Raw genomic sequence first — 55,791 nt, 5'->3', positions numbered from 1 at the left:
GAAAAGGGGGGGACGGCACGAGCGTGCCGTCCCCCCCTTGAGCCCTTGTCCGGCGGATGGTCAGACTACCGTTGCCAGCGCCAGGGTCAGCAGCAGCGCAATCACCGAGATCAGGGTTTCGCAGACCGACCAGGTCTTGAAGGTCTGGGCCACGGTCATGTTGAAGTACTCCTTGACCAGCCAGAAGCCGCCGTCGTTCACGTGCGACAGGATCAGCGAGCCGGCGCCGGTGGTCAGCACCAGCAGCTCCGGCCGGGTGCCCGGCACGCTGGCGGCGATCGGCGCGACGATGCCGGCGGCGGTGGTCATGGCCACGGTAGCAGAGCCGGTGGCGATGCGGATCAGCACAGCCACCAGCCAGCCCAGCAGCAGCACCGACACATGCGCGCCGGTGGCCACGTCGACGATGGCGTTGGAGATGCCCGAGTCGCGCAGCACGCGGCCAAAGCCGCCGCCGGCGCCGACCACCAGCGTGATGATGGCGGTAGGCGCCACGCACTCGTTGGTGAACTTGAGGATGTTTTCGCGGGTAAAGCCACGCTGCTTGCCGAAGGTGAAGAAGCTCACCAGCGCGGCGATCAGCAGGGCGATCACCGAGTTGCCGATCAGTTTGAGGAAGTCGTTGATAAAGGTCTTGGGCGTGCTGATGACATCCGCCCAGCTGCCGATCAGCATCAGGAACACCGGTAGCAGGATGGTGAACAGCGTGATGCCGAAGCCGGGCAACTGGTGCGAAGCCTTGACGTTTTCATCTTCCTCGGTGAACTGCACGGCCAGCGGGTTGACGTCCGGCAGCTTCACGAAGCGGTCCATCAGCTTGGCGAACAGCGGGCCGGCGATGGCGGCGGTGGGAATGCCGACGATCAGCGCGTACAGGATGGTCTTGCCGATATCCGCCTTATAGGCGGTCACCGCCAGCAGCGCGGCGGGGTGCGGCGGGATCAGCCCGTGCACCACCGAGAGGCCGGCCACCATCGGGATGCCCACCAGCACCATGGAGGTGCCGGTGCGCTTGGCCACGTTGAAGGCGATCGGCACCAGCAGCACGAAGCCGACTTCGAAGAACACCGGCAGGCCGACGATAAAGGCGATGGTGACCATGGCCCAGTGCACGTTCTTCTCGCCGAAGAAATCGATCAGCGTTTGCGCGATGCGCTCGGCGCCGCCCGACTCGGCCATCATCTTGCCCAGCATGGTGCCCAGGCCGACGACAAGCGCGATGTGGCCCAGTGTGCCGCCCACGCCGGCCTCGAACGATTTGACGATATCGCCCATCGGCATGCCCACGGCAAAGCCGAGCAGCACGGACACGACGACCAGGGTAATGAAGGGATTGAGCTTGAACTTCGCGATCAGCACGACCAGTGCGATCACGGCGATCAGCGCGTACAGCAAGAGTGTGGTTCCGGTTACGGCGCCCATGTTGTCTCCTTTTTGCGGGGTCCGCCGGTGGTCCGGCGGGGCTCCCCCGCTTCCGCTATGAAAATGGCCGCGCTGGCGGCGGCCGGTTCAGGTTATTCGTTGCAGGCTGGCCTGGGCTCAGGCCGTCGGCTTTTTGTAGGCGATGCAGTCCACTTCCACCTTGCAGTCGACCACCATGCTCGACTGCACGCAGGCGCGCGCCGGCGGGTTGGCGCCGAAGTACTCCTTGAAGATCTTGTTGAACGAGGCGAAGTCGCGCGTGTCGTCCAGCCACACGCCGCAGCGCACGATGTGCTCGGTGCCGTAGCCGGCTTCGGCCAGGATGGCGAGCACGTTCTTGATGGCCTGGTGGGTCTGGGGCACGATGCCGCCGTCGATCACCTCGCCATCCAACATCGGCACCTGGCCGGACACGTAAAGCCAGCCGTCGGCTTGCACGGCACGGGCAAAGGGCATGTGCTGGCCGCCGGTGCCGGCACCGCCTTCGACGCCAAATCGTTTGATATCCATGAGGACTCCTTAAACAAATTGCAGATTGCAGATTGCAGATTGCAGATCAGGTTTGTTGCTGGCCGCGCGGCCTCGTTACCGTGCCGTTGCGGCGTTCGCTCCAGCGGGCTTGCCGCGCGCAAGGAAGCGGCCCGCGCGCGTGCCCGTCGGCTGGCGTTGCTGCCACGATAGCTCGCCATTGACCCACACCGCAGCGATGCCTTCCGCCGGCTGCATGGGGTCGGTAAAGCTGGCCGCGTCGCGGATGGTGGCGGCGTCGAACAGGACCAGGTCCGCCCAGTAGCCTTCGCGGACAAAGCCGCGTTCCACCAGTCCGAAGCGTTCCGCCGACAGGCCGGTCATCTTGTGGATGGCCACGGTGAGCGGGAACAGCTCGCGGTCGCGTGCGTAATGGCCAAGCACGCGAGGAAATGCGCCCCACAGGCGCGGGTGGGGCAGGGGATCGTTGGGCAGGCCGTCCGAGCCCACCACCGTGGCGGGGTGGCTGAGGATGCGGTCCACGTCCGCGTCTTCCATGCAGTGGTAGACCGCGCCGGCCGGCTGCAGGCGGCGCGCGGCATCTTCCAGGCTGAGTTCCCACTCGGTGGCGATATCGGCCAGCAGGCGGCCGCCCATGTCCGGGTGGGGCTCGGACCAGGTCACCATGATGTCGAAGTCGCTGGTGACCTGCTTGAGGTCGAGCGTGGAGGAACTGGCGGTGTAGGGATAGCAATCGCATCCCACCGGCTGCCAGCGCTCGGCCCGCTCCAGCGCGTCCAGCACTTCGCCGCTGCGGCCCCAGTTGTCCACGCCCGCGCATTTCAGGTGCGAGATCACCACCGGCACGCGCGCGTGCTTGCCGATGCGAAAGGCTTCGCCCATTGCTTCCAGGATCTCGGCGAACTCGCTGCGCAGGTGGGTGGCGTAGAGCGCGCCGGCGCGGGCCAGCGGTTCGGCCAGCGCCAGCACCTCATCGGTGGTGGCGGAGAAGGCATTGGCATAGGCCAGCCCGGTGGACAGGCCAAGGGCGCCGTGGTCGAGCGCTTCTTCGAGCTGCGCGCGCATGGCCGCGATCTCGGCCGGCGTGGCAGTGCGGTCCAGCCGGTCCATATGGTTGCTGCGCAGCGCCGTATGGCCGACCAGCGCAGCCACGTTGACGGCCGGCCGGGCCGCCTGCACGGCTTGCGCGTAGGCGCCGAAATCGGGGTAGCGGAAGGCGTCGGCGGTGCCCAGCAGGTTCATCGGATCGGGCGGCTCGCCGCGCAGCGTGACCGGAGCGGCGCTGATGCCGCAGTTGCCGACGATCACGGTGGTGACGCCCTGCGACAGCTTGGGCGTCATCTCGGGCTGGCGCACCACATTGGTGTCGTCGTGCGTGTGCACGTCGATGAAGCCGGGGGCCAGCACCAGCCCGTCGCCTTGCACGACGTGCGCGGCACTACCGGGATCGATGGCGTCGTTGCCGTCCTCCAGCATGGCAATGCGGGCGATGCGCCCGGCGCGCAGCGCCACGTCGGCCAGGCGTGCCTCGGCGCCGGAGCCGTCGAGCAGGGTCGCGCCGCGGATCAGGGTGTCAAACAGTTCTGGCATGGTCAGTCTCCGTCAGTCTCCGAGCGGCTGGCGCGTATCCGGGGCATCCGGTCCTGCGGCGGTGCCGCGGTGCGCGTCGAGCACGTACTTGAGCCGGCGCAATTGCTCCTGGCTCCGGTCCTGCTGCAGCAAGGCGAGCTGAGTGGCCAGCACGTCCATCACCAGCAGCATCGCGTAGCGCGAGGCCGAGGGCTTGAAAATAAAATCGGTCTCCAGCGTGCGCGTTGGCAACAGCACGTCGGCGCGTGCCGCCAGTGGCGAGCCCAGCGCGGTCACCGCGATCAGCGTGGCGCCATATTCGCGGGCGATATCGCAACTGGCCAGCATCTCGGGCACATTGCCCGTTGCGGAGAAGGCAAGCACGACATCGTCCTTGTGCAAGGTGGCCGCCACCATCTTCTGCAGGAGCGCATCCTGGTAGCTGGCCACGGGACGGCCCAGGCGGGCCAGCCGGTAACGCGCCTCGTCGGCCATGAAGGACGAGCCGCCACCCATGCCAAAAGCGTAGACCATACGCGCCTCCAGCAACAGGCGTGCCGCACGCTCCATATGGTCGGGATCGATCAGCTTGCGGTTGACCTCAAGTGAGTCCAGGATATCCGCATGAATGCTGTCGGCCAGCGTGGCCGGGGACGGTTCCGCCGCGCGGGCGACTTCCGCCTGCAGGAAGCGCTGGCCCACCGCGGTGGCCTGCGCCAGCCGCAGCTTGAGGTCGCGCACGTCGCGGCAGCCGATGGCCTTGGCGAAACGGGTCACGCTGGCCTCGCTCACCCCGGCCTGCCGGGCCAGCTCGTTGATGCTGGTGGCGGCTGCTCCGGCAAGGTCCTGCAGGATCACTTGCGCGACCTTCTGCTCGGCCAGGCGCAGCGTGGGGCCACGCTCGGCGATGCGGGTCAGGATGTCGAAGGGCGCGGACATGGTTGACGGGTCAGGAGTGGAGGCGAGCCGGCCCAAGGTAGCGATGTCGTCCCGGAGCCAGCTTTGAATGTTACTTTATAACAAGCGTGAAATATCGTAAATTCAAGGCTATCATTACATCAATCAGAATTTTGCAGGGTGATGACAGCATGCGTGAAATAAAGTACCAGACCGGCACGATCGATCCGTTGAACAAGGCGCTTGGCAAGCTGGAGGCCCCGCTGGCGCCGGATGGCGCCGGGCAGGTGGGCTGGCGATTGCTGGCGGAAGACCTGAGCCTGCCGGCTGCGGTGCTGTATGAAGAGCGGCTGGCGCATAACCTCGAATGGATGCGCCGCTTCATGGGCGAGTACGGCGTGCTGCTGGCGCCGCATGGCAAGACCACCATGGCGCCCAAGCTGTTCGCACGCCAGCTGGCCGCCGGCGCCTGGGGCATCACGCTGGCCACCGCGCACCAGAGCGCCGCCGCTTATGCGCACGGGGTGCGCCGCGTGCTGATGGCCAACCAGCTGGTGGGCCGCCGCAATATGGAAATCGTGGCCGACCTGCTGCGCGATCCGGATTTCGAATTCTTTACGCTGGTGGATTCGGCCGAACTGGTGGACCAGTTGGGCGCTTACTTCAGCAGCCGTGGCCAGAAGCTCCAGGTCTTGCTGGAACTGGGCGTGACCGGCGGGCGTACCGGCGTGCGCGATCCGCAGCAGCAGCAGGCGGTGCTGGCGGCGCTGGCGCGCTGGCCCGGCGTGCTGTCCCTGGCCGGCGTGGAAATCTACGAGGGCGTGCTGAAGGAAGAGGCCGACATCCGCGCGTTCCTGCAGCGCACCGTCGCGGTGACGCGCGAGCTGGCCGCGGCAGGGCGTTTCGGCCGCAGCCCGGTGGTGATGTCGGGCGCGGGCTCGGCCTGGTACGACGTGGTGGCGGAGGAGTTTGCCCGCACCGACATTGGCACGCCGATCGACATCGTGCTGCGCCCGGGCTGTTACCTCACGCACGACGTCGGCATCTACCGCGCCGCGCAGCAACGCATCCTCGCCAGCAACCCGGTCGCGCGGAAAATGCGCGAGGGCCTGTTGCCGGCATTGCAGCTGTGGGCCTATGTGCAGTCGATTCCCGAGCCCGACCGCGCCATCATCGGCATGGGCAAGCGCGACGCCGCCTTTGACGCCGGCATGCCGCTGCCTGCCCAAGTGTACCGGCCCGGCACGCAAGCCCCCGTGCCGGTGCCAGTGCACTGGGAAGTCACCAGCATGATGGACCAGCATGCCTACCTGCATATCCGGCCGGGCGACGATCTCAAGGTCGGCGACATGGTTGCCTTTGATATTTCGCATCCATGCCTTACCTTCGACAAGTGGCGCCATATTCCGGTGCTCGACGGCGAGCTGCGTGTGATCGACCTCGTGCAGACATTCTTCTGAAACGGACGCCGCGCGCATCGGCAACGAACAACATCGCAGCTACAACAGGGGACGCTTGCACCATGAGCATCGACATTCTCGCTTTCGGCGAAGCGCTGGTTGAATTCAACCAGCAGCCCGACGATCCCACGCGCTACCTGCAGGGATTTGGCGGCGATACATCCAACTTCTGCATCGCGGCGGCGCGCCAGGGCGCCCATGCCGGCTATATCAGCGCCGTGGGCGAGGACACCTTCGGGGAACGGCTGCTGGCGCTGTGGACCCAGGAGCGGGTCGATACCCGTCACGTGCGCATCGACGCCGGCGCGCCGACCGGCGTGTACTTCGTCACCCACGACGCGCACGGCCACCGCTTCGACTACCTGCGCAGCGGCTCGGCTGCCAGCCACTACTGCCACGAGTACCTGCCGCACCATGCCATCGCCGAGGCGCGCTACCTGCATGTGTCCGCCATCAGCCTGGCCATCAGCACCAGCGCCTGCGATGCCGGCCTGGCTGCGATGGAGCATGCGCGCAAGGCGGGTTGCAAGGTCACGCTCGACACCAACCTGCGCCTGCGGCTGTGGACGCTGGCGCGGGCGCGCGGCATCATGCGCGAAGCCTTTGCGCTGACCGACGTCTGCCTGCCAAGCTGGGACGACATCACCGTGCTGACGGGCCTCAACGACCGCGACGCCATCGTCGACTACCTGCTGGGCTGCGGCATCGGGCTGGTGGCGCTGAAGCTGGGCGAGGAGGGCGCTTACCTGGCGACGCCCGATGCCCGTTCGCTGGTGCCGCCTTACCCGGTGCGCCCGCTCGACGCCACCGGCGCCGGCGACTGCTTCGGCGGCAGTTTCGTCGCTCGCCTGGCAGCCGGCGACGATCCCTTCGAGGCCGCGCGCTATGCCAACGTGGCGGCGGCGCTGTCCACTACCGGCTACGGCGCCGTGGCGCCGATCCCGACCACGGAAACCGTGCTGGCGCGAATGGCGCACTCGGTTTCCGTGATCGCCTGATTCCCAAGCTTTACGTCCAATCGCTCTACCTGACCGAACAACCACGCCATGCAACCTCAATCCCTCTCGCTGATCGAACGCCTTGTCAACGTGCCGGTGATCCCGGTGCTCGAATTCTCCTCCGTCGACGAAGCCCTGCATGTGTCCGAAGCGTTGATCGGCGGCGGCCTGCCGGTGCTGGAGATCACGCTGCGCACGCCCGTGGCGCTGGACGCCATCAAGGCGGTGGCCGCAGCTTTCCCGCAAGCCTGCGTGGGCGCCGGCACGGTGCTGACGTCGGCTGACCTCATGGCCGTGAGCGAGGCCGGCGCGCAGTTCGCGGTCTCGCCCGGTCTCACGCCGGCACTGGCCGTGGCCGCGCAGGGCGCGGGCGTGGCGCTGTTGCCTGGCGTGGCCACCGCCAGCGAGGCGATGGCCGCGATGGAAGCCGGCTTCAAGTTCCTGAAGTTCTTCCCGGCGGAAGCGTCGGGCGGGGTGCCGATGCTAAAGTCGCTCTATGGCCCGTTCGCGCAGTTGCGCTTCTGCCCCACCGGCGGCATCGATCTCGCGCGCGCGCCGAGCTATCTCGCGCTGCCCAATGTGGTGTGCGTGGGCGGTTCGTGGGTAGTGCCCAAGGACGCCGTGGCCAAGGGCGACTGGGCGCGGGTGCGTACGCTGGCGCAGGAGGCTGCCGCGCTGCGCAAGACCGTCTGATGCCTTGCGGCGTCGGACAAAGGCGGATAGCGGGCCGACCTGCCAGGTCCTAGGCTGGCCTTATCCCGACCGCTGGAGACAGCATGCTAGTGCGATTGGCGGGTACGGCTGCGGGTAGCGCGGCAAGCGCCCAGGGGGGATGGGCCCGCTGGCTGCGCCGCGCGCTGATTTGCGCGTGCATCCTGTTCGCCGAAGGGTGCGCCAGCCTGCCGCCGGAGGCAGCGCGCACCCAGACGCTGGCCCTCGCCGATCCTGCCACCACCACCCTCGGGCGGCTGGTCGCGCAGAGTTCGCCCGACCCGGCCCTGTCGGGCTTCCACGTGATCGCCTCTGGCGAGGAAGCCTACGGCACCCTGATTTCGCTGGCGGACCACGCCACGCGTACGCTGGATCTCCAGTACTACCTTATCGAGACCGACGAATCCGCCCGCGAGATCCTGCGCCATGTCCGCGCCGCCGCGGAGCGGGGCGTGCGCGTGCGCATGCTGGTGGATGACCTGCATAGCGACGATGGCAAGGACCGGGCTTTCCTGCGCTTCGCAGGGCATCGCAATATCGAAGTGCGCATGTTCAACCCCTTCCCGGCGGGACGGTTTTCCAAGCTGACACGGATACTCTCGTCCGCGGCCGACGTCCGGCGGCTCAATCGCCGCATGCACAACAAGGCCTTTATCGCCGACAACGCGCTGGCCATGACGGGTGGGCGCAACATTGGCAACGCGTATTTCCTGCGCGCGCCGGACACCAATTTCGTCGATCTCGACGTGATCGCGGCCGGGCCCGCCGTACGGCGGCTCTCCGCGGCGTTCGACCAGTACTGGAACAATCCGCTGGCCGTGTCGGTGGAAACGCTGGCGACCCCGACCGAGACGGCGGACGCTGCCTCGGCCGCGAGCGCCCGCGGGGCCGGCGGTGCCAGCGCGGTACCGGCCGGGCAGACCCGCGCCGAGGCGCAAGCCGAGGGCAAGCGGATCGAAGCCCAGGCCATGAAGCCGTCCGGGAAATTCGACGCGCGCGCCAGTTTCCTTGGGCGCCAGTTCGCGGCGGGCGGCAAGCTGGCGCTCGAATGGGCCCCCGCCAGCGTGATGGTGGATGCGCCGAGCAAGGCTTCGCCGGACCACGCGCCCGCGCCCGGCGAGACCATGGGGGAAGAGCTGGGCCGCGTGCTGAGCGGGGCGCAAGTGGAGATTATCCTGATCTCGCCGTATTTCATCCCGGGCGATCGCGGGGTGGCATGGATGGCGGACCTGGTCAAGCGAGGGGTGAAGGTTCGGGTGCTGACCAACTCACTGGCCGCCACCGATGAGGCCATCGTCCATGTCGGCTACCGGCGCTACCGGCCAGCCCTGCTACACGCGGGCGTGGAGCTGCATGAGCTGAAGTCGAACCCTGGCCGGCCGCAGAAAGTCATCGGGGATTACACGTCTTCGCAGGCCAGCCTGCATGGGAAGGCCGCTGTCGCGGACCGTAGCATCCTGTTCGTGGGATCGATGAACTTCGACCCGCGCTCGGCCAGCCAGAACACGGAGACCGGCCTGATCATCCACAGTCCGAAGCTGGCGCAGCAAGTCGCGCAACTCTTCGCCGGAGCGATCGATGACAACAGCTACCTGCTGCGCTTGTCCGCGCAGGGCGCGGTGCAGTGGGTGGACGGCAAGGGGGACAAGGCGGTGGTGCTCGATACGGAACCGGATACCACGTGGCCGAAGCGCTTGTGGGTCGACGTGCTGGCGCCATTCACGCCGGAGGAATTGCTGTAGCGCTGGCGCGCTTGCGGGCGGAGGGCCACGGCGGCCCACCGCCGGGCTGCTTATTTGCTGCGATCGGCTGCGCCTTCGAGCTTCTGGCCGCCTTTCTGGAGATCCTGGCCGAGTCCGGCCATGGTATTGCAGCCAGCCAGCAGGGTGGCAAACAGAACGCAGAGGATCCATCCTTTTTTCACGCCAGACTCCTTTCGATCAATGAATTTGCCGCAATTCTACCGTTGTCGGGGCGCACTATTGAAGCACGATGCATGCCAATTTGTAACCGATCGTGGCAAGGCGCAGGCAGTGGCACGGGCGGCCGCCCGCCTATGCCAGCAACTCGCGTGCACGGGCGCAGATGGCCGCATGCGTTTGCGCCAGCCACTGGGCCGGGAAGGGCTGTGCCAGCAGGTAGCCTTGCACGGTACTGCAGCCCCAGCTGCGCACCTCGGCCAGCTGGTGCCGCGTTTCGATGCCTTTGGCGCAGACCGGCAACTGGAGGCGCTGTGCCTGCCCGCAGGCGGCTTGCAGGTGCGCGACGCAGGCGCCCGGCTGGTCTGGATGCGCGGTAATGCCGATGCTGCGCGCGTTGAACGTGAGCAGATCCGGGCGCAGGCGTTCCAGGGTGGCGATGCCGCCGGGGGCGTCGGCAAAGTCGCTCAGGGCAAAGCGCACGCCGGCGCCGCGTAGTGTGGCGAGCTTCGCCGCGGCAACCTGGTCGTTGGCAGGCAGCGCCTCAGCGGGGATCTCCAGGCAGACCCTTGACGGGTCCAGATGCCTGCGTTCGAGCGTGCGCAGCAAGGTATCGATCAGGGGCGCTCCGTGCAGCTGGGCGCTGGAAACCAGCAACGAGAGCGCCACCGGGTTGCCGATGCCGGGGCATTCCAGCAGGGGCAAGGCGTTTTCCATCAGCCAGCGTGCCACGTCGCCCATCATGCCGAGCGATTCCAGCGCAGGCAGGAAGTCCTGTGGCGCAACCCGTCCAAACTCGGGACTCTGCCACCGCAGCCTGGCCGTGTAGCCGGTCACGCAGCCCGTTGCCAGAGATGCCCGTGCCTGCAGGTTCAGCGCAAGCTGGCCGCGGGCCAGCGCATGCGGGAGGGCTGCCAGCAGCGGTGTGGATAGCGGCGCGCGCATTGCGGCGGCGCTGGCGGCTACGCCGTCGCCGCCGCGTTTGCGTACGCGCAGCATCGCGTCATACGCTTCGCGCAGGCTGCGCTCGGCGGGCTTGTCGGGTTCGTCAAGTGCTACGCCGATGCTGCAGGACAGGAATAACTCGAACCCATTCTGCCGGAAGGGGCGCGCGAGGCTCGCGGCCACGCCACGCGCAAGTTGCAGCGCGGCATCCATGGGATTGGCCGCGCCCGGGGGCAGCGGCACGGCGGCGCCGATGTCGGCCGGGCCCAGCCAGGTCAACTCGGCCGGGGTGGCCAGCGCGGCTACGCGCGCCGCGGCCTGCGCGCGCAGGCGTGTTGCCAGATGCGTGCCAAGGGTTTCGCTGGCGTGGGTAAAGCGGTCGAGATGGATGACAAGGACCGCGCAGCACTGTGTGGTGGGCGGCAGTTGCCGGCGCGCAGCCAGCGCGGCAGCGAAATCGCAGGTGTCATGAGGGTCCACCTTCGCCGAGCGGACAGCGTCATCCGCGTCGTCTGCGTCGTCTGCGTCATCTGCGTCATCTGCGTCATCTGCGTCATCTGCGTCATCTGCGTCATCTGCGTCAGGATGCATGAGGGGTCCCTGTGGTGGCATGGACGCGCTCCGGCCATGCCGTGACCGCGCCAACCGCCATGCCATCCGTGGGCCGGTCTGGGGACCCGGCCCGCAAGCCGCAATCCGGAGTGGCACGGCACAGCCAGATCATACGGTACGCCAGGCGCCGCCCGAAGCGCGGCCGATACAGGGATAGTGCGGATTCGCGGGGGCTTGACGGAGGTCAGCTTCTGGTGTGCGGCACAGCCCGGCAGGCCGGGCTGGCGGGGCGTCAGCCGGTGTCAGCCGGTGGTTTCGGCGTCGGCGCCGTCCTCGGGCGGCACGCGCGAGGCCAGCACCTTGTCGATGCGCTTGCCATCCATGTCGACGATCTCGAACTTCCAGTCGCCCCAGCGCACGGTGTCGGCGGTCTGCGGGAGCCGGCCCAGCAACAGCAGCAACATGCCGGACAGCGTGTGGTAGCGCTCCTTGTCCTCTTCCGGCACATGGCGCAGCCCAATGCGGTCTTTCAGCTCGGGGATGGGGATCAGGCCATCAAGCAGCCAGGAGCCGTCCTCGCGCTGCACCGCCCATTCCTCGCCGACGCCGTCCTGCTTGAATTCGCCAGTGATGGCCTCGATCAGGTCCTGCAGCGTGACCAGGCCCAGCACCTCGCCATATTCGTCGATGACAAAGGCGATCTGGCCGCCTGAAACACGGAAATGCTCCAGCAGTTCCATGCCTGTCACGCTTTCCGGCACGAACACCGGCTGTTGTGCCACCGCGGCCAGGTCGGTCGGTTCGCCGCGCAGGCGGCGCGCCAGCAACTGGCGGGCGCTGACCACACCGATCATGTCATGCAGGCCGCCACGTACCACCGGGAAACGCGAGTGATCGGATTCCTCGATGCGGCGCAGGTTTTCTTCCAGCGGGACTTCCACGTCCAGGCATACCACGTCGCCGCGCGGCACCATCAGCGAGGTGAGCTGGCGGTCGTCGAGGCGGAATACATTGCGCACCATGGTGTGCTCGTGCTGCTCGATCACGCCTGCCTCCGAGCCTTCCACCAGCAGGGCGTGGATTTCTTCCTCGGTCACCGCCGGGCCGCGGCCGCTCTTGACACCGAGCATGCGCAGCACCAGCCGGGTCGAGCTGGAGAGGAGCTTGACAAAGGGCGTCGAGGCCAGCGCCAGGAAGGAAATCGGGCGCGACACCCGGCGCGCGATCTTCTCCGGCGCCAACTGGCCCAGACGCTTGGGCACCAGTTCGCCCAGCACGATGGAAAAATAGGTCAGGCCCGCCACCACGATGGTGGTTGCCACGTAACCGGAGGTCGATGCCTGCAGGCCAAAGCCCTCCAGCCATGCACCGAACGGCTTGGCCAGGGTGGACTCGCCAACCACCCCGTTCAGCACGCCGATCGAGGTGATGCCGATCTGCACGGTTGACAGAAAGCGGGTGGGGTCTTCGCCCAGCTTGATCGCCTCGATGGCGCCGCGGTCGCCTTCTTCGATGCGCCGTTGCAGGCGGGCCTTGCGAGCCGTCATCAGGGCGATTTCGGACATCGCGAACAGGCCGTTGATCAAAATCAGCGCCAGTAATATGGCAATTTCCATCAGGGTGCACGCCCGGTGCGCGCAGGAGTTATCGAGGCCCAAAGCATAACATCGCTATGTGTCAGGGTCGCAGCCCGCCGCCTTGCGCGGATTGGCAGGCTGGGCCACGGTGCGCTGGCTGTTCAACTTCATCGAGCGCCGGCGCGGCAAGGACCTGGCCGAAGTGGCGGGGACGCGCGCGACGCGGTGACGGGGGCAATCATGGCTGACATGGACACCCCCCGAATATCCGGCCGTTCCTTGGCACCCTCGCCGTGTCCGAGCTGACGCGCGCGCTGCTGGCGAAGTCCGACAACGACTACAACGTGCTGGTCGGCAGCACGCCGGCGGCGCCGATGCTGTTCAGTAGCTATGCGGACCACCCGCGGCGACGGATCCAGGTAAAAAATGGCCCACCCTGCCAAGGGTGGGCCTTTCCTGGAATGAATAGGATGCGCGTTTAAGCCTCGTGAGCTAGCGCTTCGAGAGCTGCCCGGGCGATGAACCCGCTTCGGGTTTCATGACGCTTTTCGACGTAGGTGTCGATCTTATGGAGGACGAAGCGCGGCAAGCTGATGTTGATGCGTTCCGGCTTGGAGTCCAGCTTCGTGATGTCAACATCCGCCAGTGCCCATACTGCACCAGCAAACTCTTCCCTGGCCGCCAACTCTTCGATGGACGAGCAGGTGAAGTCTACGCTTTCCCCCAGCTCTACCAGCGTCTCGATATGGCTGCTGATTGCTTCTTTTGCGTTGCGAATGGCGTCCTCGATGGTATCGCCGTAAGAGTGGCAGCCCACAACATCGGGTACCGTCACTCCGTAGACGCTCCCATCATCCTTGTGGATGGCGATGGGAAATTCCATTGCTAACCCCCTTGATAGTCACAGTGTCAACAACACCGGGTAAAAAACCACCGGCGTTACAGGCCGGCAGTTTTCAGGGATGCTACGAACCGTTCCAAGTGGCAGATCCTTCTTTGGGTGAGGCACGGTAACAAGGCCCTGCTTCCTCGGATGTTTGAAGTGGTGATGGCTGCCCTTGGTGCGCACCAGTTCCCACCCGTCTTGCTCGAGCATCCGGATAAGCGCAGATGAATTCATCTGTTTGTCTCCCGGTTGCTTGTGTGTAATTTTACACACTGCACCGCGAAATGCAAAAAAATGTGTAATCGTGTGTATCTTTGGTGCAGTGGCACTCGGGTGTCCATCGGGTACCGACCAACACCCCGTCAATTCGCGGCTTCCGAACACACGTCAGAAAGGGGCCGCTCATCCTCCCAGCGCAGGCCCTTGGCGGCAGGACCCGCACTGCTCCCTGGAATGGGCTTGTTCTGCCTGGCAGGCGCTACCGCCTAAAAATTAAGCGTCTGGAATGGCGCTGTAGACCCTTGATTTCATTAGGGCGCCATTGTGCAAACCAGGTAGTGGCCAGTCTGTCAAAAACGCTGCTAAACGAATGATTTAAAAGGGAATCCCGATTTTCCGCATTATTACCTCGCAGGTAGTCGCCAGACGGCCATTGCCATGCTGTAATGCCGACATGGACACCCTGACCCCCAGTTCCGAAACCGCTCTCGACTTCCCCGGCCTGCTGCGCTACTGGCGCAGCAAACGCGGGTACAGCCAGCTTGCGCTGTCACTGGCGGCCGGGGTCTCCCAGCGGCATATCAGTTTTCTCGAATCCGGCCGCGCCCGCCCCAGCCGCGAGATGGTGCTGTCGCTGGCCGACCGGCTCGGCGTGCCGTTGCGCCAGCGTAACCGCCTGCTATTGGCTGGCGGTTTTGCGCCGGCCTACAGCGAGCATGGGCTGGCGGCACCCGCGCTGCAGATGGTGCAGCAGGCGGTCGCGCTGATCCTGTCCAAGCAGGAACCTTATCCGGCGGTGGTGCTGGACCGTTTCTGGAACATGCTCGATGCCAACCAGGCCTATCGCAGCATGATCGGCGTATTGCTGGGCGCGCGTGCGCCATCCAGGCTGGAGAAGGGCGGCAGGTATATCAACCTGATGCTGACCGTCTTCAATCCGGACGGCCTGTGGCCGGTCATCGAGAACGCGCGCCAGGTGGGCCGCTACCTGCTGCGGCGTGTGTGGCAGGAACTGCAGACGCAAGCGCAGGACCAGACCGCGCGCGAGATCTTCAATCGCATTGCCGCCTGGCATCCCGACATGGTCGGCCCGGCCGGCGTCCCGCTGTTCGACGATGAGGCCGCCGAACGCACGCCCCCGCCGATGTTGCCGGTGGCGCTGGCGGCCGAGGGCTTTCGCGCGTCGCTGTTCTCGACGTTGACCACGCTGGGTATTCCGCAGGATGTCACGCTGCAGGAGATGCGCATCGAGTGCTTCTTCCCGGCCGATGACGACTCGCGCCTCGCGCTCGAAGCGCTGGGGCTTGCCCAAGGCAGCATCGGCCTGTCGCGGGACGGCTAGCCCGCTTGCGCGAAGGCGGGCAGGGCGCCGTATGCGACAATGCCAGCTGTTTTTTGGTCTACACGAGGATCCGTCCATGTCCTTGCGCGCCTTTTTCCATGCTGCCGCAGTACTGATCGGCAGCAGCGCTTGTCTTGCCGCGTATGCCGAACCGGTCGCCGCCACGGTTCGCCCCGCTGCCGCGGGTTTGTATGAGTGCCGGACTCCCAACGGGGGCACGGTGTTCCGTTCCACGCCGCGCGAAGGGTGCTCCATGCTTTCCGTGCCCGATCCTTCAGCGCCCGACCCGCAGCGCTGGCTGCCCCTGATGGGCGCGAATGGGGTGATCTCCTATTTCGATACCAGCTCGGTGCGCCGCCGGGGTCCCGAGGTGGGAGTGGTAGTGATGCGCAATGCGCCGGCCGGCGTGATCCGCACCGCCAGCGGCGAACAGATCCGCTCCTCGCTCAAGCGCATGGTCTTCAACTGCGCGACGTCCATGTACGCAGTGGTCGAGCAGACCCTCTACGCCAAGCGCTATGCGCGCGGCGAGTCGCTCTATACCATTGGTGCCCCCCAGGCTGGCATGCCGCAGGCTGCCGGCGCAGGCACTGTCGCCGGCGAACTGTTGGACCGTTTGTGCCGCTAAGGCGGCTTCCGGCGGGGCGCGCCTTTTGCTGCATTGCAGTATCGATAGGCCGGTTGGCGCGTCAACCCATTGTTTCCTTGTGCCGTTGTTGCTAGTGACGAAGCGCAGGTGCCAAAGGCCACCAGGGCTGGCAGGCAGGCTTCTTTTTCGCAGCTGACCAGGAGGCTGATATGAAAAAGTGGATTGTGATGTTGTCGCTGGCCATGTTCGGTGCGGGCGCATACGCCCAGGCGTCGGCGCCTGCCGCAGCGGCTGCCGGCGAGAAGCCCGCAGCGGCAAGCTCGACCAAGCCGGCCAAGAAGAGCACCAAGAAGAAAAAGAACCACGCGCCGCCCGATAGCGACAAGATGATGAATAAGGGCGCCTGAGCGCCGATTGTGAAAGGCGACAGGCGGCCGGTGCGTCATTGGGCGCGCTCGCTGCCAGACTAGTTCGCCACGCCGCCCGCGTGCGCCGGGTTGCGCACCGGGTACCGATGTCCAGCGGCGCCATGCGCCATGCCGGGGGGAGCTGGCATCGAGGCGGAACCTGATCGAGAGGCTGCGGCCTCTCTTTTTTGCGTTTTTTCCGTGTTCCCCTTCCTTGTGGTCGTGCCGTCTTCCCGCAGATACCTCGGCGCTCTCGGTTTCGCTTCCTCCTCGCCCCGGGTGCGATTCGGGTGCAGTGCACGATTTTCCCAGGTGCACCATGCGCCGTTCCAGTGCCGAGCGTGCCCCCGTCACGCACATTGACGGCGCTCGATCCGTGTCCTAGCGTTTCAGATTCAGGTGTCGCCGCCGGCAAAGCCACAACGCTCGCACCGCAAGAGAAAGGGCTGAAGCCATGTCACCATCCGCAATGCGCTCCGCGCGCCACCAAGCCGCGATTTCCTGGGCCGGACAATGTGATGCGCCAGCCCGGGAGCCGCGCCGAAAGCGATGTCCAAGCGACCGGGGTTTCAATTTGTTGCAAACGTTGCGTGATCGAAACGTGACTTTTTAGTCCCCAATTGTTAAGGTTCTTTTGCGCATTGCAGCAAGCCCGATACACGCCTGGTACCAAGTCAAATGATGCGCCGCGAGATCCCCATTTGTACTCCCCTGGTTCATCGTGGCCGGCATCCCGTCGTTGCTTTCATCATTCCGGTCACATGGTGGTCCGCCTCTTGCTGCGGTGCCTGATCGATCCTGATTATCCAACTCTGCCTGCCACTGGCATCCATGTCCGAAATTGTTACCCTGCCGACCATCCCATCTGACCAGCGCCATGCAGCGGTGCGCGTCAACGAGCGCGCCGCGCGCCTGGGCAGGTGGTTGTGCGGCGGCATGCTGGCGGTGTGCGCGGTTGCCGCGCACGCGTTCGACTTTGAAACCGTGGCGACGCGCGCGCGCCAGCTGGCCGCAAGTCCTTACAAAGCACCCGCGCAAAACCTGCCGCGCGAGCTGCGCGAGCTGTCCTACGAGCGCTATCACGAGATCGAGTACAAGCCCGATCGATTCCAGTGGCGCAATGCCAAGCTTCCCTTCGAGCTCTCCTTCTTTCATGAAGGCATGGTGTTCGACCAGCCGGTGCGCATCCACGAAGTGGTGAGCGGCAGCGCCCGGGAAATCCGCTTTGATCCGTCCGCCTTCAACTATGGGCCGCACAAGGTCGACGCGGCCAAGCTCAAGACACTGGGGTTTGCCGGCTTCCGCGTGCTTTATCCGCTCAATAACGCGAAAGGCAAGGATGAGGTCGCGTCCTTCCTGGGTGCCAGTTATTTCCGTGCGCTCGGCAAGGACCAATGGTATGGCATGTCGGCGCGCGGCCTGGCAGTGGATACGGCGCTCAATTCGGGCGAGGAGTTTCCGCGTTTCGTCGAGTACTGGATCGAGCGGCCGTCGCCGGGGGACAAGCAGCTGACCATCTATGCCTTGATGGATTCGCGCCGCATGAGCGGGGCTTATCGCCTGGTGATCCGGCCAGGCACGGAAACCGTCATGGAAGTGAAGTCGCGCCTGTTCCTGCGCGAGAACGTTACCAAGCTTGGCCTGGCGCCGCTGACCAGCATGTACCTGTTTGGCGAGAACCAGCCCTCGTCGGTGCCGGACTATCGGCCCGAGGTGCATGACTCCGACGGCCTTTCGGTGCAGCTCGGCACGGGCGAATGGCTGTGGCGGCCGCTGGTCAATCCCAAGCGCCTGCTGGTGACGTCGTTCGCCGCGACCAACCCGCAAGGCTTCGGCCTGATGCAGCGGGATCGCAGTTTCAGCAGCTATCAGGAAATCGGCGCGTGGTACGAGCGCCGGCCCAGCGCCTGGGTGGAGCCCAAGGGCAACTGGGGTTCGGGCCGGGTCGAACTGGTGCAGATCCCGACCCCAGACGAAACCAATGACAACATCGTGGCCTACTGGGTGCCTGACAGCCCGCCCAAGCCCAAGCAACCTTTCGATTTCGAGTATCGCCTTTCATGGCAGAAGGACGGCGAAAAACAGCCGCCGCTGTCGTGGGTGACACAAACGCGGCGAGGCCAGGGCCTGAGCCGCAAGCAGGACGACACCAGTTTTTCGCTGGTGGTCGATTTTGAAGGCCCGGTCTTCAAGAAACTGGCCGCGAATACCCGGATCGATCCGGTGATTTCGGCCGACAGCAACGGGGAGCTGCTGAATACTTCGACGCAACGCAATGAGGCAACCGGCGGCTGGCGCATGACCATGATCGTGCGCCGCAAGGACGAGAACAAACCGGTCGAATTGCGCGGCTATCTTCGCAACGGCAATACAACCCTATCCGAGACGTGGAGCTACATCTTACCCCCCGGCTAAAGCAGCGCGCGGCCCCGGCGGCATGCGAGCGCTATCTCGATCGCGTGCAGATCTCGCCAGACCTGCGCCGCGAGCTTCTCAACAATATCGCTGGCAGCGATGGCACGGATTCCGAGTCGGCCATGCATTCGCTGCAGCAAAGACTCGCGGCTAAAGACGCCGACGCCGCGCAGTCGCCGGCGGGCGCAGCCTACGATTCGGTGGGGCGCCGCCTCAACCTCGCCTACGGCGCCCCGCAGGCGGCGGGCGAGCCGCTGGTGCAGCGCCGTGCCGACGGCACCGTGCGCATCGATACCGGCCCGGCCCCCGAGCGCGCCTCGATGGTGCCGCGCGCCTGGCCCCCGCACATCGTCACCGGCTTCCTGCGCAACCTGGGTCGGCGCGTGCTGGGCCGCCCGCCCGTGCCCGAAACCTGGGACACCTTGCACGACGGTCCCGACGCCGAGGGCAAGTGGCATCCCGCGGGCTCGCACCGGCGCTGGGTGCTGCTTGGCCTGGTGGCGGGGCAGACCGCGCTGGCCACCTATTTCATGACCAAGGTGCTGCCCTATCACGGCACCGACCCGCTTGAGATTGCCATGCTGGCGCTCTTCGCCATCCTGTTCTCGTGGGTGTCGGCGGGTTTCTGGACCGCGATGATGGGTTTCCTGGTGCTGGCCAGGGGCGGCGATCGTCATCTGATCTCGCGTTCGGCAGCGGTGGACGGACCCATCGCGGAGGAGGCGCGCACCGCGGTCATCATGCCGATCTGCAACGAGGACGTGAACCGGGTCTTCGCCGGGCTGCGCGCGACCTATGAGTCGATGGAGCGCACCGGCGAACTGGCCCGCTTCGACTTCTTCGTGCTGTCCGACAGCGGCAACCCGGACCTGCGTACCGCCGAGACCGATGCGTGGATGGAAACCTGCCGCGCGGTCAACGGTTTCGGTCGCATCTTCTATCGCTGGCGCCGTCACCGCGTCAAGCGCAAGACCGGCAACGTGGCGGATTTCTGCCGCCGCTGGGGCAGTGCGTACCGCTATATGGTGGTGCTCGACGCCGATAGCGTGATGAGTGGTGAATGCCTGACCACGCTGGTCAAGTTGATGGAAGGCAACCCCGGCGCCGGCATCATCCAGACCGCGCCGCTCGCCGTGGGGCGCGAAACCATGTATGCGCGCGTGCAGCAGTTTTCCACGCGCGTGTACGCCCCGCTGTTTACCGCCGGCATGCATTACTGGCAGCTTGGCGAATCGCATTACTGGGGCCACAACGCCATCATCCGCGTCCTGCCCTTCATGGAGCATTGCGCGCTGGCGCCGCTCCCCGGCAAGGGGCCGCTGGCGGGAGAAATCCTGTCGCACGATTTTGTCGAAGCCGCATTGATGCGCAGGGCGGGGTGGGGCGTGTGGATTGCCTACGATCTGGAGGGCTCCTACGAGGAGTTGCCGCCCAACCTGCTCGACGAGGTCAAGCGCGACCGCCGCTGGTGCCAGGGCAACCTGATGAACTTCCGCCTGTGGATGAAGCAGGGCTTCCACGCGGTGCACCGCGCGGTATTCCTCACCGGCGTGATGGCATATCTGTCGGCGCCGCTGTGGTTTCTGTTCCTGGCGTTGTCCACCATCATGCTGGCCAAGCATGCGCTGGTGCCGCCCGAGTATTTCACACAGCCCTACCAGTTGTTCCCGACCTGGCCGGAGTGGCATCCGGAGAGGGCGCTGGCGCTGTTCTCGGCGACCGCCACGCTGTTGTTCCTGCCCAAGCTCGCCAGCGTACTGCTGCTGATGAAGGACGCGCGCAATTATGGAGGACCGCTGCGGCTGGTGGCTTCGATGCTGATCGAGGTGGTGACGTCGGCCTTGCTGGCGCCGGTCCGGATGCTGTTCCACACCAAGTTCGTGGTCGCGGCCTATGGCGGTTGGGGAATTACCTGGAAATCGCCTCCGCGCGAGGATGCCGAGACCACCTGGGGCGAGGCGTTTCGCCGTCATGGCACGCATACCCTGATTGGCCTGGCATGGGGTGGACTGGTGCTGTGGCTGGAGCCGAACTTCATCTGGTGGCTGCTGCCGATCGTGGGTTCGCTGGCGCTCTCGATCCCGCTTTCGGTATGGCTGTCGCGGGTTTCGCTGGGCCGTGCGTTGCGCCGTGCCAGGTTGTTCGTCACGCCCGAGGAAGCCACGCCGCCAAGCGAGATGGTCGCCATGCAGAAGCATGTGGAGGCTGCGGGCGATCCGCCCGCATTTATCGATGCGGTGGTCGATCCCGTGACTAATGCGTTGATATGCGCCACCGGCTCGGCCCGCATGGTGCAGCCGGAAGCCACGCGGCAGGAGCATGCTGCCTTGGTGCAGCGCGCCCTGACGACAGGCCCCGACGGCCTCAGCGCCGCCGAGAAGCACCTGCTGCTGGGCGATCCTTTCGCACTGGCCAGCTTGCACGAGCTGGTGTGGGGCTCCCCGCTGACGCACGCGGGATGGAAGGAGACGCGCGTGTTGCCCCGGCGTGCGCCTAACGTGGTGCCATTGCGGCCGCGGCTTGCTTGAGATAGTGGCCGCAAGGAGGGCAAGCGGATGGGGCGGCAGCCCCGTCCCCGACGGCCAACCGCTACAACCGCTGCGGCTCGCGCCGCATCGCCCTGGCTACACGGGGTCTAGCGCAGCGCCGCCGTACAGATGGGCGCATTGATATAGACATCACCCACGCGGCGCTCGCCGCGCTCGTTGCGCGTCATATAGCGGAACATCATGCTGACCCCCAGCTTGGTCAGGATTTCCACGTCGCGATTGGCGCAGATATTGCGCTGCAGCGGCGCCGCATAGCTGAGCTCGAAACTGGCAAGGTCCAGCATGGGACCGCGATACTTGGTCAGCTCAAGCTGGAACAGGATGTGTTTGCCCGGAACCGTCTGGCAGCGGCGCAGGCGCGTCTCGCCATCGATCTCGATGGGCAGGGCGTCGTTGAGCTGGCGGCAGGCACGCGCCAGTATGTTGTCCGGGCGCGCGGTATTGCGCAGCAGTTCCGGTACGCCCGCTGCGCCGGTGTTCTGCCCTGTGGCCGCGCCCTTGAGCATCTGGGCCAGCGCGTCGGCCTCGTCCACCACGACGGGCGCCGAGGCGGCGCTCCTGGCTGGCGGCGTTGCCGCGTGCGCTTGCTGCGCCCACGGCAAACTGGCCGCGCCGGCGGCCAGGGCAAGTAAGACGGAAAGCAGCGTGTATCTTGTTCTCATGCAGGAAAACGTTGCCGGAAGCCGCGCCGGAGGGCGGGCTCCCGCGGTGCGTCGGGCTGCGCGATCGTCCGCCCGGCGCGGACGACAGGCTGGCATTGTACCCTTGGCGTTACTTCCGTTGAAAGCCAGCCCCGGTTCCCTGGGGCCCATCATCACCGTTGCGCACGCCCAGGCGACCGCGCGCCTGCATCATCGCCGCGCGGCGCATCGTGTGCGCGGCTTGTTACGCTATGCAACAATTACGCCTTTCACCGCGCCCGCGCCGTTCGCATTGTCGACGCTGGCGCCGGCGGCCATCCCGGCTGCCCCATGCTCCTCAGGAAGCCTCGATGACTCGCTCCACCCGCGCGCCACGGTCCGCGCGTTTTCCCCTCTGGCTCCTGGTATGTGCTTCGCTCACCGCGCTGGCGCCTCTTTCGATTGATATGTACTTGCCGAGCTTCCCCGCGCTGGCAGGCGATCTCGGGGTCGATATCGGCCGTGTGCAACTGACGCTGGGGACCTTCCTGGTGGGGCTGGCGGTGGGGCAGGCATTCTATGGCCCCATCAGCGACCGCTATGGCCGCAAGCCGCCGCTGTATATCGGACTGGCGGTCTATGCGCTCGCCGCGGCCGGTTGCGCGCTGGCGCGCGACGTCGAGGCGCTGATGCTGTGGCGCTTCCTGCAGGCACTGGGCGGCTGCGCCGGCATGGTGATGGCGCGCGCCGTGATTCGCGACCGGCTGGAGGCGCACGAATCCGCTCGGGCCTTCTCCTCGCTGATGCTGGTGATGGGCCTGGCGCCGATCCTGGCGCCTATCATCGGCGGCGCCTTGCTGGGGGCATTCGGCTGGCGCGCCATCTTCTGGCTGCTGTGCGGCAGCAGCCTGCTGATCCTGTGGGTGGCACACCGGTATCTGGAGGAATCGTTCGATACCGTCAATGCCATGCCCCTGCGTCTCGGCCGCGTGCTGGCCAACTACGGCGAACTGCTGCGGGACCGGGGCTTTGTGGGCTATTCGCTGTCGTCCGGCTGCGCACAGGCGGGCATGTTCGCTTATATCGCGGGGTCGCCGTTCGTGCTGATCGAGTTGCATGGCATCGATCCTTCTCATTACGGCTTTGTATTCGGCGCCAACGCGCTGGGCATGATCGGCATGTCGCAGCTTAACGCGAGGCTGGTGCGCACCCGCACGCTCGACCATGTGCTGCGCGGCGCCCTGGTTGCGCCGTGCCTGGCCGGCGTGGGATTGGCCGCGGCCGTGCTGGCCGGCGTGGCGCCGTTGCCGGTGCTGCTGGCTGGCTTCTTCCTGTTTATCGCCAGCCTTGGTTGCATCCTGCCGAACGCCTCGGCGCTGGCCATGGCCGAGCAGGGCCAGCGCGCCGGCACCGCGTCCGCGCTGATGGGAACGCTGCAATTCGCGCTGGGTACCCTGGCCGGCGGCGCGGTCAGCCTCTGGCGCGACGGCAGCGCATTGCCTCTGGCGGTAGTCATGGGTGTCTGTGGTACCGGCGCCGTGCTGATGCGCGTCTTCGGCCGTTCAGGCAAGCCGGCGCACAGCGCCGGGTGATGCGCGCCGCGATGGCCTGGCGGAACGCACTGGTGCGCTCCCGCGCGTCCGGCACGGTTACGCGGCCTGGCCGTTCTGCAGCACCACCAGCTGGGCCGGCATCGGCGCCGGGAAGCCAGCCTCGCCAAAGCTCTCGCGGATCGCGCGGTTGGTGTCGAAATACACCTGCCAGTAATGATCGGTATGGCAGTACGGACGCACGGCAAGTACTGGCCCGACCAGGTTGAACTCGAGGATTTCCACGTCGGGGGCCGGTTCGGCCAGCACGTTCGGCAGTGCGGCCATGCGTTCCTTGAGCAGCGCGGCGGCGGCGGCGGGATCGGTGCTGCCGGCCAGCTGCGCCTTGAGTTCGACGCGGCGGTAAGGGTTGGCGCTGAAATTCTGGATGGTGTCCGAGAAGATCTTGCTGTTGCCGACCACGGTCAGGACGTTGTCCGGCGTGTCCAGCGAGGTGGCGAACAGGCCGATCTCCCTGACCGTGCCGGTGATGCCGCCCACGGTGACGAAGTCCCCGACCTTGAACGGCCGCAGTACCACGAGGAATGCCCCCGCGGCGAAGTTGGACATCAAGCCCGACCAGGCCATGCCGACGGCAATGCCGGCCGCGGCGATCAGCGCGGCGAGGCTGGTGGTCTGGATGCCGAAGTAACCCAGGATGCCGATCACCAGCACGATATTGAGCGTGACCGTGACGATGGACCCGATGTAACGCAGCAAGGTCGGATCGACCTTCTGCCTGGACAGCGATCCCTGCACCATCCGTACCACGAAATGGATCAGCCACCGGCCGATCACCCAGAAAGCCAGCGCCGCGAGTATCTTGACCCCAAATTCCGTCGCATAGGCGATGGCTACGGCTTCAAATTTCTGCAGCGTTGTGGCATCCATCGTGACTCCCTTGCTGGCTCGGCAGGTATACAGGCAACGAACATCATGCAGCGGTTGCCCGCATGCGCAGGGTGCAAGGCACGAGTGCAGGCAACGCATTATTGCTACGCAGCGAGCCGAAGTTCAAGCACAAAATGGGCGCGGTGGGCGCGGCAAGGAGGGATGGCGATGGGATCATTCCCATCGCACCGGGAGTTACCAGTTGGTTTCCCGCTCCGGGGTGGCGGAGATACGGTGCAAGGACAGATCCGCGCCGTTGTATTCGGATTCGGCATCGAGCCGGATGCCGACCAGTTTCTTCAGCGTGCCGTAGACCACCGTGCCACCCAACAGGGCGATGCCGATGCCAAGCAGGGTCCCGATGATCTGCGCGCCCAGCGAGACGCCGCCCATCCCGCCCAGCGCCTGGCTGCCGAAGATACCGGCGGCAATGCCGCCCCAGGCGCCGCACAGCCCGTGCAACGGCCATACGCCCAGCACGTCGTCGATATGCCATTTGTTCTGGGCCAGCGTGAACAGGTAGACAAAGAGTGCGCCGGCGATGGCCCCGGTCACCAGCGCGCCCAGTGGGTGCATCAGGTCCGAGCCCGCGCAGACCGCCACCAGCCCGGCAAGCGGGCCGTTGTAGGTAAAGCCGGGGTCGTTGCGGCCGGCCGCCCAGGCGGCCAGGGTACCGCCGGCCATGGCCATCAGGGAATTGATGGCGACCAGCCCGCTGATCTTGTCGACGGTTTGCGCGCTCATGACATTGAAGCCGAACCAGCCCACCGCCAGCACCCAGGCACCCAGCGCCAGGAAGGGGATATTCGAGGGCGGGTGCGCGCTGATGCGGCCATCCTTCTGGTAGCGCCCGCGGCGCGCGCCCAGCAGCAGGATTGCCGGCAGCGCGATCCAGCCGCCCATGGCGTGGACCACGACGGAACCGGCGAAGTCGTGGAAGGGCGCCCCCGCGACCGAGGTGATCCAGTCTTGTACGCCAAACCGGTTATTCCAGGCAATACCCTCGAAGAAGGGATAAACCAGGCCAACCAGGACGAAGGTCGCCACCAGCTGTGGGTTGAAGCGCGAGCGCTCGGCAATCCCGCCGGAAATAATGGCCGGGATGGCGGCGGCGAAAGTCGCCAGGAAAAAGAACCTCACCAACTCGTAGCCGCTGCGTTGCGCCAGTGCCTGGGCACTCGTGAAGAACTCGACCCCATACGCCACGGTGTAGCCGATGAAGAAATAGGCGATGGTGGAAATGGCGAAATCCACCAATATCTTGACCAGGGCGTTGACCTGGTTCTTCTTGCGCACCGTGCCCAATTCAAGAAACGCAAAGCCCGCGTGCATGGCGAGCACCATGATCGCCCCCAGCAGGATGAACAGGGCGTCAGTGCCGCTCTTCCAATTGTCCATACATTCCTCATGCTCAAAATGGGAGCATTGGTAAGCAAAAACCATTCCAGTCTGGGGCATCCCGTTCGGAAACCTGCACCGTGTTGGGTGTTTTTGCACCGGGTTGTTGCACCTGCGGGGGTCATCTCGCGGATTTCCGGCTGCAAAAGGCGGAAAAAGGCGGCGCGGTCGTCATGCGAGCCCGCGAGTTGCAGGCCGGGTCTTGCGCCAAAATGATGCAATGCCTCGATTTGGGGCGTCGTATGCCCTGCGTCGTGCACCACAATGGAGGATCTTGCCGGGCCCCGTCCGGGGCCATGCGGATGCCGCGGGCCGCTGCCCGTGGCACCGGCGTTCGTAGCGGATGGGCGACCAAGGCCGCATCGCGCGGTACGCAGCTTGGATTTTGCGTGGCGTCAATGCGCGCATTTGAAGGCGTGGAAAAGGGGGTAGATTCCCCGCAAAGGCGCTTGAGTCAAGGATTTGCGGCTGTTGCATTGGTGCCACTGGGGATTGCCCAATGCTTAAAGCGCAGATTAGACTGCCCCGATCGGTAATTTGCCGCGTGGCAGACACTCCGATCAAGACGACCAACAAGGGAAATCAGCCATGAATAAAGGTGAATTGGTATCTGCCATCGCCGCGGACGCGGAATTGAGCAATGCTGCGGCAGAGCGCGCGCTGAATGCGGCTCTGGACAACATTAAGACGGCGGTTGCCAAGGGTGATTCGGTAACGCTGGTGGGTTTCGGCAGCTTCAGTTCCGGCAAGCGCGCTGCGCGTACCGGCCGCAATCCGCGTACTGGCGAGACCATCAAGATTCCGGCCGCAAAGACGGTCAAGTTTTCTGCTGGCCAAGGGTTCAAGGACGCTGTGAACAAGAAGAAGTAAGAGTCCGCGCCTTGAGCGCTGATAAGAGGCGGCCACGAAGGCCGCTTTTTTTGTTGGGCTCGGGCTGCGCCGGGAGGTGCTGCGCCGCAAGGCGGCAGGCCCGTTCCGGGTTAAACTGCCAATCGTCGGCACCCGTCTTTCGACCTGCTTCGCGGGTCCGCCCGGCAGCTTCCAGACATCGGATTCATCATGAACGACCTGTCCCACCAGCTTTCCATGACCGTGCTGATGACGCCGGACATGGCCAATTTCTCAGGCAATGTGCACGGCGGCACCATCCTCAAATACCTCGACATGGTGGCGTATGCCTGTGCCAGCCGCTACGCCGGACGCTATGTCGTCACCTTGTCGGTCGACCAGGTCATGTTTCGCCAGCCCATCCATGTGGGGGAACTGGTGACCTTCCTGGCGGCAGTGAATTTCACTGGCCGCAGCTCCATGGAGATTGGCATCAAGGTCATCACGGAGAATATTCGCAGCAAGCTGGTTCGCCATACCAATAGCTGCTACTTCACCATGGTGGCGGTGGACGACGATGGCGCTCCGGCCGAAGTGCCGACGCTGGTGCCGCGCGATGAAGTCGAGCGCCAGCGCTTTGCCGCGGCCCAGCTGCGCCGCCAGTTGCGCCAGGAAATGGAAAAGCGCCACGCTGAAATCACGGGTACGGTGTCCTGAGGTGGGGGCGGCACGCATGCACACCGGCCTGAAGGGCCTGCTGGCCGCGCTGGCGTTGCTCGCGCCTGCGGCACATGCCGAGGAAGTCGGCAGCGTCAGCACTAATTTCCGCATAACCGGCTCGGACAAGGTCGTGATCGAAGCCTATGACGATCCCGTGGTGCAGGGCGTCACGTGCTACGTCTCGCGCGCCCGCACCGGTGGCATCAAGGGTTCGCTGGGCATGGCCGAAGACCCGGCGGAAGCCTCGATCGCCTGCCGGCAGGTCGGGCCGATTACGTTCAAGGGGCCGCTGCGCCAGCAGGACAATGTGTTCTCCGAGCGCATGTCGATCCTGTTCAAGACCTTGCATGTGGTGCGCGCGGTCGACCGCAAGCGCAACACGCTGGTCTACCTGACCTACTCGGATCGCATCGTTTCCGGCAGCCCGCAGAACAGCGTGACCGCGGTGCCGGTGGCGGCGGACACGCCGATCCCGGTCAAATAATCCATCAAATGGTCGATCGATCAGTCGATCAGTCGATCAGTCAATCAGTCAATCCGGAGAAGACAGGATGAGTCAGCAAGGCAAGGTTGCGCTGGTAACGGGCGCCGCCCGCGGCATTGGCAAGGCAGTGGCGCAAGCACTGCTGGCGGCGGGCTACCGGGTGGTGTTTGCCGGGCGTACCGCCGAACCGCTCCAGGCGCTGGCCGCCCAGGCCCGGGCCGATGGCCATACAGCGCTCGCGGTGCAGTGCGATGTGAGCGATCCGGCTTCGGTCGAACACCTCTTCGCGCGAATCCGCGAAGAGTTCGGCCGGCTCGACGTGCTGTTCAACAATGCCGGCATCAATGCGCCGGCGGTACCGATCGATGAATTGTCGGTGGAGCAATGGAAGGCAGTGGTGGACACCAACCTGACCGGTGTCTTCCTGTGCTCCCGTGCGGCCTTTGCGCTGATGAAGTCGCAGAGCCCGCGCGGCGGGCGCATCATCAACAACGGCTCGATCTCGGCGCATGCGCCGCGCCCGAATACGGTCCCTTACACGGCAACCAAGCACGCCATCACCGGGCTGACCAAGAGCCTCTCGCTGGATGGCCGCGCCTACGATATTGCCTGCGGGCAGATCGACATCGGCAACGCCGCGACCGACATGGCTTCCCGCATGGCCCGCGGCGTGCCGCAGGCCAATGGCGAGATTGCACCCGAGCCGCTGATGGACGTGGCGCACGTGGCCAGTTCGGTGGTCCATATGGCCAACCTGCCGCTCGATGCCAATGTGCAGTTCATGACCGTGATGGCCACCAGGATGCCCTTCGTCGGCCGCGGCTGAATCTCGCGCAGCCGTCGTGCCGGCGCGCTGCCGATTGAGCGCCAGCGCCGGACCAGCCGGCTTTGGCCATAAGCCGGCCCGCGCGCCAGGATCGCATCGGGTTGCAATGCGGCCTTGGCTAAAGGCCGGGTTCAGGCCGCCGCGTCGAACATCTTGCGCAATGTCGATTTCAGGATCTTGCCGTTGGCATTGCGCGGCAGCATCCCGGGGCAGAAGACGATCCGCACCGGCACCTTGAAGGCCGCCAGCCGCTCCCCCACGAAGGCCTGCAGTTCCGCCTCGGTGACCTGCGCGCCCGGCTTGAGGCTGACCACCGCCGCTGGTTCTTCGCCCAGCGTGCGGTGGGCAATGCCGACCAGCGCCGCATCCATCACCGCCGGGTGATCGTACAGCACGCTTTCGACCTCGATGCAATAGATGTTCTCGCCGCCGCGGATCAGCATATCCTTCATGCGGTCGACGATGTAGACAAAGCCTTCCTCGTCGATCCGCGCGATGTCGCCGGTCTTGAGCCAGCCGTCGATGAACGTCTGGGCCGTGGCTTGCGGCTTGTTCCAGTAGCCGCGTACCACGTTGGCGCCGCGCACCATCAGTTCTCCGGTTTCGCCGATGGGCAGGCTGCGGCCGCGTCCATCGACCACTTTCATCTCGCCGATGGGCAAGGCGGGGCCGCCGCTTTCAGGCCGCACCACATACTCCTCGGCGCTGTGGCTGGTGAAGGTGGCCGAGGTCTCGGTCATGCCCCAGCCGATGCCGGGCGCCGAGTGCGGGAACACCTCGGTGATGCGGCGAACCAGTTCGGCCGACGCCGGCGCGCCGCCATAGTTGACGTTTTCGAGCGAGGACAGGTCGAATCGCTCGCGCTCCGGATGCTCGATGATCTGCCAGGCAATGGTGGGGACGCCGCCCGCGGCCGTGCAGCGCTCGCGCTCGATCAGTCCCATGGCGCGCACCACGTCCCAGCGGCGCATCAGCACAATCTTGCTGCCGCTGGCCAGCGCGCCGTTGAGCACGGCCATGCAGCCGGTGACGTGGAAGAAGGGCACCGACAGCAGCATGCCCTTCTGCGGCGCGGCCGGGTCGGGGGCCGGGATGGCTTCGCCACGACGCAGGCAATTGCGCATCGGGCTGAACGCGCCGGCCACCGCGACCGTGGTGGCGTTGCGATGCGTGCCCAGCGCGCCCTTGGGTTTGCCGGTAGTACCCGAGGTATAGAAGATGGTGGCGTCGTCGTCGGCGTCGAGCGGTATCCCGGGCACCGGCAGCGCAGGCAGCGTGGCCCATTGGTCCGGCTTGCCAATCAGGCTTTCCAGCGTTGAGATGCGCGCATCTCCCTGTGCGCCCTCGGCACGGCTGACGTAGATCTTTTCCAGCGCGGGGCAGCCTGGCAGGTGTTCGAGGATGCGGCCCAGGCGCTCGTCGTCCACGATGGCGATCTTGCTGCCGGAATCGGCCAGGCCGTATTCCAGTTCCGCGCCGGTCCACCAGGCATTGAGCGGCGTGACGATGGCGCCGGCCAGCAGGGCGCCGTAGAAGACCGCCGGCCACTCCGGCAGGTTGCGCATGGCCAGCGCAACGCGGTCGCCCTTGCGCACGCCGTCGCGGATCAATGCATGGGAGATCACCAGCGCGGCCCGGGCGAACGCGTCATAGGAGACGCGCTCGTCCTCATAGACCACGAAAGTCTTGTCGCCCAGCGCGCGGGCTAGCAGGAAGAGGTCGCGCAGCGTGGGCGGCGCGTTCTTCCAGACGGTGGTGGGAATGCCCCGGATCACGCGCGTTTCGGTTTCGAAAGCCGCGCCGGGAGAGGTAAGACGGGCGTGGGCCTCGGCCAGGCTGATGGCCGGCCAGGACGCAGCGGTTTGCGGATTGTTCGACATATTGCCTCCCTGACTGCATGGCAGGATGGGCGACGCTCTGGCGTGCCGGCGCGGCAGCGTGCCCGCACGCGCCGCCAGCCCGGCGAGCCGGGCGGCAATGGGTGCGGGCAGGGTGTGCCCCGGCTCAGGCCTCAGGCCTCAGGCTGGCAGCGGGCCCGGAAAGGGTACAGCGGTGCGGCGCGGCTCAGATCGTGACGCCGCCATCCACCACCATGGCCTGGCCGGTCATGAAGGTGCTGGCAGCCGAGGCCAGGAACACCGCCGCGCCGGCGATCTCCACCGGTTCGCCGATGCGGCGCAGCGGTGCTCCCTGCGTCGACAGCTTGTAGCGCTCCGGGTCTTCCCACAGCGCCCGCGCGAAATCGGTGCGGATCAGGCCCGGCGCGATGCAGTTCACGCGCACATTGTGCGGACCGAACTCCACCGCCAGGTTGCGCGCCAGCTGGAAGTCGGCCGCCTTCGACACGTTGTACACGCCGATGGTCGGCGAGCCGCGCAGGCCGCCGATGGACGACACGATGATGATCGAGCCGTCCTCGCGCTCGATCATCTGCGGCGCCACCATCTGGATCAGCCAGTGGTTGGAGATGACGTTGTTGTCCAGCACCTTGCGGAACTGCTCGTCGGTGACGCCGCTCATCGGCCCGTAGTAGGGGTTGGAGGCGGCGTTGCAGACCAGCACGTCGATCTTGCCGAACGTGCGGTTGGTTTCGTCGACGAGACGCTGGAGATCTTCCTTGGATGAAATATTGGCCGCTACGGCGATGGCGGTGCCTGCGCCATGCCTGGCATTGATGGCATCGACGACTTCCTGGCAGGCCTCGGCCTTGCGCGAGGAAATCACCACTTTTGCGCCCTGCACGGCCATCTGTTCAGCGATGGCACGGCCAATGCCGCGTGAAGAGCCGGTGACGATGGCAACCTTGCCGGTCAGGTCGAACAATGACATGCGTGTCTCCTGTTTTCCTGGTCCTCGCGGTGTGGGGCCAGATGTTCTGTAAAGGGCGCTATGGCGGTTTCCTGTCGGCAGCATTGCCGGTGCGTCCGGTTATGCTACCGTCCGGTACATTATGGTTGGGCGGTATCGCGCAGTCCACACACAAATCGGCGGCCGGCCCGGCTTATCAGCGATTTTTCTTTTGGCAATGAGCGCCGTGCATGACGTGCGCGCGCGGCACGCGCAAGGGTATGCTTGCAGCCCGGGCCGGCAGCGGGCCACCCGGGCCAACCCCAACATTCAGGACAAGGCAAGCGCGACATGCTCTGGCAAATCAGGAACACCGAGGTCTACCTGCTCGGGGCGATCCACGTGCTGGATGCGCCGTTGCCGGCGCTGGCACCGCCCGCGGAGCAAGCCTGGAGCACGTCGGCGCGTATCGTTTTCGAGGTGGCGCTGGATCGGCAGCCGGATTTCAGTCCGGCGTATTTCCCGGAAGGCGATCGCCTGAGCCAGCACCTGCCGGCCGCCAGGTTCGAGCAGGTGCGGGCGCTGTGGCAGGACTACGGGCTACCCGATGCGGAGCTGGAGCGCCTGCGTCCCTTGTTTGCCGCGATGCACCTGCAGTTCGCGCTGGCTGCCCGGCACGGCATCCTGGCGCAGCACGGCGTCGATCGTTTCCTGTGGACGCGCGCCGCCGGGGACGGCCGGACGACGGATGCGCTGGAGGACGGTACCGAAGCGCTGCGCATGCTGCAGGGCGTGCCGTTCGACGAGCAGGTATCGATGCTGGCCTTCTTCGCCGAGCAGCCGGAGCTGGCCGCCGCGGAGCCGGCCGATATGGTGCGGTGGTGGCGGCAGGGGCAGGCCGAGCCGTTCGCCACGCTGCTTGCGCAGCGCCGCGCGCAGTGGCCGCACGCGCTGGCGACGCTGGTCGATGCGCGCAACCGGCAGTGGATGCCGAAGATCCAGGCCCTGATCGCGGATCGCGTGCCGACCCTGATCGTGGCGGGCGCGTTGCACCTGGTCGGGGAGGCTGGCCTGCCGGCGCTGCTTGCGGCGGCAGGCTTCGATGTCCGGGCCGTGCCGCGCTGAAGCGAGCGTTTAGCTTGCCTGCCGCGCGGCAATCAGCGCTGGCAGCATCTGCGCCAGTTGTTCCTGGTCGGCGCGATCCAGCACCAGGCCGAAGCGTTCCGCTAGCGCTTCGAGGATCGCGGCAGGGGTCTTCAGTTTCTGGCGATGCACGCCGCCATCGCTCGCGCGCACGGCAAAGTCGTCATTGACCAGCGTCAGGCGGGTGTTGCCCTGCGAGCGCGCCACGGTCAGGCAATTGCGGAAAAGGCTGTCGGGATGGGTGGAGGTGTACCAGTTGCGCGGCAAGAAATCGATTGCCTGCTGCGGCGTAAGATCGAATCGATAGAGCTTGAGCCAGCCACGCTCACCACCGACTTCCAGGTCATAGAGATGAAAGGCGGCGCCGGGCGCTTCCAGCGCGGCCAGCCGGTATGGAAACGGATCGGCGGGCTCCGTTTGCGGCAGCGGCATCGCGCGATACGGGTTGGGGCCGCCGAACCCTACGTCCACGATATAGCTGCGATGCGCGGCTTCCACGCGCAGCAGCATATGCGATTGCATGGTGGGCACGTCTTCCGGCACATTCCATCGCACGCGCGCGGTCAGCGTCGTGACGCCATAGCCAAGCGCGCGCAGCGCGGCGGCCAGCAAGGTGTTCTGCTCGAAGCAGTAGCCACCGCGTGCATGGGTGACCAGCTTGTCGAAGACCGCGTCCAGGCCGATGCGGATCGGGCGCTGAAGCAGGACGTCGACGTTCTCAAAGGGAATACGCGCCAGGTGCGCGGCGATCAGGCTGTCGAGCGTGGCGAGGTCCGGCCGCGTGGGCAGCGGATGGCCCGGATGGCCCGGATGGCCAATACGGGCGAGATAAGCCTGCAGGCGGGTGTCGTCTAGTGCGTTCATTGTGATGTTGCCCGGCGCTAGCCGCGCAGGCCGAAGTTGCGGGGAAACGCGGCCATGTTCAGGCCAGCGCGAGCAGTGCCGGCACATCGAGCAGCTCGATATCTGCGTAGTGTAGCCGCAGGAGCCCGCGCGTCTCGAGTTCGCGCAGGGCCTGGTTGACGGTCTGGCGCGACAAGCCAAGCATCTGGCCCAGCTGTTCCTGGGGGATGTGTACGGAGCGGCGCGCGGTGCCGGGGAGGTTGCCATAAGCGTGGGCCATGGCGACCAGCCGGCGCGCGGTACGTGCCAGCGGGGGCAGCAATTGCGTCTCTTCGACGTAATGGAAGGCCTCCCGGGTCTTGCCGGCGAGCAGCTTGCCGAACTCGCGCCACCATCCGGGATGCGCGGACAGCAAGGCGTAGAGCTTGCCGCGCGGCAGGTGCAGCACGATGGCCGCGCTGGTGGCATGGGCGTCGTGCGTGCGCGCCAGTCCGTCGAACAGGCAGATCTCGCCAAACCAGTTTCCCGGCGCCAGCAGGCCGAGCAAGGCCGCCTTGCCCGACTCGCTGTGGGTGTCGATCTGCATCGTCCCGGCGACCACGGCGTAGATGCCGTCAAAGGCGTCGCCACGGGCAAACAGCAACTGGCCGGCCGCCAGCCTGCGGCTGACGCCGTCCCGCAGCAGGCTGTCTTGCAGGGCGGCCGGCAAGGCGCCAAACCAGCTGCCGCCACGCAGGACGCGCAGCGGATCCGGGGTCGGCTGCGGCTGTTCGCGGGGCGCCAGGCGCATGATGTTCTCCTTTGATCGGCGACGTCCTGAATTGTCAGAAACCGGACAGACGGGCATTTTGCTGCCTATTACCATACGGCGACAGCAGGCGGCCACATAAGCCGCCGCATAAGCCGCCATGGCAGGAGGAAACCCCATGAAGACACTGATCGACCACCTGGCTGGCTACGCAGCCTATCACCGCGACGCGCGCAATGTGTTCAGCCATTTCATCGGCATTCCCATGATTGTGCTGGCGGTGACCACCTTGCTGGGCCGCCCGGCCATGACGCTGGGCGAAGGGCCGGCCTACCTGACGCCGGCGATGGTGGCGTATGGGCTTTCCTGCCTGTTCTACCTGCGCCTGTCGGCAGGGTTCGGGCTGGCGATGTCCATCATCCTGGCGGGCTTCGTGTATCTTGGCGGCGCGATCGCGGCCCTGTCCACCGGCGCGTGGCTCGCCTGGGGCATCGGCCTGTTCGTGGCGGGCTGGGTGATCCAGTTTATCGGCCACTATTACGAAGGCCGCAAGCCGGCGTTTGTGGACGACCTGGTTGGCCTGCTGATCGGGCCGCTGTTCCTGGTGGCCGAAGCCGCCTTCGCCGCGGGCTTCGCGCAAGAAACCCGAGAGGCCGTCAGCGCCCACGTGCAATGACCGCCGGAGCATGCCAGGCGCCGTGTTCGAGCAGCCAGTCGCGTAGTTGCAGGACCTTGTCGTCGGGCGCCAGGCCGCGCCGGTGGGCGAAGTAATAGGCCTTGCGATTGTCGACCTCGGCCGGCAACGTGGCCAGCGGCACCATCAGCCGGCCCTGCGCCAGCTCCTCGGTGATCAGGATGCGCGGGATCAGGGCGACGCCGACGCCGGCCGCCGCTGCCTGCGCCAGCATGGTGTAGAGATCGTAGCGCGGGCCGCGCAAGGCTTGCGCCGGCCGCGCCGCGCCCGCGGCGGCAAGCCAGTCGCTCCAGGCACGCAAGCGCGTACTCAGGTGGAGCAGCGGTAATTCCAGTAACTGATCCAGGGCCAGCCGCTTGCTGCGTCCCAGCAAGGACGGGCTGCATACCGGCACCGACGGGCCCTCCTGCAGGATGCGCTCGCCCTCCGTGCCTGGCCACAGTCCTTCGCCGTAGTAGATGGCCGCGTCGAAGGCGGTATCGCCGAGTTCGAACGCCTCTGTCCGCGCCGACAGGTGCAGCGTCAGCTCGGGCAGGGCGCGCGCCAGTTCCGGCAGGCGCGGGATCAGCCACTGGCAGGCGAAGGTGGGTCCGATCGCCAGTTCGATGGCGCGCCCGCGCGGGCGCTGCGCCATCACATCCAGCGTGACCTGCTCGATCTGGTCGAGCCGTTCCCGCACGTCCTCGGCATAGGTCCCGCCCGCCGGCGTCAGCAGGATGCGCTTGCGGATGCGGTGGAAAAGGAGCACGCCCAGCCGTGCTTCCAGGCCGGCAATCTGCCGGCATACGGCGCTCTCGGTGACCGCCAGTTCGTCCGCGGCGCGGGTAAAACTGCCCAGCCGTGCCGCGGCCTCGAACATCTGCAGCGCGGTGAGACTGGGAATGCCTTTGCGCATAGTGCGTTTTTGGAAGGAAGTTGGTGCGAAGTTATCAATTGTACGAAGTCTGCCACAGTCGCACAATAAGCCCCGCCCGGAGGCCGCCGGCCTCTGCTCTCTCCCTAAAACAAGCGAATTCCAGCATATTGACCATGACGAAACCGAATCTGCAACGCCTCCTCGAGACCGTTTGTGGCGAAATCCAAGCTGCAGAGTTGCTGCAATTGATGAATGTTTCCACGCAACTGCTGTCTTCCAGCAGCGAACAGGCCAGCCGCGCCGAGGTAGCGCAGGCGCTCAATATGGTGCTGTTCGCCGGCATCCTGGAGCGCGTGCCGACCGGCATGGCCTATACCCGCGACGTGATCGCGGCGGGCGGCCAGGTGGTGTTCGACCACGGCGCGCTGCGCACGGTCAAGTGGGAATGCGGCAAGCTGCCTTCGGGCGAGATCGCCTTCACCCGCATCCTCGGCCCCCTGGGCTACCGGCTCAATGGCACTTATCCACTGGAGCGCATCGRCATGACCGGCCGCTCGTATGCGCATGCCGACCTGCCCGACGATATCGCCCAGTATTTCCTCAGCGAACTGCATCCCGAGCGTTTCAGCGCGGATTTCCAGGCGGCGGTATCACGCGTGGTGTCGAAGTCCGCCGACCCCCTCGATGACGATGCGGCGGCGCTGCTGGCCGTACTGGAGCGCGATGCCGGCCTGCCGATGGCCGACGCGGCACGCCTGGTACCGAAGCTGGCTGCCTGCTTCGACCGCCACCATGCCGAGCCGACGCTGGCCGACTACGAACTGCTGCTGAAGGAATCGGCCGAAATGGCCTGGATTTCCACGGAGGGCAATGCCTTCAACCATGCCACCGACCGCGTCGCGGACGTCCGCGCCGTGGCCGACGCGCAGCGTGGGCTGGGCCGTCCGATCAAGGATTCGGTGGAAGTGTCGCGCTCCGGACGGGTGCTGCAGACGGCGTTCAAGGCGGACCCGGTCGAACGCGCGTTTGTCGGCGCCGACGGCATTGCGGTCAAGCGCATCGTGCCGGGATCGTTCTACGAGTTCATCACGCGCGACTTCGCGCCCGCCACGGAGACTGCCGGCGGCACGCTGGACCTGTCCTTCGACGCCGGCAACGCGCAGGGCATCTTCAAGATGACGGCGGCCTGCTGACAAGCCAGGACCGGTGAGGCCAGCGCTTCAGGGCTGGCCCGCCGGCAAGCGCAAGCGGGCCAGCGAAGCCCGGCGCGCGCATGCAAGCGAGCGTGGCAGAAGAGACAAAATCACGCGTTTAGCCCTTGTATATAGGGTCCGGCAGTGCCTGCACTGCTGCGTCCGCGCGACAAACCAGCCGGCCGCAAGCGTCAAAACCTCAAAAAAGACCGGGGAAAACCCCGGTTTTTGCGCTGGCGAGTGCGAAAACCCCTTGACGTCCCCTAGTTTCCGCTATGATTCAGTCGATGCCGCACGCCGATAGTCGATCGACGAAGCGTCGAGCGACATCCGATGCCACATCCCGTGCGACGTCAATCAGTTCAACTCATCTTTATCGATATGGCGACCAAAGCGAATCCGACCGCGAAGACTGCAACCAAGACCGCTGCCAAGAAGGCTCCGGCAACCAAAGCTGCACCCGTAAAGGCTGCTGCCAAGAAGGCCGCGCCGGCCAAGAAGGCTGCTCCTGCTGCCGCGGTGACCCCGCGTCCGCTGAAGGACACCTTCAACAAGTCGAGCCTGGTCGCTCACCTGGTAGCACAGACCCAGCTGGACGCGAAGGCCGTGAAGACCGTGCTGGCTCATCTGGAAAACACCATCGTCAGCGCGCTGCACAAGAAGGGCGCAGGCGAGTTCACGCTGCCCGGCCTGATGAAGGTCACGGCTCTGCAAGTACCCGCCAAGAAGAAACGCTTCGGCAAGGACCCGTTCTCCGGCGAAGAGCGTTGGTTCCCGGCCAAGCCTGCCAGCGTCAAGGTCAAGGTACGCCCGCTGAAGAAGCTGAAGGACGCAGCCGCCGCCTGATCGGGGACTGTTTCCAGCTTGAAAGGGAGCCGCTTGCCGGCTCCTTTTTTGTATCCGGCTGCCGCAGGAGCGGGTGCCGCGAGGAACGGCGATAATCGCGGGGTTGCCGGCCAGGTGCCGGCCTTCAGGAGTCCCCATGTTCTCTCGCCGTTACGGCGCGGTCTGGTTGACCGTGCTCGCCTTGTTCGTCCTCGCGGCGCTCGCAGCCGTGCAGCGGATTTCCCCCGCATGGCTGGCGGTGCCGGTTGTGCTGCTGCTGGTGGGCCTGCATGACATGGCCCAGTCGCGCCACTCCATCCTGCGGAACTATCCGATCTGGGGCCACTTGCGCTTCTTCTTCGAATTCATCCGCCCGGAGATCCGCCAGTATTTCATCGAGGACGACACCAATGAGATGCCGTTCTCGCGCCAGCAGCGCAGCCTGGTTTACCAGCGCGCCAAGAACGAGGTCGACAGCCGGCCCTTCGGCACCGAGATCGATGTGCGCCTGGCGGGCCACGAGTGGATCAGCCATTCGCTGGCCCCGACCCGCATCCCCTCCGCCGATTTTCGCATCACCGTGGGCGGGGACCGCCCCCAGCCTTACTCGCTATCGATCTTCAACGTCTCGGCCATGAGCTTCGGCGCGCTGTCCGGCAATGCGATCCGCTCGCTCAACCGGGGCGCCAAGCTGGGGGGATTTATCCACGACACCGGCGAGGGATCGATCTCGCCGTACCATCGCGCGGAAGGCGGCGACCTGATCTGGGAAGTAGCTTCCGGCTATTTCGGCTGCCGCCGCGCCGATGGCGGCTTCGACCCCGACAAGTTCGCCGAGCAGGCGCGCTCGCCGCAGGTCAAGATGATCGAGGTCAAGCTCTCGCAAGGCGCCAAGCCGGGGCATGGCGGCGTGCTGCCGGCAGCCAAGGTGACGCCGGAAATTGCCGCCACGCGCGGCATACCCATGGGCGCGGACTGCATCTCGCCGGCCACGCACAGCGAGTTCTCCACGCCACTGGGGCTGCTGCAGTTTGTCGACAGGCTGCGTACGCTGTCCGGCGGCAAGCCTGTGGGGTTCAAACTTTGCATCGGCCACCCGTGGGAATTCTTCGGCATCGTCAAGGCCATGCTGGAGTCGGGCATCCTGCCCGACTTTATCGTGGTGGACGGCGCGGAGGGTGGCACCGGCGCGGCGCCGCTGGAGTTTGTCGACCATATCGGCGTGCCGCTGCAGGAGGGCTTGCTGCTGGTCCACAACACGCTGGTCGGCGTCAACCTGCGCGACAAGATTCGCGTCGGTGCCAGCGGCAAGATCATTACCGCCTTCGATGTCGCGCGGACCCTGGCCACCGGCGCCGACTGGTGCAATTCGGCGCGCGGCTTCATGTTTGCGCTGGGTTGCGTGCAGGCGCAGAAATGCCATACCGACCGCTGCCCGGTGGGCGTGGCCACGCAGGACCCGGTGCGCCAGCGTGCCATCGTGGTGCCGGACAAGGCGCAACGCGTGGCGAACTTCCATCGCCAGACGCTGCATGCGCTGCTGGAACTGCTGCAGGCGGCGGGCCTGGATCATCCGGGCGCGCTCAAGCCGCACCATATCGTGCGTCGGACCTCGGCCAATGAGGTGCGGCTGATGTCGGAGCTGCTCAAGTTCCTCACGCCGGGCGACTTGCTGAACGGTAATTTCCGCTACCAGCTTTACGAGAAATACTGGCCGCTGGCCCGCTCCGACAGTTTCTCGATATAAGGAAACGGCAAGCCGCTACCGCCCGGCTTGCGGCGTGGGCAGGCGCGCGCGCCCGTGCTGGCGGAAGGCCGTCGGCGTCTGCCCCACAAGCCGGGAAAAGAAGCGCGCGAAATACGCGGCATCTGCAAAGCCCAGCGTCGAGGCGATCTGCTTGATATCGAGATCGCTGTAGAGCAGGTCGCGTTGCGCCTCCACGATCAGGCGCGAATGGATCAGTTGCAGTGCGCTCCTGCCTGCCAGCTGCTGGCAGATGCGATTGAGCTGGGTGGGCGAGATGCCCAGCGCATCGGCGTAGCCTGCGAGGTCCTGGTGGTTGCGAAAGCGCGCCTCCACCAGCTGCTGGAATTGCTGGAAGTGGCGCGCGGTCCTGCCCGCCGGCTGCGCACCGGTTGCGCCCGCGCCCGACACACGCCGGGCAATACCTACCAACAGCAAGGACAGGAGCGCCGCCAGGGCGGCACCCCGCCACAGCGACACCGCGTTCATCTCCTTGCGGAACAGCTCCAGCGCGCCGGCAAGCACGGTAGCGTCATCCTTTCCGCGGCCGAACTGGTCGTGGTAAGGCCGCTCGAACAGCGGCACGGCATCCGGCACGCCTGCCAGCAAGGTGTGCAGGTAGTGGTCGGTCATGGTGATCACGATCCCGTCGACGTCCGGCGTAAAGCGAAAACCATGCACGCAGCGCGGCGGCACCGTCACCACCGTACGCCGCGCCAGCGGGTATTCGCGGTCGTCGAGCAGCGCCTGGCCGCCGCCCTGGTGCACGTAGAGGATCTGGAAGAAGCGTTCGTGGCGATGCGGCTTGATTTCCCAGTCGTTGACGCCGCTGCGCTCCGGGATCGACTCGAAATGCAGTTGTTCCAGCAGGGGTTCGTTGGAATTGACCCCGTAGAGAGAGTAGGTCGGGACGGTTTTCATGGGGCGGGGGCGGGCACCGGAGCTGCCATTGTCCCGCCAGTGGCCTGCACTGTCCATCGGTGCTGGCGAGCCTTGCGGCATTGCCGGTTCCAGTTTCGGTCGCTACGGACGCTGTTTGTCACAGGGGCGGCAATAGGCCGTGGATTGGTTTAGTCTACTATCAGTCGACCTCCAGCCAGGGGCTTTCGTGATCAGGAAGCAATTCTCATTTCGCCGCTACCGGACCAATCTTCAGAACGAACTCGACAGCGCCGAGTTGTATCGCCTGCTTGCCAGCGTCGAGCGCAATGGCAACCGGCGCGACATCTTCCTGCAGCTTGCGGCGTCCGAGCTGGAGCACGCCGAGATATGGCGCCGCCGGTTACGAGAGCAAGGCGTGGATCCCGGGGCATTCAAGCCAAGCCGGAAGACCCGGGCACTTGGATGGCTGGCGCGGCATTTCGGTCCTCGCTTCGTACTGCCGGCAATCTCGGCCAATGAGTTCCTGGACCGGGACAGCTATGCCGGGCAACCCGATGCGCATGGGCTTGCCAGCGCGGAGCAGGAACATGCGAAGGTGCTGCGTGCGGTGGTGCAGAGCAGTACCACGCCGGGGCTGGCTGGTACTGACATAGCCGGCGCCGAGAGCTGGCATCGCAGAGGCGCGGGAAACGACCTTCGCGCTGCCGTGCTCGGCGTAAACGATGGGCTGATCTCCAATTTCTGCCTGCTGATGGGGATTGCCGGATCGGGGTCGTCTGCCAAGGCGATCGTGCTCGCCGGTGTTTCGGGCCTTGTCGCCGGTGCGTTCTCCATGGCCTTGGGAGAGTGGCTGTCCGTAACCAATGCCCGGGAACTTGCGCTGTCCCAGATCGCCGGAGAAGCGGACGAACTAGAGCAAGCGCCGCTGTCCGAGCAACACGAACTCGCCCTTATCTACCAGGCCAAGGGCCTGGACAAGTCCGACGCAATCCGTATTGCGGAACGCGTCATGCAGGACAAGGAGCAGGCGCTGGATACCCTGGCGCGTGAGGAGTTGGGCATCGATCCGAAAGAGCTGGGCGGGAGTCCATGGTCGGCAGCGTCGATTTCGTGCGCGCTGTTCGCATTGGGCGCGGCCCTCCCCTTGCTGCCCTTCGTCCTGCTCTCGGGGAGGGCAGCGATCACTGCCAGCATCGTGGCGGCCGTCCTTGCGCTGGCAGGCATCGGCGTACTGACTTCCCTCTTTAATGGCCGCTCCACATGGTTCTCGGCAAGCCGGCAAATCGCGATTTGCGGTGTCGCGGCCGCTTTTACTTATGGCGTAGGCATGGCTTTCGGTGCGTCGCTGGCGTGAGTGGAGCGTTTGCAGGGAAGCGCTGGCTCATCAGAGCCAGGAGGTTGTTCCGGACTCGCCGTTACTTACTTGGAAGACTTCGCTCCAGCTTCGGCTACGGCCACGTCGGGCTGCCTGTTCCACCATCCGCCTCCCAGCGCCTGGAACAATCCGGCGGTATCGCCAAAACGGGTGGCCTGCGCCTGTACCAGGGCAATCGCCGTCTGCTGATATGCCTGTTCCGCGGTCAGCAGGGCCAGATAGTTGACGTAGCCCAGTTCCTGCTGCTTGCGCGTGAGCTCGAGCGAGGTTTTGGCCGCGCGCTCGGCTTCCACGGCCGCGTTCAAGGCGTTGGCATCGGCGTGAAGCGCGTGCAGTGTATCCGCTACATTCTGGAACGCTGTCAGCACGGTGCTGCGATACTGCGCCGCAGCCTGGCTCAGGGCCGCCTCGGCACCGCGCTGCCGATGCAGCAAGGTGCCCCCGGCGAAGAGCGTCTGGGTCGCGCTGCCGACGATGGTGAAGAACTGCCCGGCAGGCGAGAACATCTGGCTGAATTGGGTCGCATTGCCTCCAAACGTTCCATTGATGGCGAGTTGGGGAAGGCGTGCCGCCACCGCCACGCCGACTTGCGCGCTGGCCGCGTGGAGTTGCTCCTCGGCGGCACGGATGTCGGGGCGCTGCTCCACCAGCTGGGACGGCAGGCTGACGGGCAGTTCGTCCGGCAGATGGAGCGACGACAGYGCAAACGTTTCTTCCACGTCCTCGTCCGGCAGGTTGCCAACCAGGACGCGGATCAGGTCCCGGGTCTGCTCAAACTGCTTTTCCAGGGGAGGAAGCAATTGTTTCGCCTGCGCCAGGGCAGTTTCCTGAGCCGCCACCTCGAGACCCGCGGCAGCGCCGTACTTGAGCTGCCCCCGCATGATCTCGAGGGAGCGGGTATTGGTGCCGATAATGCGTTTGACGGCGGCGATCTGGTCTCGCACGGACGCCTCCTGGATCGCGGCGGCGACCACGTTGGAGGCGAGCGTGATATAGGCTGCCTCGAGCTGGAAGCGCTGGGCGTCCCTTTGTGCCTGGAGCGATTCCACCGCGCGTCGGTTGCCGCCGAAGACGTCTGGCACGAAACCAACCGTCAGCTGGGCGCTGTGCCAGTTATAGATAACGGGGGTGCTGGTTGGGGGCGAGGTGTCGGTCTGCCCGGTCGAGATGACCGATCCATTGCCCTGGAGCCCTGGCGAGTTGCCTCCTGTATTTCCAGATATCTTGATGCGCGATGGCGAATAGCTTGCCTGAATCGTTGGGAAGAACAATCCCTGTTGCGCGTACACGTTCTCCTGGGCCTGGCGTAGCGCAGCCTGAGCGGCCTCGATAGTGGGATTGGCCTTGAACGCTTTCCGGATCAGGGAGTCGAGTTGCGGCGACCGGAACAGGTTCCACCATTCGCCCGGGATATCGCGCGCCGTGTTGAACGTCTGGGCTGCCCCGGCGATTCCCGGCGCCGAGGCAGTCGCCATCGGCAGGGGGGTGGGGGCGTAGTCGCTTGCCTGAGGGGCTTTCGGCCGCTGAAAATCCGGCCCAACCGCGCAGCCCCCGGACGCTACGGCAGCCAGTGCCGCCGCAAGCTGAACCAGCCTCTTCCTGGTTCCGAATTCAACAGAGTGGTTGCGCATCATCTTCACCCACATCGCCTTTTTGTCCGAACGATTGGTCGACAATCCCGGCACCATTACCTGCACGGCTGGAGCGACCAGCAGCATGGGCGTGGGGGCAGCATTCCCCCACCACGACCGTTACGGCATGGCGCGCCCATTGCCTGTCAGCGATGGCATGGGGGCGATTCTATGCGTGAACGGATAGGCCACGCACTGTGATTGATCACAGTAGACTGCGCGCCCCCACAGTTCGATCATGCGCACAAATTCACGCAAATCCGGGGCTCTGTCGTGCGTATCGATACCAGGTCCGCCGCTATCGGCGGTGCTGCCGCAGCCATCGCCGTGCTTGGCTTGATGTTCGGCTTCTCGGCGCGCACGCAGCCAACTTCCCTGTATGGTCCGCAACCTGAGCAGGGCAATGCACGCGGAGGGAGCGGCCCAGTGGCGGCTCCCCCACGTGGCGAGCAGGCCGTGACCCTGATTCCGACACAGTTGCAGCACATCAAGGTGGCACCGGTAGAGGAAAGGGAGTTTGCCAACCAGCGCGAGGCGATCGGCAATATCGACTTCAACCTGGACCGCTCGGTCCAGGTATTCACTTCGTACCAGGGCAAGATCCGCAACGTGTTCGCCAAAGTGGGCGACGACGTCGAGAAGGGCAAGCCCCTGTTCGAGATCGACAGTCCGGATCTGGTGCAGGCCGAGTCCACCCTGATCTCCGCCGCCGGCACGCGCAAGCTGACTACCAAGGCGCTCGAGCGCGCCAGGCAACTCTTCGAGATACAGGGCGTCTCCCAAAAAGACCTGGACCAGGCGGCGTCAGATCAACAGGCCGCCGAAGCCGCCTACAAGGCAGCACGCGATGCCGTGGCCATCTTCGGCAAGCGTCCGGCCGACATGGATCGCATTATCGAGCAACGGAAGATCGACTCGATCCTCACGGTGGCCAGCCCGATTGCCGGCCGGGTCACGGCACGCAATGCGCAGCCCGGGCTGCTGGTCCAGCCGGGCAATGCACCGGCGCCCATCACCGTGTCGGACGTCTCCACCATGTGGATGCAAGCCTTCGTGCCGGAAACCGATAGCCCGCTTCTGCATGTGGGCGAGCCGGTCCAGATGAAGGCGATGGCATTCCCCGGCCGTGTCTTCGCCGGTACTGTGACCACCATTGGGGCCACGGTCGATTCCAATACGCATCGGATGATGGTGCGTTCCGAGATCAAGGATCCGAAGCATGAGCTGCGGCCAGGCATGTTCACCTCGTTCGAGATTCGCACCGGCGACGCAGTCCGCTCGCCGGCGATCGCGGCCGACGGGATCGTGCGCGAAGGCGATGGCAGCATGACGGCCTGGGTGACCACTGACCGCAAGCGATTCGTCAGGCGCACGGTCACGCTGGGCAAGCAGCAGGACGGCTGGGTCCAGATCCTCGAAGGACTCAAGCCGGGTGAACTGGCCGCCAACGAAGGCGCGCTGTTCCTGAGCAACGCCGCCGCCCTGGCCAGCCGATAAGCCCGGCCTGCCTGCACCATGGCGATACATTAAAAGTACAAAGAGTACAAAGAGTGCAAAGAGGTAGACCGTGCTAAGGGCCATTCTCCGGTTGTCGCTGACACGCCGACCGCTCATCCTGTTGTTCCTCCTGGTGTTCGTCGGCGCTGGCCTGTTCGCCTTCTCCAAGCTCAATATCGAGGCTTATCCGAACCCGGCGCCGGTGATCCTGGAAATCACCGCGCAAGCCCCCGGCCTTTCGGCCGAGGAGATGGAGCGTTACTACACGGTACCGATGGAGGTTGGCCTGGCGGCCACGCCAGGCGTCGAGAGTATCCGCTCGACGTCCTTCTACGGGCTTTCTTTCGTGCGCGTGACCTTTCGGTACGGCATCGACTATTACTTCGCCTACACGCAGGCAGCGCTCGCGCTGCAACAGAACGTCAGCCTGCCGAACAATGTGCAGGCGCAGATCCAGTCGTCCAGCCTGGTGGGAGAGATTTACCGCTACCAGCTCAAGGGGCCGCCGCACTTCGGCCTGACCAACCTGCGCACGCTGCAGGACTGGGTGTTGCAGCGCCGCCTGAAGACCGTACCGGGTGTGATGCAGGTGGTCAGCTGGGGCGGTACGACCAAGGAATACGACGTCGAGGCCGACCTGCACAAGCTCGAGACCTACAACGTCACGCTGCCGCAGATGGTCACGGCCCTGGGAAACGCCAACATCAATGTGGGCGGGCGTACGATCAACCTCGGCCAGCAGTCGGTCAATATTCGCGGCGTGGGCCTGGTCGAAAGCGTCAAGGATATAGAGAGCGTCGTCCTGACGCAGAACAATGGCGTACCGGTGCAGGTCAAGGATGTCGCCAAGGTCAGGATCGGCTTTACGCCGAGGTTGGGCAAATCCGGGCGTGACAACGAGGACGACGTGGTCACCGCCGTCGTGGTGATGAACCGCACCTTGCAGACCAACGAGGTGGTGGCGCGCGTCAAGGCCGAGATCGACAAGATCAACAGCGACGGCACGCTGCCTGCCGGCGTCAGGGTCGAGCCCTACTATGATCGCTCCAGCCTGGTCTCGGTCACCACCCACACCGTCCTGCACAGCCTTTTCTTTGGCTGCCTGCTGGTGTTCTTCATCCAGTGGATTTTCCTGGGCGACCTGCGCAGCGCGATTATCGTCAGCGTCAACATACCGTTTGCGCTGTTCTTCAGCATCATGATCCTCGTGCTGGTCGGGGAATCGGCCAACCTGCTGTCGGTGGGGGCGGTCGACTTCGGGATCATCGTGGACTCCTCGGTGATCCTGGTGGAGAACGTGTTCCGGAATTTCCAGATGCCGCTGGCGGAGCAGGCGCGACTGCTCGCGAGCCGCGATGCGAAGGTGCTGGGCATGCGCGTACCCGACCGCCTGCGCATGATCTTTGTCAGCGCGCTGCAGGTGGACAAGGCGGTGTTCTTCTCGGCTGCCATCACGGTGGCGGCCTTCGTACCGCTGTTCACCATGCAGGGCGTGGAGGGGCAGATCTTCGGGCCGATGGCGCGCACTTACGGCTACGCCCTGCTGGGCGCGTTGATTGCCACCTTTACCATCACGCCGGTGCTGTGTACCTATCTGTTGCCCAAGCACATCGAGGAGAAGGAGACCTGGCTGGTGCGCGGCTTGCACCATCTCTATGCACCGGCCTTGAAGTGGTCGCTCTCCAACAAGCGGGTCTCGGTCGCCATCGGTGCGCTCGTGCTGGTACTCACCGGTCTGCTGATGACGCGGCTGGGCACCGAGTTCCTGCCGTCGCTGGAGGAGGGCAATCTATGGATTCGCGCCACCCTGCCGCCGACGGCCTCGCTCGAGGCCGGCATTCCGCCGGTGGCCAGGATGCGGCAGATCCTGCTGCGCCATCCCGAGGTGGCCACGGTGGTATCGCAGCACGGCCGCCCCGATGATGGCAGCGATGCCGCCGGCTTCTTTAATGCCGAGTTCTTCGTGCCGCTCAAGCCATTCGATCAATGGCCTGCCGGCATGACCAAGGACAAGCTGGTGGCGGACGTACAGAAGGAATTCGCCGATGAGTTCACCGGTATCACGCTGAATTTCTCGCAATACATCCAGGACAATGTCGAGGAGGGCTTGTCCGGGGTCAAGGGCGCGAACTCGGTCAAGATCGTGGGACGCGACCTGGCAACGCTGGAGAGGCTGGCCGACCAGGTCCTGCACGAGATGGGCCAGGTCAAGGGCGTGACCGATCTCGGCGTGTTTCGCGTACTCGGTCAGCCCAATCTCAATATCCGCGTCAACCGGGAGGCTGCCGCGCGCTATGGGCTCAATACGGGAGACATCAATACCGTGGTGCAGGCCGCGCTCGGCGGCACCCAGGCCAGCACCATTCTGGAGGGCGACCGCCAGTTCGCGATGACAGTGCGCCTGGCCCCGGAATACCGCGGCGATATCGAGGCTGTCCGCAATATCAAGGTGTCTTACCAGATCGCGAATGGCGCGAATGGCGGCAATGCCTATATACCGCTCAGCGCGCTTGCGGATATCACCCTCGATACCGGGGCTTCCTACATCTACCACGAACGGAACCAGCGCTTTATTCCGGTCAAGTTCAGCGTGCGCGGCCGCGACCTGGGAAGCACCGTGGCGCAGGCGCAGGAGCGCATCACGAATGCGGTCAAACTGCCGGAGGGCTACCACATCGAATGGGCCGGCGAGTTCGAAGAACTGGAGCAGGCCAAGAAGCGGCTGGAACTGATCGTGCCGGTCAGCATCCTGATGATCATCGTGCTGCTCTACGGCTTGTTCAATTCGCTGCGCGACAGCTTCATGGCGCTGGCCGGCATTCCCTTTGCCATCGCGGGCGGCGTGGCGGCGTTGTTCCTCACCGGGCTGGATTTCAGCATCTCGGCGGCAATTGGCTTCATTTCCCTGTTTGGCGTATCGGTAATGGACGGGATCCTGATGATCTCCTATTACAACGACCTGCGTCGCCAACAGGGCTTCAAGTCGACGCAAGCCATGTTTCATGCAGCCCAGCAACGGATGCGCCCGATGCTGATGACGGCGTTGTCCGCGTGCATCGGCTTGCTTCCCGCAGCGATCTCCACCGGCATTGGCAGCCAGGTGCAGCGACCGCTCGCCACCGTGGTGGTGGGCGGCATGCTGGTGGGGCCGCTGATGCTGCTCGTGATCGTGCCGGCGCTGCGGATGGTATTCCTTGGCAAGGATCCGGATTCGGATTCGGATTCGGGTGATGCGCCCGCCGTGGCCGATACCACCGTCCCCCAATAGCGCCTGGGGCAAATGCCCGGCAGTGTCCGGGCAGGAGCCCGCCTGGTGTCCTCATGCCTGGGCGGGTCTCCTTTGTCGCGGGACTTACTGCGGTCCCAGCTTCCTGATCAGCGCGTCGAGCTGCGCCAGTTCCTGCTCGTCGAGGTCGGTCAGCGGCGCGCGGACCGGGCCGGCATCGCGTCCGACCAGCTTGGCGCCAGCCTTGACGATGCTCACGGCGTAACCGGCGCGGCGGTTGCGGATGTCCAGGTAGGGCAGGAAGAACTCGTCGATCAGGCGGTTGGTGGTGGCGTGGTCGTCGGCGGCGATCGCGCGGTAGAAGTCCATCGCCGTCTTGGGGATGAAGTTGAACACGGCCGAGGAGTACACCGGCACGCCCAGCGCCTTGTAGGCGGCGGCATAGACTTCGGCGGTGGGCAGGCCGCCCAGGTAGGACAGGCGGTCGCCCAGCTTGCGGCGGATGCGCACCATGCTCTCGATTTCACCCACGCCGTCCTTGAAACCGATCAGGTTGGGGCAGCGGTCCGCCAGGCGTTCCAGCATTTCCGCGTTGATGCGGGAAGTGCCGCGGTTGTAGACGATCACGCCGATATGGACCGACTTGCAGACTTCCTCGATATGGTTGGCAATGCCGTCCTGGCAGGCTTCGGTCAGGTAGTGGGGCAGCAGCAGGATGCCCTTGGCGCCCAGGCGCTGGGCTTCCCTGGCATAGGCGATGGCCATGCGCGTCGGGCCGCCTGCGCCTGCCAGGATAGGCACCTTGCCCGCGCAGGTTTCCACCGCGGTGCGGATCACATTGGAATAGTCCTCCGGCGTCAGCGAGAAGAACTCGCCGGTGCCGCCGGCGGCGAACAGGGCCGTGGCGCCATACGGGGCCAGCCATTCAAGGCGCTCGACATAGGTCTCGGGACGGAAGTTGCCTTGCGCGTCGAAGTCGGTCACGGGGAAGGAGAGCAGGCCTTCCGAGACGATCTGCTTGAGTTCTTGTGGTGTGGTCATGATGGCTGGTCCTGAGCGCCGCAAGGGCAAGGTTTAGGGCAGTGGTTCTTGTGCTTCCTGGTGGTCCGCACAGTCAAGATACGTCATCGTACAACTGAGATGCAGATCGCGCAAGAGGATTCGTTGAGGCGAGCGTGGCGCCACATGCGATTTTCAGGATGCACTTCGGCTCTACACGCTGGCCTGACTGACTTGAAAGCTGCCTGAAAGCTCAATTTCGCGCTAGACCGGTCTTGTACAGGCAAACGTGATCTTTGCACTCACCTCGGATCTTTCCCGACATCTTCATATCGGGTAAACACTGAATGCTGTACGGGAAACCGGTTGCATATAATGCCAGTCATACGACGACATATCACGAAGCCATGAAAGCTACGGGGATGGGCGGTCACCCGACAGGGCACCGCACAGCTCCGCCGTAGCCGGTGCCGGAGACCCCATGAACCTCAGCAATACCATCAGCGTGGCCGGGCAGGCCACCCGCCGCAGCCACGTCCGTTACTGGATCCTGCTGATGATCTTCGTGGTGACGACGGTGAATTACGCCGATCGCGCCACCTTATCCATCACCGGCCCCGCAATGCGCTCGGAGTTCGGCTTCGATGCCGTGCAGATGGGTTTCATCTTCTCGGCCTTCAGTTGGGCCTATGTGATGGCACAGATTCCCGGCGGCTGGCTGCTCGACCGCTTTGGCGCGCGCCGCATCTATGCCTGCAGCATCTTCCTGTGGTCACTCTTTACGCTGCTGCAGGGCTTTATCGGCGCGTTCGCCACGGTTGGCGCGGCAGTCACCACGCTGTTCGTGCTGCGCTTTGCGGTAGGCCTGGCCGAATCGCCGGCGTTTCCGGCCAATGCCAAGGTCGTCGCCAGCTGGTTTCCCACCGCCGAGCGCGGCACGGCTTCGGCGATCTTCAACTCGGCACAGTATTTCGCCGCCGTGCTGTTCACGCCGCTGATGGCCTGGCTGACTCATGCGCTGGGCTGGCATCACGTCTACCTGTGGATGGGCGCACTGGGCATGGTGCTGGCCGGACTCTGGCTCAAGGTGGTGCGCAGCCCGGCGACCCACCCCGGCGTGACTCCCGCCGAGCTGGAGCATATACAGCAGGGCGGTGGCCTGATCGAGATGAGCGGGGACGCGGGCAAGAAGGAGAAGGAACCCGCCGGCACCCGCTGGTTCTATGTGCGTCAGTTGCTGTCCAACCGCATGCTGCTGGGCGTGTACCTCGGCCAGTACTGTATCAATGTGCTGACGTACTTCTTCCTGACGTGGTTCCCGGTGTACCTGGTGCAGGCGCGCGGCATGTCGATCCTGAAGGCGGGCTTCGTCGCATCGTTGCCGGCGATCTGCGGCTTCCTGGGCGGCGTGCTCGGCGGAGTGATCTCGGACGGTTTCCTGCGCCGCGGCTTTTCGCTCACCGTGGCCCGCAAGGTGCCCATCGTCGCGGGCATGCTGCTGTCGGTCAGCATGATTGCCTGTAACTATGTCGATAGCGAATGGCTGGTGGTCGGCTTCATGGCGCTGGCCTTCTTCGGCAAGGGCATCGGTGCGCTGGGCTGGGCCGTGGTGGCGGATACGGCACCGCAGGAAGTGATTGGCCTGGCCGGCAGCATTTTCAATATGTTCGGCAATATCGCGGGCATCGTCACGCCGATCGTGATCGGTTATATCCTTGGCACCACCGGTTCCTTCAATGGCGCGCTGGTGTTCGTCGGCGCCAACGCGCTGGTGACGGTGATCAGCTACCTGGTGATCGTCAAGGAAATCAAGCGCGTCGAACTCAAGCATCCCTGAATTCCTGATACTGATAGCAGGTGGCCGCGCCGTGGTGCGCAGCCAGGCTGCCGGAAGCGTTTCGCAAGGAAAAGAACATGTCGGTTATCGATATCAAGGTAGAGCAGCCCACCGGTGCGCAGCCGCAGCCGGGCAAGCAGGTGCAGGGCACACCGCTGTATATCCGCATCCATGAGCTGGATAACGTGGCCATCGTCGCCAACGATGGCGGCCTGCCGGAGGGAACCGTGTTCCCTTGTGGCCTGACCTTGCGTGAGAGGGTGCCACAGGGCCACAAGGTGGCGCTGGTGGATCTGGGCAAAGGCGATGCCGTGGTGCGATACAACGTGGTGATCGGCTATGCGCTGCGCGACCTGCCCAAGGGCAGCTGGGTCAACGAGCGCGTCATCGAGATGCCGGTGGCGCCCGAACTGGACGACCTGCCCATCGGCACCCGCGTGACGGCGCCGCTGCCGCCGCTGGAGGGCTATACCTTCGAAGGCTTCCGCAATCCGGATGGCTCGGTCGGCACCCGCAACATCCTCGCCATCACCACGACCGTGCAGTGCGTGTCGGGCGTGGTGGAGCATGCAGTACGCCGCATCAAGGCCGAGTTGCTGCCCAGGTATCCCAATGTGGATGATGTAGTGGGCCTGGAACACACCTATGGCTGCGGCGTGGCCATCGATGCGCCGGACGCCATCGTGCCGATCCGCACGCTGCGCAATATCGCGCTCAACCCCAACTTCGGCGGCACCGCGATGATGGTGAGCCTGGGCTGCGAAAAGCTGCAACCGGAGCGGCTGATGCCGCCCGGCACCATGCCCGTGCAGACCGGCGCTGGCGGCGTGGAGGTTGGCGTGGTGTGCCTGCAGGACGAGGAGCACGTGGGCTTCGAGAGCATGATCGATTCCATCATGGCCATGGCCCAGACCCACCTGGCCAAGCTGGACCAGCGCCGCCGCGAAACCTGCCCGGCTTCGGATCTGGTGGTTGGCGTGCAATGCGGCGGTAGCGATGCATTCTCCGGCGTGACCGCCAATCCCGCCGTGGGATTTGCCACCGACCTGCTGGTGCGCGCGGGCGCCACCGTGATGTTCTCCGAGGTCACCGAAGTGCGCGACGGCATCGACCAGCTCACCGCGCGCGCCGCCACGCCGGAAGTGGCGCAGGCGATGATCCGCGAGATGGACTGGTACGACCGTTACCTGGAAAAAGGCCGCGTCGACCGCAGCGCCAACACCACGCCCGGCAACAAGAAGGGCGGCTTGTCCAATATCGTCGAAAAGGCGATGGGCTCGATCGTCAAGTCGGGCAGCACCGCCATCACCGGCGTGCTCTCGCCCGGCGAAAAGCTCAAGCACAAGGGTTTGATCTACGCGGCGACGCCGGCCAGCGACTTCATCTGCGGCACCTTGCAACTGGCTGCGGGCATGAACCTGCATGTGTTCACCACCGGCCGCGGCACGCCGTACGGCCTGGCCGAAGTGCCGGTGATCAAGGTCGCCACCCGCAGCGATCTGGCGCGCCGCTGGCACGACCTGATGGACGTGAACGCGGGCCGCATCGCCACCGGCGAAGCCACCATCGAGGACGTGGGCTGGGAACTGTTCCGGCTGATGCTGGATGTGGCGAGCGGACGCAAGAAGACCTGGGCCGAGCACCATAAGCTGCACAATTCGCTGGCGCTGTTCAATCCGGCGCCGGTGACCTGAGCGAGCGCTTCGCCGGGGACAGCAAGAAAAAAAGACGGGACGACGGACGACGATCGGGACCAGAGTCCCGATCGCTTTACATTCGCCCGGAGCCAACCTTAAATGAGGATGGATTCGGTTCCCCCCGCCTTTACGCCGACCGGCAGCCGCAGTTCTCGCTTCATGCCATTTCCCCTGCGGACATGACGCCGGAGACGGATCGAGCCGTGCTTCGCGGCACCTTGCCGGCCGCGCGGCCGAATCCGTAACCGGACATTCCGTCGCGAGGTGCATCATGGCCGATCTTTCCACCGAACTGGTCGAGGGCTTGAAGTCAAAGTTGAGGGGCCAGGCGCTGCAGCCTGGCGAAGCGGGTTACGACGAGGCCCGCAGCATCTGGAACGCCATGATCGACCGGCATCCCGCGCTTATCGTCAAAAGCGCGGGCGCGGCCGATGTCATCCACACCGTGGCGTTCGCGCGGGACAACGGTCAATTGCTGTCGGTGCGTGCCGGCGGCCACAATATCGGCGGCCTGGCAATCTGCGAAGGCGGGATCACGCTGGATCTGTCGGCCATGAAGTCCGTGCGGATCGATCCCACCGCGCTACGTGCTTATGTCGAACCCGGCGCCACGCTGCGCGACTTCGACCACGAGGCGCAGGCCTTCGGTCTTGCCACGCCGCTGGGGATCAACTCGACTACCGGCGTGGCTGGCCTGACCCTGGGCGGCGGTTTTGGCTGGATCAGCCGGAAGTACGGCCTGACGATCGACAACCTCGTCAGTGCGCAGGTGGTCACCGCCGACGGCAAGCTGCTACGTGCAAGCGCCGCCGAGCATCCCGACCTGTTCTGGGCGATTCGCGGTGGTGGCGGCAATTTTGGCGTGGTCACCGCGTTCGAGTTCGCGCTGCATCCAGTCGGGCCGGAGGTATTCGGAGGGCTGATCGCCTTTCCGCTGGCGCACGCGCCTGCGGTCTTGCAGGGACTGCGCGACCGGTTTGCCGGCATGCCGGACGAACTGACCGTCTGGGCCGTGATGCGGCTGGCGCCGCCGTTGCCGTTCCTCCCGCCGGAATCGCACGGCAAGCCCATCGTGGTGCTGGCTATCTGCTATATCGGCCCGGTGGCGAACGGCCCGCAGCTTGTCGAGCCGCTACGGAAACTGGGCACCCCCTATGGCGAGCATGTCGGGCCCATGCCGTTTGCCGCCTGGCAGCAGGCCTTCGATCCCTTGTTGACGCCCGGAGCGCGCAATTACTGGAAATCGCATAACTTCGCCGGTCTCGACGATGGTCTGATCACGCTATTGACGGACTACATCGGCAAGCTGCCTTCACCGCATACCGAGATCTTTATCGGTTCGATGGGCGGCCAGACCAATCGGGTGGCAGCGGATGCCACCGCCTATCCCAGCCGCGATGCCAACTTCATCATGAACGTTCACGGGCGCTGGACCGACCCGGCTGACGACGATGCCGGCATCGCGTGGTCGCGCGCGGTCTTCCAGGCAGCGGCGCCATTCGCGCAAGGTTCGGTGTACGTCAACTTCATGACGCAGGAAGAGGGCGATCGCGTGGGCGCAGCCTATGGGCCGAACTATGCACGCCTGGCCAACGTCAAGCGCCAGTACGATCCCGACAACCTGTTCCGGCACAACCAGAACATCAAGCCGGCCCAGGGTTAGCATCAGGGACTTGCTTTGCCGTCGGCTTCGCCGCCGACGGCATGGGTGACTGTCAGTCGGGTTCCGTTGGCCAGGGTCTGGTAGACGACGCAGTAGCGCTCTGTCAGGCGCAGCAGGGTTTCGATCTGCCCGGCCGGGGCATCGGTATCCAGTTCAAAGCACACCCGGATCGCCTGGAAGCCCACGGCGGTTTCCTTGCTCACGCCAAGCGTGCCGCGAAAATCGAGGTCGCCCGCCACCAGTACGCGCGCATCGCGCAGCGCAATGCCCAGCGCCGTAGCTACTGCGTTCAGGGTGACGCCGGCGCAGGCTGCCAATGCTTCCAGCAACATGTCTCCCGAACAAGCGCTGAGTCCGCTGCCTCCGGTTGCCGGATGCAGGCCCGCTTCGACCTGCGCCTTGCCGGTTTCGATTTTGCAGGTAACCCCGTCGCCCAGGCGACTAGCTGCGCGCAGCGTGATGGATGCGGCTTCCGGGTGCTCGCGGTACGCTTCCTTGAGCGGGGCCTGGATGGTGCGGAGTTGGTCGGCGTTCATCGTTTGCTCTCCTGGCGCCTGGTTCTTCCCGTGGCATTGGCCGGCGCCTGTTTCAGACATTTCAGACATCGAGGGTAGGCGATGCTTCATTGCAAAGTGTTGCACCGGATGCCAGCCCTCTTCATCCTGCTTGAACATCGGATTGCCCGGTTTCGCCACCGCAGGCGAGCAGAGCCACCGAACAATCTCAAATCAACCGCGCCCCCGGCCACGCACCCGACATCACGATATTCCGCACCGATTGCCTGACCGTCTGCATGATGTCCCACAACTCCGGCACCGGCGTCCGGTTGCGCGCGGTGGCAAGCGCCACCTGACGTGTCACCACGGGATCCACCAGCCGGGCCGAATGCAGCCGGCCCTGCGCCACGCGATCCGCCACTGCGGCAAAAGGCAGCAGCGTGGCGCCGCAGCCGTCCTCCACCAGGCGCATCGATACGGTGTTGGAGGCATCGCATTCCAGCGCAAGTTGCAGGCTGGTGCCCGCCCTGGCCGCGAGCGACTCGGCCAGCACGCGCAATCCGTGTCCGGTGCTGGGCAGGATCAGCGGCACTTCGCCCAGCCTGCGTACCGGAAAGGTGGGGCCAAGATGGCTCCACGAGGTCGGCGTGACCAGGGTCAGGTCTTCCTCCAGCAGGATATCCACCTTCAACGCGCCTTGCTGCTCGGGCAGGTAGAGCAGGGCGACGTCGATCTCTCCGGCGGCCAGCCATGCCAGCACAGGGCTCGCCAACCCTTCGACAAAGCGAACCTTCGTAGCAGGAAAGCGCTGCTTCAGCGCGGTGCCGATGCTGGCGAACGCGGTGTTGGCAATGGTAGGCTGCGCCGCGATCACCAGTTGCGCCGGCCCCTGCGCCGACGACGCGCGAATGGCTTCGCGCGCTTCGGCGAGCGTGGCCGCTACCTGGCGGGCGTAGACGATCAGGGTCTGCCCGGCTTCGGTCAGCACCACGCCGCGTCCGCTGCGGTGGAACAGGCGGGTGTCCAGCGCCGCCTCCAGCCGGGCGATCTGCCGGCTCACGGTGGACTGGTCCGCGCCCATTTCCAGCGCCGCCCGCGAGATGCTTTGCGTGTTGGCCACGCAGACGAAGCAGGCCAGGTCCTCTGAGCTCAGCGCGGTCATGCGGGGTACGCCGGCATGTTCATGCGCCCAGCCCGATAAATCCGATCTTGCCCATTTCTGCCCTCTCGTCTGTCGTCCCGGTCGTCCCGGTCGTCCCTGCTGTCCGGTTTGGCCGCAGCTTCAGGCGGATGCTACGCCTGGCTGGCGAAACGTTCGCGCAGCGCTTGCGTCGCGTTGCGGAAGATATTCT

At 65.3% G+C, this 55,791-nt stretch carries 51 protein-coding genes (1 of these 51 cut by a window edge); 28 read left to right on the top strand and 23 right to left on the bottom strand.

Annotated features, from left to right (window positions below):
- Positions 1-60: 60 nt before the first annotated feature.
- The 4 genes from AC1DQ3_RS17740 to AC1DQ3_RS17725 form a co-directional block, all read right to left on the bottom strand.
- On the bottom strand, positions 61-1,422 hold the full coding sequence (locus AC1DQ3_RS17740) for a GntP family permease (protein WP_477121472.1): 1,362 nt from the start codon (positions 1,420-1,422) through the stop codon (positions 61-63).
- Between the two features lie 117 nt (positions 1,423-1,539).
- On the bottom strand, positions 1,540-1,932 hold the full coding sequence (locus tag AC1DQ3_RS17735) for a RidA family protein (protein WP_477121471.1): 393 nt from the start codon (positions 1,930-1,932) through the stop codon (positions 1,540-1,542).
- Positions 1,933-2,007: 75 nt separating this feature from the next.
- Positions 2,008-3,501, bottom strand: coding sequence for an N-acyl-D-amino-acid deacylase family protein (locus tag AC1DQ3_RS17730; RefSeq protein ID WP_477121470.1), 1,494 nt, complete (start codon positions 3,499-3,501; stop codon positions 2,008-2,010).
- 12 nt (positions 3,502-3,513) lie between these two features.
- Entirely contained in the window at positions 3,514-4,419 is a 906-nt protein-coding gene (locus AC1DQ3_RS17725; RefSeq protein WP_477121469.1) for a MurR/RpiR family transcriptional regulator, read from the bottom strand.
- A gap of 149 nt (positions 4,420-4,568) precedes the next feature.
- On the opposite strand from AC1DQ3_RS17725, the gene AC1DQ3_RS17720 reads away from it, so the two are divergent.
- From AC1DQ3_RS17720 to AC1DQ3_RS17705, 4 genes are all read left to right on the top strand, one after another.
- On the top strand, positions 4,569-5,837 hold the full coding sequence (locus AC1DQ3_RS17720) for an amino acid deaminase (RefSeq protein ID WP_477121468.1): 1,269 nt from the start codon (positions 4,569-4,571) through the stop codon (positions 5,835-5,837).
- A gap of 62 nt (positions 5,838-5,899) precedes the next feature.
- Positions 5,900-6,835 (top strand): sugar kinase, encoded by a 936-nt coding sequence (locus AC1DQ3_RS17715; RefSeq protein ID WP_477121467.1) that lies wholly within the window; start codon positions 5,900-5,902, stop codon positions 6,833-6,835.
- 48 nt (positions 6,836-6,883) lie between these two features.
- Entirely contained in the window at positions 6,884-7,528 is a 645-nt protein-coding gene (gene eda, locus AC1DQ3_RS17710; protein ID WP_477121466.1) for a bifunctional 4-hydroxy-2-oxoglutarate aldolase/2-dehydro-3-deoxy-phosphogluconate aldolase, read from the top strand.
- A gap of 83 nt (positions 7,529-7,611) precedes the next feature.
- Positions 7,612-9,288 (top strand): phospholipase D-like domain-containing protein, encoded by a 1,677-nt coding sequence (locus tag AC1DQ3_RS17705; RefSeq protein ID WP_477121465.1) that lies wholly within the window; start codon positions 7,612-7,614, stop codon positions 9,286-9,288.
- 50 nt (positions 9,289-9,338) lie between these two features.
- On the opposite strand, the gene AC1DQ3_RS17700 is transcribed toward AC1DQ3_RS17705, so the two are convergent.
- The 3 genes from AC1DQ3_RS17700 to AC1DQ3_RS17690 form a co-directional block, all read right to left on the bottom strand.
- Positions 9,339-9,470: an entericidin A/B family lipoprotein gene (locus tag AC1DQ3_RS17700; RefSeq protein WP_477121464.1), complete on the bottom strand. Its 132-nt coding sequence runs from the start codon at positions 9,468-9,470 to the stop codon at positions 9,339-9,341.
- A 130-nt stretch (positions 9,471-9,600) separates the two neighbouring features.
- Positions 9,601-11,001 (bottom strand): GGDEF domain-containing phosphodiesterase, encoded by a 1,401-nt coding sequence (locus AC1DQ3_RS17695; protein ID WP_477121463.1) that lies wholly within the window; start codon positions 10,999-11,001, stop codon positions 9,601-9,603.
- A gap of 263 nt (positions 11,002-11,264) precedes the next feature.
- Entirely contained in the window at positions 11,265-12,578 is a 1,314-nt protein-coding gene (locus AC1DQ3_RS17690) for a hemolysin family protein (protein WP_477121462.1), read from the bottom strand.
- Between the two features lie 58 nt (positions 12,579-12,636).
- Here AC1DQ3_RS17690 and AC1DQ3_RS17685 point away from each other — a divergent pair, with 58 nt between their 5' ends.
- A complete protein-coding gene (locus tag AC1DQ3_RS17685; protein WP_477121461.1) occupies positions 12,637-12,768 on the top strand; it encodes a hypothetical protein in 132 nt (43 codons plus the stop codon).
- 64 nt (positions 12,769-12,832) lie between these two features.
- A complete protein-coding gene (locus tag AC1DQ3_RS17680; protein WP_477121460.1) occupies positions 12,833-13,021 on the top strand; it encodes a hypothetical protein in 189 nt (62 codons plus the stop codon).
- Here AC1DQ3_RS17680 and AC1DQ3_RS17675 read toward each other — a convergent pair.
- Both AC1DQ3_RS17675 and AC1DQ3_RS17670 read right to left on the bottom strand, forming a co-directional pair.
- Positions 13,018-13,422, bottom strand: a complete 405-nt coding sequence (locus AC1DQ3_RS17675; RefSeq protein WP_477121459.1) for a type II toxin-antitoxin system HicB family antitoxin — start codon at positions 13,420-13,422, stop codon at positions 13,018-13,020. The genes AC1DQ3_RS17680 and AC1DQ3_RS17675 overlap by 4 nt on opposite strands.
- Positions 13,423-13,440: 18 nt before the next feature.
- Entirely contained in the window at positions 13,441-13,659 is a 219-nt protein-coding gene (locus AC1DQ3_RS17670; RefSeq protein ID WP_477121458.1) for a type II toxin-antitoxin system HicA family toxin, read from the bottom strand.
- 439 nt (positions 13,660-14,098) lie between these two features.
- Here AC1DQ3_RS17670 and AC1DQ3_RS17665 point away from each other — a divergent pair, with 439 nt between their 5' ends.
- The 5 genes from AC1DQ3_RS17665 (at position 14,099) to mdoH (ending at position 20,925) form a co-directional block, all read left to right on the top strand.
- A complete protein-coding gene (locus AC1DQ3_RS17665) occupies positions 14,099-14,986 on the top strand; it encodes a helix-turn-helix domain-containing protein (RefSeq protein ID WP_477121457.1) in 888 nt (295 codons plus the stop codon).
- 76 nt (positions 14,987-15,062) lie between these two features.
- Positions 15,063-15,614: a surface-adhesin E family protein gene (locus AC1DQ3_RS17660; protein WP_477121456.1), complete on the top strand. Its 552-nt coding sequence runs from the start codon at positions 15,063-15,065 to the stop codon at positions 15,612-15,614.
- Between the two features lie 170 nt (positions 15,615-15,784).
- The gene (locus tag AC1DQ3_RS17655; RefSeq protein ID WP_477121455.1) at positions 15,785-15,982 is read left to right on the top strand and encodes a hypothetical protein; all 198 of its coding nucleotides are present in this window, start codon (positions 15,785-15,787) and stop codon (positions 15,980-15,982) included.
- 831 nt (positions 15,983-16,813) lie between these two features.
- A complete protein-coding gene (locus AC1DQ3_RS17650; RefSeq protein ID WP_477121454.1) occupies positions 16,814-18,397 on the top strand; it encodes a glucan biosynthesis protein G in 1,584 nt (527 codons plus the stop codon).
- On the top strand, positions 18,370-20,925 hold the full coding sequence (mdoH, locus tag AC1DQ3_RS17645; protein WP_477121453.1) for a glucans biosynthesis glucosyltransferase MdoH: 2,556 nt from the start codon (positions 18,370-18,372) through the stop codon (positions 20,923-20,925). The genes AC1DQ3_RS17650 and mdoH overlap by 28 nt, the downstream gene beginning before the upstream one ends.
- A 107-nt stretch (positions 20,926-21,032) precedes the next feature.
- Here the strand turns inward: mdoH and AC1DQ3_RS17640 are convergent, their stop codons facing one another.
- A complete protein-coding gene (locus AC1DQ3_RS17640) occupies positions 21,033-21,608 on the bottom strand; it encodes a hypothetical protein (RefSeq protein ID WP_477121452.1) in 576 nt (191 codons plus the stop codon).
- Positions 21,609-21,937: 329 nt separating this feature from the next.
- On the opposite strand from AC1DQ3_RS17640, the gene AC1DQ3_RS17635 reads away from it, so the two are divergent.
- Positions 21,938-23,158: a Bcr/CflA family multidrug efflux MFS transporter gene (locus AC1DQ3_RS17635; RefSeq protein ID WP_477121451.1), complete on the top strand. Its 1,221-nt coding sequence runs from the start codon at positions 21,938-21,940 to the stop codon at positions 23,156-23,158.
- A gap of 57 nt (positions 23,159-23,215) precedes the next feature.
- Here AC1DQ3_RS17635 and AC1DQ3_RS17630 read toward each other — a convergent pair whose 3' ends face one another.
- Both AC1DQ3_RS17630 and AC1DQ3_RS17625 read right to left on the bottom strand, forming a co-directional pair.
- The gene (locus tag AC1DQ3_RS17630) at positions 23,216-24,046 is read right to left on the bottom strand and encodes a mechanosensitive ion channel family protein (RefSeq protein ID WP_477121450.1); all 831 of its coding nucleotides are present in this window, start codon (positions 24,044-24,046) and stop codon (positions 23,216-23,218) included.
- 195 nt (positions 24,047-24,241) lie between these two features.
- Positions 24,242-25,444 carry an ammonium transporter gene (locus AC1DQ3_RS17625; RefSeq protein WP_477121449.1) on the bottom strand — a complete coding sequence of 401 codons (1,203 nt, stop codon included), beginning with the start codon at positions 25,442-25,444 and terminating at the stop codon, positions 24,242-24,244.
- A 588-nt stretch (positions 25,445-26,032) separates the two neighbouring features.
- On the opposite strand from AC1DQ3_RS17625, the gene AC1DQ3_RS17620 reads away from it, so the two are divergent.
- The 4 genes from AC1DQ3_RS17620 to AC1DQ3_RS17605 all read left to right on the top strand — a co-directional run bounded on the left by AC1DQ3_RS17620 (position 26,033) and on the right by AC1DQ3_RS17605 (position 28,302).
- Positions 26,033-26,314 carry an HU family DNA-binding protein gene (locus AC1DQ3_RS17620; protein WP_477121448.1) on the top strand — a complete coding sequence of 94 codons (282 nt, stop codon included), beginning with the start codon at positions 26,033-26,035 and terminating at the stop codon, positions 26,312-26,314.
- A 189-nt stretch (positions 26,315-26,503) separates the two neighbouring features.
- Positions 26,504-26,989, top strand: a complete 486-nt coding sequence (locus tag AC1DQ3_RS17615) for an acyl-CoA thioesterase (protein ID WP_477121447.1) — start codon at positions 26,504-26,506, stop codon at positions 26,987-26,989.
- A gap of 16 nt (positions 26,990-27,005) precedes the next feature.
- Entirely contained in the window at positions 27,006-27,476 is a 471-nt protein-coding gene (locus tag AC1DQ3_RS17610) for a CreA family protein (RefSeq protein ID WP_477121446.1), read from the top strand.
- Between the two features lie 67 nt (positions 27,477-27,543).
- Entirely contained in the window at positions 27,544-28,302 is a 759-nt protein-coding gene (locus AC1DQ3_RS17605; protein WP_477121445.1) for an SDR family oxidoreductase, read from the top strand.
- Between the two features lie 131 nt (positions 28,303-28,433).
- Here the strand turns inward: AC1DQ3_RS17605 and AC1DQ3_RS17600 are convergent, their stop codons facing one another.
- On the bottom strand, positions 28,434-30,182 hold the full coding sequence (locus AC1DQ3_RS17600; protein ID WP_477121444.1) for a class I adenylate-forming enzyme family protein: 1,749 nt from the start codon (positions 30,180-30,182) through the stop codon (positions 28,434-28,436).
- A gap of 184 nt (positions 30,183-30,366) precedes the next feature.
- On the bottom strand, positions 30,367-31,131 hold the full coding sequence (locus AC1DQ3_RS17595; RefSeq protein ID WP_477121443.1) for an SDR family oxidoreductase: 765 nt from the start codon (positions 31,129-31,131) through the stop codon (positions 30,367-30,369).
- Between the two features lie 309 nt (positions 31,132-31,440).
- Here AC1DQ3_RS17595 and AC1DQ3_RS17590 point away from each other — a divergent pair, with 309 nt between their 5' ends.
- A complete protein-coding gene (locus AC1DQ3_RS17590; protein WP_477121442.1) occupies positions 31,441-32,214 on the top strand; it encodes a TraB/GumN family protein in 774 nt (257 codons plus the stop codon).
- A 9-nt stretch (positions 32,215-32,223) separates the two neighbouring features.
- Here AC1DQ3_RS17590 and AC1DQ3_RS17585 read toward each other — a convergent pair whose 3' ends face one another.
- Together AC1DQ3_RS17585 and AC1DQ3_RS17580 are read right to left on the bottom strand one after the other, a co-directional pair.
- Positions 32,224-33,096, bottom strand: coding sequence for an arylamine N-acetyltransferase family protein (locus AC1DQ3_RS17585; RefSeq protein WP_477121441.1), 873 nt, complete (start codon positions 33,094-33,096; stop codon positions 32,224-32,226).
- Between the two features lie 58 nt (positions 33,097-33,154).
- The gene (locus tag AC1DQ3_RS17580; protein WP_477121440.1) at positions 33,155-33,865 is read right to left on the bottom strand and encodes a Crp/Fnr family transcriptional regulator; all 711 of its coding nucleotides are present in this window, start codon (positions 33,863-33,865) and stop codon (positions 33,155-33,157) included.
- A gap of 136 nt (positions 33,866-34,001) precedes the next feature.
- Between AC1DQ3_RS17580 and AC1DQ3_RS17575 the strand changes: the two genes are divergently transcribed.
- Positions 34,002-34,499, top strand: a complete 498-nt coding sequence (locus tag AC1DQ3_RS17575) for an Mpo1 family 2-hydroxy fatty acid dioxygenase (RefSeq protein WP_477121439.1) — start codon at positions 34,002-34,004, stop codon at positions 34,497-34,499.
- Here the strand turns inward: AC1DQ3_RS17575 and AC1DQ3_RS17570 are convergent.
- Positions 34,480-35,412, bottom strand: a complete 933-nt coding sequence (locus AC1DQ3_RS17570) for a LysR substrate-binding domain-containing protein (RefSeq protein ID WP_477121438.1) — start codon at positions 35,410-35,412, stop codon at positions 34,480-34,482. The genes AC1DQ3_RS17575 and AC1DQ3_RS17570 overlap by 20 nt on opposite strands.
- 134 nt (positions 35,413-35,546) lie before the next feature.
- Here AC1DQ3_RS17570 and AC1DQ3_RS17565 point away from each other — a divergent pair, with 134 nt between their 5' ends.
- From AC1DQ3_RS17565 to AC1DQ3_RS17555, 3 genes are all read left to right on the top strand, one after another.
- Complete coding sequence (locus tag AC1DQ3_RS17565; RefSeq protein ID WP_477121437.1) at positions 35,547-36,566, top strand: 2-oxoadipate dioxygenase/decarboxylase family protein; 1,020 nt, start codon at positions 35,547-35,549, stop codon at positions 36,564-36,566.
- A 381-nt stretch (positions 36,567-36,947) separates the two neighbouring features.
- Positions 36,948-37,412 (top strand): HU family DNA-binding protein, encoded by a 465-nt coding sequence (locus AC1DQ3_RS17560; protein ID WP_477121436.1) that lies wholly within the window; start codon positions 36,948-36,950, stop codon positions 37,410-37,412.
- A 136-nt stretch (positions 37,413-37,548) separates the two neighbouring features.
- Positions 37,549-39,138, top strand: coding sequence for an FMN-binding glutamate synthase family protein (locus tag AC1DQ3_RS17555; RefSeq protein ID WP_477121435.1), 1,590 nt, complete (start codon positions 37,549-37,551; stop codon positions 39,136-39,138).
- A gap of 15 nt (positions 39,139-39,153) precedes the next feature.
- On the opposite strand, the gene AC1DQ3_RS17550 is transcribed toward AC1DQ3_RS17555, so the two are convergent.
- On the bottom strand, positions 39,154-40,056 hold the full coding sequence (locus AC1DQ3_RS17550) for a helix-turn-helix domain-containing protein (protein ID WP_477121434.1): 903 nt from the start codon (positions 40,054-40,056) through the stop codon (positions 39,154-39,156).
- A 190-nt stretch (positions 40,057-40,246) separates the two neighbouring features.
- On the opposite strand from AC1DQ3_RS17550, the gene AC1DQ3_RS17545 reads away from it, so the two are divergent.
- On the top strand, positions 40,247-41,371 hold the full coding sequence (locus tag AC1DQ3_RS17545) for a VIT1/CCC1 transporter family protein (protein ID WP_477121495.1): 1,125 nt from the start codon (positions 40,247-40,249) through the stop codon (positions 41,369-41,371).
- 65 nt (positions 41,372-41,436) lie between these two features.
- On the opposite strand, the gene AC1DQ3_RS17540 is transcribed toward AC1DQ3_RS17545, so the two are convergent.
- The gene (locus tag AC1DQ3_RS17540; protein ID WP_477121494.1) at positions 41,437-43,023 is read right to left on the bottom strand and encodes an efflux transporter outer membrane subunit; all 1,587 of its coding nucleotides are present in this window, start codon (positions 43,021-43,023) and stop codon (positions 41,437-41,439) included.
- Between AC1DQ3_RS17540 and AC1DQ3_RS17535 the strand changes: the two genes are divergently transcribed.
- The 3 genes from AC1DQ3_RS17535 to AC1DQ3_RS17525 all read left to right on the top strand — a co-directional run bounded on the left by AC1DQ3_RS17535 (position 43,016) and on the right by AC1DQ3_RS17525 (position 47,788).
- Complete coding sequence (locus AC1DQ3_RS17535; RefSeq protein ID WP_477121433.1) at positions 43,016-43,210, top strand: hypothetical protein; 195 nt, start codon at positions 43,016-43,018, stop codon at positions 43,208-43,210. The two genes, AC1DQ3_RS17540 and AC1DQ3_RS17535, sit on opposite strands and share 8 nt — an antisense overlap.
- A gap of 86 nt (positions 43,211-43,296) precedes the next feature.
- Positions 43,297-44,520, top strand: coding sequence for an efflux RND transporter periplasmic adaptor subunit (locus AC1DQ3_RS17530; protein ID WP_477121432.1), 1,224 nt, complete (start codon positions 43,297-43,299; stop codon positions 44,518-44,520).
- A gap of 70 nt (positions 44,521-44,590) precedes the next feature.
- Positions 44,591-47,788 (top strand): efflux RND transporter permease subunit, encoded by a 3,198-nt coding sequence (locus tag AC1DQ3_RS17525; RefSeq protein ID WP_477121431.1) that lies wholly within the window; start codon positions 44,591-44,593, stop codon positions 47,786-47,788.
- Positions 47,789-47,872: 84 nt separating this feature from the next.
- Here the strand turns inward: AC1DQ3_RS17525 and kdgD are convergent, their stop codons facing one another.
- Positions 47,873-48,787 carry a 5-dehydro-4-deoxyglucarate dehydratase gene (gene kdgD / locus AC1DQ3_RS17520; RefSeq protein ID WP_477121430.1) on the bottom strand — a complete coding sequence of 305 codons (915 nt, stop codon included), beginning with the start codon at positions 48,785-48,787 and terminating at the stop codon, positions 47,873-47,875.
- A gap of 439 nt (positions 48,788-49,226) precedes the next feature.
- Here kdgD and AC1DQ3_RS17515 point away from each other — a divergent pair, with 439 nt between their 5' ends.
- From AC1DQ3_RS17515 to AC1DQ3_RS17505, 3 genes are all read left to right on the top strand, one after another.
- Positions 49,227-50,582 carry an MFS transporter gene (locus AC1DQ3_RS17515; RefSeq protein WP_477121429.1) on the top strand — a complete coding sequence of 452 codons (1,356 nt, stop codon included), beginning with the start codon at positions 49,227-49,229 and terminating at the stop codon, positions 50,580-50,582.
- A gap of 77 nt (positions 50,583-50,659) precedes the next feature.
- Positions 50,660-52,276 carry a galactarate dehydratase gene (gene garD, locus AC1DQ3_RS17510; protein ID WP_477121428.1) on the top strand — a complete coding sequence of 539 codons (1,617 nt, stop codon included), beginning with the start codon at positions 50,660-50,662 and terminating at the stop codon, positions 52,274-52,276.
- 274 nt (positions 52,277-52,550) lie between these two features.
- Positions 52,551-53,942, top strand: coding sequence for an FAD-binding oxidoreductase (locus tag AC1DQ3_RS17505; protein ID WP_477121427.1), 1,392 nt, complete (start codon positions 52,551-52,553; stop codon positions 53,940-53,942).
- Positions 53,943-53,944: 2 nt separating this feature from the next.
- Here AC1DQ3_RS17505 and AC1DQ3_RS17500 read toward each other — a convergent pair whose 3' ends face one another.
- From AC1DQ3_RS17500 to garL, 3 genes are all read right to left on the bottom strand, one after another.
- Positions 53,945-54,478, bottom strand: coding sequence for an OsmC family protein (locus AC1DQ3_RS17500; protein WP_477121426.1), 534 nt, complete (start codon positions 54,476-54,478; stop codon positions 53,945-53,947).
- A 187-nt stretch (positions 54,479-54,665) separates the two neighbouring features.
- On the bottom strand, positions 54,666-55,601 hold the full coding sequence (locus tag AC1DQ3_RS17495) for a LysR family transcriptional regulator (RefSeq protein WP_477121425.1): 936 nt from the start codon (positions 55,599-55,601) through the stop codon (positions 54,666-54,668).
- A gap of 131 nt (positions 55,602-55,732) precedes the next feature.
- A protein-coding gene (gene garL / locus AC1DQ3_RS17490) for a 2-dehydro-3-deoxyglucarate aldolase (protein ID WP_477121424.1) crosses the window boundary here: on the bottom strand, positions 55,733-55,791 show its final stretch. Its footprint extends 739 nt past the window's final position; 59 of the gene's 798 nt are visible here — the last part of the coding sequence; the start codon falls outside the window, past its right edge; its stop codon occupies positions 55,733-55,735.

It is taken from the genome of Cupriavidus sp. 01T418, from assembly GCF_056398885.1.
This window is presented reverse-complemented; position numbering and strand designations above follow the sequence as displayed.

Coding starts and splice junctions, on each gene's coding strand:
- AC1DQ3_RS17740 (WP_477121472.1), bottom strand. CDS start 1,422: ATGGGCGCCGTAACCGGAACCACACTCTTGCTGTACGCGCTGATCGCC.
- AC1DQ3_RS17735 (WP_477121471.1), bottom strand. CDS start 1,932: ATGGATATCAAACGATTTGGCGTCGAAGGCGGTGCCGGCACCGGCGGC.
- AC1DQ3_RS17730 (WP_477121470.1), bottom strand. CDS start 3,501: ATGCCAGAACTGTTTGACACCCTGATCCGCGGCGCGACCCTGCTCGAC.
- AC1DQ3_RS17725 (WP_477121469.1), bottom strand. CDS start 4,419: ATGTCCGCGCCCTTCGACATCCTGACCCGCATCGCCGAGCGTGGCCCC.
- AC1DQ3_RS17720 (WP_477121468.1), top strand. CDS start 4,569: ATGCGTGAAATAAAGTACCAGACCGGCACGATCGATCCGTTGAACAAG.
- AC1DQ3_RS17715 (WP_477121467.1), top strand. CDS start 5,900: ATGAGCATCGACATTCTCGCTTTCGGCGAAGCGCTGGTTGAATTCAAC.
- eda (WP_477121466.1), top strand. CDS start 6,884: ATGCAACCTCAATCCCTCTCGCTGATCGAACGCCTTGTCAACGTGCCG.
- AC1DQ3_RS17705 (WP_477121465.1), top strand. CDS start 7,612: ATGCTAGTGCGATTGGCGGGTACGGCTGCGGGTAGCGCGGCAAGCGCC.
- AC1DQ3_RS17695 (WP_477121463.1), bottom strand. CDS start 11,001: ATGCATCCTGACGCAGATGACGCAGATGACGCAGATGACGCAGATGAC.
- AC1DQ3_RS17690 (WP_477121462.1), bottom strand. CDS start 12,578: ATGGAAATTGCCATATTACTGGCGCTGATTTTGATCAACGGCCTGTTC.
- AC1DQ3_RS17675 (WP_477121459.1), bottom strand. CDS start 13,422: ATGGAATTTCCCATCGCCATCCACAAGGATGATGGGAGCGTCTACGGA.
- AC1DQ3_RS17670 (WP_477121458.1), bottom strand. CDS start 13,659: ATGAATTCATCTGCGCTTATCCGGATGCTCGAGCAAGACGGGTGGGAA.
- AC1DQ3_RS17665 (WP_477121457.1), top strand. CDS start 14,099: ATGGACACCCTGACCCCCAGTTCCGAAACCGCTCTCGACTTCCCCGGC.
- AC1DQ3_RS17660 (WP_477121456.1), top strand. CDS start 15,063: ATGTCCTTGCGCGCCTTTTTCCATGCTGCCGCAGTACTGATCGGCAGC.
- AC1DQ3_RS17655 (WP_477121455.1), top strand. CDS start 15,785: ATGAAAAAGTGGATTGTGATGTTGTCGCTGGCCATGTTCGGTGCGGGC.
- AC1DQ3_RS17650 (WP_477121454.1), top strand. CDS start 16,814: ATGTCCGAAATTGTTACCCTGCCGACCATCCCATCTGACCAGCGCCAT.
- AC1DQ3_RS17640 (WP_477121452.1), bottom strand. CDS start 21,608: ATGAGAACAAGATACACGCTGCTTTCCGTCTTACTTGCCCTGGCCGCC.
- AC1DQ3_RS17635 (WP_477121451.1), top strand. CDS start 21,938: ATGACTCGCTCCACCCGCGCGCCACGGTCCGCGCGTTTTCCCCTCTGG.
- AC1DQ3_RS17630 (WP_477121450.1), bottom strand. CDS start 24,046: ATGGATGCCACAACGCTGCAGAAATTTGAAGCCGTAGCCATCGCCTAT.
- AC1DQ3_RS17625 (WP_477121449.1), bottom strand. CDS start 25,444: ATGGACAATTGGAAGAGCGGCACTGACGCCCTGTTCATCCTGCTGGGG.
- AC1DQ3_RS17620 (WP_477121448.1), top strand. CDS start 26,033: ATGAATAAAGGTGAATTGGTATCTGCCATCGCCGCGGACGCGGAATTG.
- AC1DQ3_RS17615 (WP_477121447.1), top strand. CDS start 26,504: ATGAACGACCTGTCCCACCAGCTTTCCATGACCGTGCTGATGACGCCG.
- AC1DQ3_RS17610 (WP_477121446.1), top strand. CDS start 27,006: ATGCACACCGGCCTGAAGGGCCTGCTGGCCGCGCTGGCGTTGCTCGCG.
- AC1DQ3_RS17605 (WP_477121445.1), top strand. CDS start 27,544: ATGAGTCAGCAAGGCAAGGTTGCGCTGGTAACGGGCGCCGCCCGCGGC.
- AC1DQ3_RS17600 (WP_477121444.1), bottom strand. CDS start 30,182: ATGTCGAACAATCCGCAAACCGCTGCGTCCTGGCCGGCCATCAGCCTG.
- AC1DQ3_RS17595 (WP_477121443.1), bottom strand. CDS start 31,131: ATGTCATTGTTCGACCTGACCGGCAAGGTTGCCATCGTCACCGGCTCT.
- AC1DQ3_RS17590 (WP_477121442.1), top strand. CDS start 31,441: ATGCTCTGGCAAATCAGGAACACCGAGGTCTACCTGCTCGGGGCGATC.
- AC1DQ3_RS17585 (WP_477121441.1), bottom strand. CDS start 33,096: ATGAACGCACTAGACGACACCCGCCTGCAGGCTTATCTCGCCCGTATT.
- AC1DQ3_RS17580 (WP_477121440.1), bottom strand. CDS start 33,865: ATGCGCCTGGCGCCCCGCGAACAGCCGCAGCCGACCCCGGATCCGCTG.
- AC1DQ3_RS17575 (WP_477121439.1), top strand. CDS start 34,002: ATGAAGACACTGATCGACCACCTGGCTGGCTACGCAGCCTATCACCGC.
- AC1DQ3_RS17570 (WP_477121438.1), bottom strand. CDS start 35,412: ATGCGCAAAGGCATTCCCAGTCTCACCGCGCTGCAGATGTTCGAGGCC.
- AC1DQ3_RS17560 (WP_477121436.1), top strand. CDS start 36,948: ATGGCGACCAAAGCGAATCCGACCGCGAAGACTGCAACCAAGACCGCT.
- AC1DQ3_RS17555 (WP_477121435.1), top strand. CDS start 37,549: ATGTTCTCTCGCCGTTACGGCGCGGTCTGGTTGACCGTGCTCGCCTTG.
- AC1DQ3_RS17550 (WP_477121434.1), bottom strand. CDS start 40,056: ATGAAAACCGTCCCGACCTACTCTCTCTACGGGGTCAATTCCAACGAA.
- kdgD (WP_477121430.1), bottom strand. CDS start 48,787: ATGACCACACCACAAGAACTCAAGCAGATCGTCTCGGAAGGCCTGCTC.
- AC1DQ3_RS17515 (WP_477121429.1), top strand. CDS start 49,227: ATGAACCTCAGCAATACCATCAGCGTGGCCGGGCAGGCCACCCGCCGC.
- garD (WP_477121428.1), top strand. CDS start 50,660: ATGTCGGTTATCGATATCAAGGTAGAGCAGCCCACCGGTGCGCAGCCG.
- AC1DQ3_RS17505 (WP_477121427.1), top strand. CDS start 52,551: ATGGCCGATCTTTCCACCGAACTGGTCGAGGGCTTGAAGTCAAAGTTG.
- AC1DQ3_RS17500 (WP_477121426.1), bottom strand. CDS start 54,478: ATGAACGCCGACCAACTCCGCACCATCCAGGCCCCGCTCAAGGAAGCG.
- AC1DQ3_RS17495 (WP_477121425.1), bottom strand. CDS start 55,601: ATGACCGCGCTGAGCTCAGAGGACCTGGCCTGCTTCGTCTGCGTGGCC.